Origin of the sequence: Rathayibacter sp. PhB186, from assembly GCF_003751825.1 — a bacterium.
Lineage (GTDB): Bacteria > Actinomycetota > Actinomycetes > Actinomycetales > Microbacteriaceae > Rathayibacter > Rathayibacter festucae.
Window position 1 is genome coordinate 115,344 of record NZ_RJKO01000005.1, and the last position, 56,199, is coordinate 171,542.

Genomic DNA, 56,199 nt, shown 5'->3' on the forward strand with positions numbered 1-56,199 from the left:
CGGCGGAGAGCGACTTGGCGGCGGTGCCGGCGAGCGCGGCGGCGGTGCCGCTGTAGACGGTGGTGCTGCCGGAGGTGATGACGACGTTCAGCTTGGAGCAGAAGTCGGTCGCGGTGCCCGAGGAGCCGGCGGCGGTGTTGACCGACTGGGCGCAGGTGGCGCCCGGGGTCAGCGTGAAGGTGTTGGCCGAGACGGTGCCGGCGTTCTTGATGGTGATCGCGGTGCTGACGGTCTGGCCGGGGACCATGGTGGTCGAGCCGCCGAACTTGTTGATGGTCGAGCAGGTCGCGGTGTTGGTGCTGACCGAGCCGCCGTCGGTGCTGAGGCAGGTGACGGGCGTGGTGCCGGTCGACTTCTCCTCCATGACGAGCGAGCCGGAGGCGGCGGTGTTGTTGGTGTTGGTGATGCTGGCGACGAAGCCGGAGAGGGTTCCGGACATCGAGACCGACAGCAGCGCGGCGGCGGCGACGCTGGTGGCGAGGACGAGGGGGGCGAAGCGGACGCGCTTGCGCTTTGCGGTGTGGTTCGACATGACAGGACTCCTGATCGGGTAGAAGGTGAACTGCCGTGCAGTTCGCTGTGGGGTGTTTTCTGGCTTGTCGAGTAAGTTACTTGATGGCAAAGATACTTTGCAATCGTTCCATTACCCCCTGTTGTGGGGACAGCTAGCTCAGCGGCGACATCGCCGCTCCGATACCCGCTCCCACCCCCGCTCCCACCCCCGCTCCGACACCCGAGAAGGCCGCATGGATCCCGAGAACACACCCCCCGCCGACAGCGGCGAGCAGCCCGCCGGCGCGGCCCTCCGGCAGGCGCTGCGGCAGCTCGAGACGGCGCAGCGCCACCTGCGCGCCGCGGTCGCCCTCGACGCCGGGATCGGGATCTCGGAGCTGAGCGCGCTGGAGGCGCTCGCCGAGTCGCCCGGGCTGACGCCCAAGTGGCTGGGACTCGAGCTGTCGCTGACGACCGGAGCGGTGACCGCGCTGCTCGACCGGCTGGCCAAGGCCGGCCACCTCGACCGCGTCTCGAACCCGCAGGACCGGCGCAGCGTCCTGCTCCGGCTGACCGACTCCGGCACCGCGCTGCTCGCAGCGGTCGACGAGCGCTACGGCGCGGTCAGCGTCGAGGTGCTGCGGGCATCCCCGCGCCTGGGCGAGGAGGAGGTCGTCGAGGACCTCGCGCGCGCCGCGGCGGTCATCACGGCGCACACGATCGGCTGAGCGCGAGCGACCCCGCGCGTCAGGCCTGCAGGGCGCGGTCCTTGCGGATCGACCAGAGGTTGCGGCTCGCCGTGCGCTCGTAGTCGAAGGCGGTCACCAGTGCCTGGATGAGGGCGATCCCGCGACCCGACTCGGCGAACGCGTCCGGCATCTCCCGCGGTCCGGTGTCGACGCCGGGCGGGTCGGCGGTGTCGACCAGCTCGGCCCGGAGCGCCTCGTCGTCGACGGAGACGACGAGGCGGCAGAGGACCGCGGTGGTCGAGACGGCGTGCTGGATCACGTTCGAGACGAGCTCGACGAGCGCCGTCTCGAACTCCATCCGGTCGCGGGCACCGACGTCGGCGCGCTCGCCGAAGAGCGAGTCGAGCAGGTCGTGCACGAGCTCGATGTCGTCGGGCGGCGTCCGGAAGGCGAGGGTGCGCTCAGTCACGGTACGCGTCGCCGGCCGAGGCGTAGCCGACGAGCACGCGGTCGAGGTTGGAGAGCTCGAGCACCATGGTGACCTGCTCGCTCGGGGCGGCGATCCGGAGGTCGCCCCCCGCCTGGCGGGCGCTCTTCAGGCAGGCGACGAGCGCGCCGAGCCCGGACGAGTCCATGAAGGTGACCTCGCTCAGCTCCACGACGATGCGGCTGCTGCCCTCGTCGAGAGCGCTGCGCACCTCCGTCCGCAGATCCCGCGCCGCGGCGAGATTGAGCCGGCCCGCCGCCGTGATCACGGCGACGCCGGGAGCGATCGTCTCGGTGCTGAAGGTCATGCCTGCTCCTGGTCGGTGTCCGCGGCGGGGCGCGGGGTGTCGTGGGTCCGCGTCACGAGGAGCGCGGTGATGTCGTCGAGCGCGCGGCCGGAGCCGGCGAGCGCGGTCAGGGCGGTGAGGAAGCCGATGGCGCCCTCGGAGGTGCGGACGAGGTCGGCCGCGAGGACGAGCGACTGCAGGGTCCCGTCGAAGAGGTCGAGCACCCCGTCGGTGAAGGAGACCAGTGAGTCGCCGACGGCCAGATCGACGGTCTGGGTGACCCAGCCGCCGTCCTCCGCGATGCCGAGGGGGAGGCCGAGCGCGGCGAGGCGGTGGAAGGTCCCGTCGGCGCGGAGCAGGACGGTGAGCCCGTGGCCCGCGTCCACGAAGTCGACCCGGCCGGTCGCGGTGTCGAGCCGGCCGTGGAAGAGCGTCGCGAAGGTCTCGGTGGCGGAGAAGTCCGGCTGCAGCTGCTCGCTGACCGCGGCGACCACCGCGTCCGGAGCGCCGCCGGCCCGGGCGCGGAACGCCGCGCGGATGCCGGCGGCGAGGATCGCGGCGCCGGTGCCCTTGCCCATCACGTCGACGAGGGTCAGGTCGACGACCGCCTCGGTCGCGGTCCAGGTGTAGAAGTCGCCGCAGATCTGCCACTTGGGCAGCGAGGCGCCGGCCAGGTCGTAGCCGGCGGGGTGGCGGAACGCGGTCGGGGAGAGGCGGGCCTGCACGTCGGCGGCACGGTCCCACTCCGCGGTGTCGCGCAGCTCGCGCTCGACCCACTGGCCGAACTCCTCGAAGAGCAGCTCCTCCTCCGGGCTGAGCGCGCGGGGGACGAAGTCGAGCAGGCAGAGCGTCCCGAGCTGCAGGCCGTCGTCCACCGTGAGCGGGCGGCCGGCGTAGAACTGCACGTGCGGCGGTCCGGAGACGTGCACGTGCTGCGCCCAGGCTCCGTCGGCGCCGAGGTCGGGGACGACGAGCGTGCTCCGCTGGGCGAGCGTCGCGTCGCAGAACGTCCCCGCGCGCGGGTAGGACACCGGCCCCTCGGGCTGCGGCGACTTCGTGAAGAGCGTCGTCTCGTCGAGGATGTGGATCTCCGCCACCGGCACCTGGAAGAGCTCCTGCGCCATCCGGGTGATCCGGTCGAAGCGCTCCTCGGGGCCGGAGCCCATCAGGCCCAGCGCCTCGATCACGGCGGCGCGGCGGTCCCGGTCGTCGGGCGCCCCGAGCGCTGCGTCGGCGCCGATCGCCGGGTCCTGGCTGGTCTGCTGCGACATCGTCCCCCCGAGTCTGCGTGCGGAGGCGGTGTCTCGCCTCCGCGATGACGGTATCGAACGGTGCGCCCCCGGTCGCCGTTGAGGGCCGTTAGTCACCCGGACGGGGGTCACGGCTGCGCGACACCCGTAGCATTGCACCCTGACCCCGATGGTGCAATGATGCACAGTATGCAAGCAGATGCGACCGCGACCCGGCGCGACCAGCGCGCGGCCGAGCGGCGGAGCTCCCTGGCCCGTACCGCCCGCGAGCTGACCATCCGCCACGGCTTCTCGGGCTTCACCGTCGAGGAGCTCTGCGAGGAGGTCGGCATCTCGCGCCGCACGTTCTTCAACTACTTCCCGAGCAAGGAGTACGCGATCGTCGGCCGGCCCGAGGAGGGCCTCGACGACGACAGCGTCGCGGAGTTCCTGACCCGCCGCCCGGGCGTCTCGCTGCTCGAGGCGCTCGTCGCCCTCGGTGCGGTGCACTTCGCCGCGATCGGCCTGAACGCCGACAGCGTCCGCGAGTTCGTCGCCGTCGCCGACCGCGAGCCCAAGCTCCTGCAGGCCCTGCTCGACGTCGGCACCCAGCGCGACCTGCTCGTCGCCGGCCTCGTCGCGCGGCGCGAAGGGCTCGACCCCGCTGACCCGTCCGTGCTGCTGGCCGTGCAGACGGCCGGCACCGTGATCCGCAGCGCCGTCGGCGCCTACCTCGACTCCGACGGCTCCGTGCCGCTCGAGCGCCTCGCGCAGGACCGCATCGCGGCCGTGACGCGCCTGCTCCTGGGCTGACCCGGCCCCCGCCGCGCCGACCGGCCCGCCCCCGCTCCCTCTCGCCCCACCCGACCCCGAGGACACCATGACCGCCCCCGCCACCGCCTCTCCGCTCCTGCTCACGCAGCGCCGGATCTGGATCATCTTCTCCGCGCTGATCGCCGGCATGCTCCTCTCCAGCCTCGACCAGACCATCGTCTCGACCGCGATGCCGACCATCGTCGGCCAGCTCGGCGGCGTCGAGCACCAGGCCTGGATCACCACCGCCTACCTGCTCGCGACCACGATCGTGATGCCGATCTACGGCAAGTTCGGCGACGTCCTCGGCCGCCGCACGCTCTTCCTGATCGCCATCGCGCTGTTCACCCTCGCCTCCGTCGGCTGCGCGCTGGCCGGCGACTTCTGGTCGTTCGTCGTCTTCCGCGCGCTGCAGGGCCTCGGCGGCGGCGGGCTGATGATCCTCTCGCAGGCGATCATCGCCGACATCGTGCCCGCCAACGAGCGCGGCAAGTACATGGGCCCGCTCGGTGCCGTCTTCGGCCTCTCCGCCGTCGCCGGCCCGCTGCTCGGCGGCCTCTTCGTCGACCACCTCACCTGGCAGTGGGCGTTCTACATCAACATCCCGGTCGGCATCGCGGCCTTCGCCATCGCCTGGTTCGCGCTGACACTGCCGAGCAAGCGCGCGACCAAGCGGATCGACGTCCCGGGCGTGCTGCTGCTCTCGATCGCCACCACCTGCCTGATCTTCTTCACCGACTTCGGCGGCGACGCCGCGCACGGCTGGGGCGCCCTCGAGACCTGGGCCTTCGGCGCCGGGCTGATCGCCGCGGTCGCCGGCTTCATCTGGGTGGAGTCGCGCGCCGAGGACCCGATCATCCCGCTCAGCCTCTTCCGCAACCCGATCTTCGTGAACGCGACGGCGATCGGCCTCACGCTCGGCCTCGGCATGTTCTCCGCCATCGCCTTCGTGCCGACCTTCCTGCAGATGGCGTCCGGTACCTCCGCCGCCGCGTCGGGCCTGCTGATGCTGCCGATGATGGCGGGCCTGATGGGCACGTCGATCTACTCGGGCATCGCGATCTCGCGCACCGGCCGCTACAAGGCGTTCCCGATCGTCGGCGCCCTGCTCACCGGCCTCGCGATGGCGGCGATGACGACGCTGACCGCCGAGACCCCGATCCCGCTGATCTGCGTCTACCTCTTCTTCTTCGGCGCGGGGCTCGGCCTGATCATGCAGGTCATCGTCCTCGTCGTGCAGAACGCCGTCGCCCCCGAGATGATCGGCACGGCGACCAGCACGAACAACTACTTCCGCGAGGTGGGCGCCTCGCTCGGCGTGGCCGTGTTCGGCACGATCTTCACCAACTCCCTCGCCGAGAAGCTGACCGGCGTCTTCACGGACGCGGGCGTCGCCGACGTCGGCGCGGCCACCGCGACCCTCGACCCGCAGGCGCTGAACGCCCTGCCGGACGAGGTCCGCGACGGCGTCGTCCGCGCCTATGCGGAGTCGCTGGCGCCGGTGTTCTGGTACCTGCTGCCCTTCATCGCGATCGCCTTCGTCCTCGCGCTGCTGCTCAAGCAGATCCCGCTGTCGGACCAGTCCGGCATGGTCGCCCGCGGCGAGGCCGTCGGCGGCGAGGAGGCGGAGCGCCTGCACCGCGAGAGCCTCGCGGCACCGGCCGCCGAGGTGCGGTCGGAGGCTCCGGAGGACGCGCGCGCCGACCGCTGACGCGGGCCGCGGGCCGCACCGGAGGCAGGGGTACCGTGTGTGCCTCAGCCCCCGGCGCAGCGCACCGACGTGTGACGGCCGGGGTTCTCACGTCGGGATGCAACGCCTCACCGCTCCTCGAGTGATGCAGGCGCCGCTCTTGTCGGATCGGCGGTCGGCCGCGACACTGGGGGCGTCCCTGTCGCGCTGTCCCCGCCGCAGGTCCGGTCAGGAGGACACGTGTCCGGCTCCGACGATGAGCAGGCCGTCGCCTTCGAGGCGGAGCGCGGCCGGCTCACCCGGCTCGCCTCGCGGCTGCTCGACGACCACCACGAGGCCGAGGACGCGGTGCAGTCGGCGTGGCTGCGACTGCACGGCACGACGGCCGCGATCGACAACCTGCCGGCCTGGCTGACGACGGTCACGACCCGGCTCTGCCTCGACCGGCTGCGCGCGCGCATCCCGGAGCCCGCCGAGCTCGTCGAGACCGGCACGGGCGTGGAAGGCGTGGGCACGGGGAGTGCCGGCCTCGAGCGCGCCGAGGCCGTCGGCCAGGCCCTGCACGTCGTCGTCGAGACCCTGACGCCCAACGAGCGCGTCGCGTTCGTGCTGGCGGACAGCTTCGGCGTCGACTTCGCGACCATCGGCGAGATCCTCGGGCGCAGCGCGGTCTCGGCCCGCAAGCTCGCCTCGCGGGCGCGCGCCAAGACCACGGCCGGACCCGCGGACGGGCCGGTCGCCGACTGGCAGGTGGTCGACGCCTTCATGGCGGCGGCGCGCGGCGGCGACCTCGCGCGCCTGCTGCTGCTGCTGGCGCCAGGGGCGAGCATCCGCGCGGATGCGGACGCGCTCGCCGCGGGGACCCCCGAGCGGATCGACGGCCGTGAGGCCGTGGCCGCCTTCTTCGACGGCAGCGCTCACGCGGCGCTCGCCGCGGTCGTCGACGGACGGCCGGGCGCCGCCTGGTTCCACCGGGGTGCCCCGCAGGTCGCGTTCGACTTCACGGTCGAGGACGGGCGGGTCACCGCCGTCGTCTTCCGGGCGGATCCGGCCGTGCTGGCGTCGATCCGCCGGCGCGAGGGCGCCGTGGTCGACGCGGGCTGACCTCGCCCCGGCGTGTCGTGTCACATCGGCGGCCGCCCGGCCGTCGACCAGGAGAGAGGCCCACCCGGGGCCCGACAGAAGGAGCACCCGATGAAGACCATGACCTGCCGCCAGCTCGGCGGACCCTGCGATCTCGAGCACCGCGGCGACACGGCCGACGTCGTCATCACCCTGCAGGACCGGCACCTGCGCGACGCGGTGAAGGCCGGCGATGCGACGCACGACGAGGCGCGCAACGAGATGAAGAACCGCTGGCGCCACCCCGTGCAGTCGATGGGCTGGTACAACGGCGCCAAGCGCACGTTCGCGGAGCTGCCGGAGGGCTGACCGGGGCGCCGGGGCGGGGCCGGCGTCAGGCCGGCAGCAGGCCGATGATCACGGCCATCACGAGGATCGTGACGAGCTCGTGCGTGATGTTCAGGATCGTCAGCTTGGCCGGGCGGCCCTCGAAGGCGTCGTGGGTGATCATCCGCGCGGCGGTGAAGCCGGCGAAGAGGAACAGCCCGGTGATCAGCGAGTTCGCGAACCAGCTGCCGCCGTAGAAGGCGTGCGCGATGTCGACGCAGCCGGCCAGGACGAGCGCGGTGACGAGGCTGACCACGACGGTGACGAGGATCGGGACGACCGCGCTGCGGCTGCTCATCTGCTCCCGGCTGATGCCGGCCAGGCGCATCCAGAGCGTGCCGAAGACCTTCGGGGTGTACCAGATCGAGCCGACGAGCATCGTCGACAGGGTGGCGAGTCCGACCGCCCACGGGTTGATGTCGGGGACCACGGCGGCCGCCTCTCGGTGTCCCGGTCGCGCGGGGATCGCAGCGGCGGCGGGTGCGCTCACCCTAGCGGCGGGCCGGTTCCCGGGGGCGGCTCCGCGACCGGACGCGGAACGGGCCCTGACACCCACGCGGGGCCCGTTTCCCGTCCACTCGCAGTCGGAGCCGCGAGCGAGTGGACGGTAATCGGGCTCCGCTCCGGGCACAGGGCCCGGTTCGGGTCCGTTCGCGTGAGATGTTCCTGCTCAGCGGCGGCTCGTGGGATCTGCTCCGGCTCGTGGGATCTGCTCCGGCTCGTGGAGTCAGCTCCGGCTCGTGGAATCGACTCGATCCGGCGAGCCGAGCCTCGTTCCACGTGCCGGAGGTCCACCCGCATCGGCCTCGGCTCGCAGGAACAGCCTCGGCTCGTGAGAACCGGCCGATCCCACGAGCCGGACCCGGATCCACGTGCCGAACGTCACGAGCGCCACCGCCGATGCCCAGCTCCGGCTCGCGGAATCACCTTCGGCTCGTGGAATCCTCCCGATTCAGCGAGCCGGACTGCGTTTCGCCAGCCCGAGGTCCGTCGCCGACTCGCGCCGCGTCGTCACCGCGTCACAGCGCAGGCGCGCGGACCGAGGCGTCAGGAGCCCTGTCTCGATGCTCCACTCGCGGTACGCAGTCGCCGTCGGGCGAGAAGCCAGCCCGCGCAGAACGCCAGCACGAGCAGCCCGAGCACGATCAGCGCGGCGGCGGTCGCCAGGCCCGGAGTGACGACCATCGTCCCGGGCGAGAACATCGTCTCCGAGAGCGGGGCGTACGCGAACCAGCCGAACGACACCTCGCGCGGAGTGGTCGCCGCCACGACGATCCCGATCACGACGAGCAGCGCGCCCGCGACCACGGGCAGGAGCCGGCGCCTCGTCCTCATGCTCCCTACCGTAGAGGGCGGGCGCTGCCCCGGCGGCACCGGCTACGGCGAGACCATCCCGCCGTTGACGTTCAGCGTCTCGCCGACCACGTAGCTCGACTCCGCCGACGCGAGGAAGACGTAGGCCGGCGCCTGCTCGGCCGGCTGCGCCGCGCGGCCCATCGGCGCCTCGCTCGAGCCGAACTCGGGCAGGCTCTCCGGGTCGACGCCCGCGGTCACCTGCAGCACCGACCAGGTCGGTCCCGGTGCGACGACGTTCACCCGGATGCCCTTCGACGCGAGCTGCTGGGCGAGCCCCTTGGACAGGTTGTTGATCGCGCCCTTGGTCATCGCGTAGTCGAGGCGGTCGGGCGCGGGCGTGTGCGCCTCCGCGGAGGCCGTGTTGATGATCGTCGAGCCCGCGGGGAGGTGCGGGAGCGCCGCCTTGATGATGCGGAACGGCGCGAAGACGTTGATCGCGAACATCGTCTCGAACTGCTCGTCGCTGAGCTCGAGCACGTCGTCCTGCCAGACCTGCTTGCCGGCCACGTTGACGACCGTGTCGAGGCCGCCGAGCCCCTCGACGGCCTTCGCGACCAGGTCGCGGCAGTACTGCGCGTCGGTCAGGTCGCCCGGGATCGTCACGGCGGTGCGTCCGGCCGCGCGGATCAGCTCGACGACGTGCTGCGCGTCCTCCTCCTCGTCAGGGAGGTAGGCGAGCGCGATGTCCGCGCCCTCGCGGGCGAAGGCGATCGCGACCGCCGCGCCGATGCCGGAGTCGGCGCCCGTGATCAGCGCGCGCCGCCCGGTGAGGCGGCCGGTGCCGCGGTAGCTGTCCTCACCGAGGTCCGGGACCGGGGTCATCCGCGACTGGAGGCCGGGCTCGGGCTGCTGCTGCACCGGCGGCGTGACGTTCGGGTACTGCGTGGCGGGGTTGGTGAAGGTGTACTGGTCGGGCATGGGGTCCTCCGGGGTCGTCGAGCGGGCGGGGCGCCGTCGTTCCGCGGCACCGGCCCTCCTCGACGCTAGCCGCGGCCCGCGTGCCGGCGGAGGAGGTTGACGGGCGCCCCGATCGTCCTGCGGCGCCTGCCGTCCACCCCCGGGCGATACCGTCGTAGTCATGCCGTCCCGCCCCGTCTCCGCCGCGAAGCGCCGCCTGGCCATCTCGGCCTTCATGCTCGTCTTCGGCATCGGGATGGCCTCCTGGGTCGTGCGGACCCCGGCGGTCCGCGACCTGCTCGCGGCCTCGACCGCGGAGATGGGCCTCGTCCTGCTGGGCCTCTCGGTCGGCTCGATGAGCGGAGTCCTGTCCTCCGCCGCCGTCGTCCGCCGGCAGGGGGTGCGCTTCACCGTCGTGATCGGCGGCGCCTCCTTCGTCACCGGCATCGCGCTGACCGGCCTCTTCGCCGAGCTCTCCACCCCGTTCGGCGTCGCGGCGGGCCTCGCCCTCGTCGGCTTCGGGATCGGCATCTCCGAGATCGCGCTCAACGTGGAGGGCGCCGCGCTCGAGACGCTCACGGGCCGCTCGGTCCTGCCGGCGCTGCACGGCTTCTACAGTCTCGGCACCGTCACCGGCGCGGTCGCGGGCATCGGCCTGACGGCGATCGACTTCCCCGTGGTCTGGCAGCTCGTCGGAGTCGCGGTCGTCGCGCTCGCGCTGCTGCTCACCGTCATCCGCTCCATCCCGGTCGAGACCGGTCGGGTCGAGCGCGCCGTCGCCGGCGCTCCCCGCGAGAAGGTCCGCTCGACGCCGGTCTGGCAGCAGCCGCGCGTGCTGATGCTCGGCCTGATCGTGCTCGCCCTGGCGCTGGCCGAGGGCTCGGCGACCGACTGGCTGCCGCTGCTCATGGTCGACGGCCACGGCGTCTCCGCCACCGTCGGCACCGTGGTGTTCACCGCCTTCGCCGCGGCGATGACCGTCGGCCGCTTCCTCGGCACCCCCCTGCTGGCCCGCTTCGGCAAGGCGACCGTGCTGCTGGCGAGCACCCTCGTCTCGGCGGTCGGGATCGGCATCGTCGTCTTCGCCGACAACGCCGTCGTGGCCGGCGCAGCCGTCGTCCTCTGGGGCCTGGGCGCGGCCCTCGGCTTCCCGGTCACCCTCTCCGCCGCGGGCGAGAGCGAGGACCCGACCTCCGCCGTCGCCGCGGTCGCGACCGCCGGCTACATCGCCTTCCTCGTCGGCCCGCCCCTGCTCGGCTTCCTCGGCGAGCACTTCGGCCTCCGCGGCGCGATGGCCGTCGTCCTGGTGCTGGTCGCCCTCGCCTCGCTCCTCACCTCGGCCGCGAAGCCCCGCGTCCCGCGCGAGCCCGTCCCGGCCTGACCGACGCGCCCTCGGCCGCCGATCGCGCAGCGAACCCTGCCGATCGAGCAGCCAGCGGACCGGGCCCGCGCATGCGGACCGAGGAGCCCGCGCAGCGGGCCCGCCCATAGTGATCGACCAGTCCGCCGAGCGGCCCTGCCCATGCTGATCGACCAGCCCGCCGAGCGGCCTTGCCCATCCTGATCGACCAGCCCGCCGAGCGGCCTTGCCCATGCTGATCGAGTAGCCCGCGGAGCGGGCGTATCGAGATCCACCACCGTCAGCACCTGAAGCTGCAGACCCGCCCTGCCGGTGACGGCGGGTCTCGATACGCCCCTGCGGGGCTACTCGACCAGCAAAGGCTGCGGGCAGCTCTTCCAAATGGATCCGCTGGCAGGCCCGGGCTCAGGCCGTCGCGTCCGCGACCACCCAGGGGAACGCCTCGGCCTTCGAGCGGGCGCCCTGGCGGGCCTTCGAGCGGTTCGGCTCCTCGACGTCGGCGAGCAGCCGCTCGGACTGGCGCACCAGCTCGGCGAAGCGCTCGGTGTCGAGCCAGTCGGGGCGCATCGCGAAGACGAGGTCCTCGGTGGCGGTGTTGCCGCTCGCACCGGGCGCGAACGGGCAGCCGCCCAGACCGCCGAGCGCTCCGTCGACGACGGTCGCGCCGGCGCGGACGGCGCTCAGCGCGTTGACGACGCCGGCTCCCCAGGTGTCGTGACCGTGGAAGACGATCTCGCGCGGCGGCGTCTCGGCGGCGACCCGGGAGACGAGCGAGAACACCTGCTCGGGGTGGGCCTGGCCGAGGGTGTCGCAGATCACGACGTCCTCGGCGCCCGCCGCACGCGGGTCGTTCGCGATCGCGAGCACCCGCTCCTCGGGCACCGGGCCCTCGAAGGGGCAGGTGAAGGACGTGGCGATGCAGAGCTGGATGCGCCCGCCCACCGCGTGCGCGAGGGCGACGGCGTCGGGCATCGCCTCGAGGCTGGCCTCGGTGCTGCGACCGATGTTCGCCCGGTTGTGGGAGTCGGACGCCGAGAGGCAGTACTGGAAGTTTCGCGCGCCGGCCGCCGCCGCTCGCTCGATGTGGCGCGGGGTCGCCACCCAGACCCAGCAGTGCTCGAGCTCCTCGGCGGTCAGCGCCGCGACGACCTCGAGGGTGTTGGCCATCGGCGGCACGAGATCGCCCCGCGCGAGCGAGCCGATCTCCAGCTCGGGGACGCCCGCCGCGAGGAGCGCCCGGACCAGCTCGACCTTGCGCTCGGTCGAGAGGAGCTTGCCGGTCAGCTGCAGTCCGTCGCGGAGGGTGACGTCGCGCAGCCGGACGGTGCGGTCGGCGACGGTCATCGGGTCTCCTCCGCCGCTGCGTCGTCGATCGGCTTTCGTCCGAGCATCGCCAGGACCTCCTCGGTGTCGTGGCCCAGCGCGGGCGCGAGCGTGCGGATGGGGAGCGAGCGGTCACCGAGCACCGGGACGATGCCGGGGAAGCCGACGCCCTCGATGATCCCGGCGCCCGTGTCGACGTCGAACTTCTGGATCATGTCGCGGGCCGCGTACTGCTCGTTCGTGCTGATGTCCGCGGCGGTGAGGATCGGACCGGAGGGCACGCCGCGCTCGTCGAGGATCGCGAGCGCCGCGTCCGAGGTCGTCGTGGCGGTCCAGGCGCCGATCGCGGCGTCGAGCTCGTCGCGGCGGCGCCAGCGGCCGTCGTTGGTGAGCAGGTCCGGGTCCTCGGCCAGGTCGGCGCGGCCGATGATCGCCATCAGGCGCTGGAAGATCGCGTCACCGTTGGCCGCGACCACGATGCTGGAGCCGTCGCCGCAGACGTAGGCGTTCGTCGGCGCGATGCCCTCCATCCGGCCGCCGACGCGCTCCCGGACGATGCCGTGCGCCTGGTAGTCGGGGATGAGCGACTCCATCATCGAGAACATCGCCTCGTTCAGCGCGACGTCGATCACCCGCTCGACCAGCGGTGCCGGACCGAGTCCGGCGGCGCGGCGGGTCTCGCGCTGGAAGAGCGCCATCATCACCCCGTATCCGGCGTAGAGGCCGGCGATGGAGTCGCCGATCGAGACGCCGACGCGGACGGGCGGGCGGTCCGGATCGCCGACCAGCTCGCGGAAGCCGCCCATCGCCTCGGCGACCGCCGCGAAGCCCGGCCGGCTGGAGAGCGGCCCGGTCTGGCCGAACGCCGAGATGCGGCCGATGACCAGCTCGGGGTTCGCCTCGTTCAGCACGTCCGGCCCGATGCCCCAGCGCTCGAGGGTGCCCGGACGGAAGTTCTCGAGGACGACGTCGCACTCGGCGGCGAGCCCGCGGACGGCGTCGCGGCCCTCCTCCGTGCGCAGGTCGAGCGCGACCGAGCGCTTGCTGCGGTTGAGGGTGTGGAAGAGCATCGACGTCGTCGATCCGGGGTGCAGCCGCCACTTGCGCAGCTCGTCGCCCGTGCCGGGGCGCTCGACCTTGATCACGTCGGCGCCGAAGTCGGCGAGCAGGCGGCCCGCGGTGGGGGCGGCGATGAAGTTGCCCAGCTCGAGCACGCGGACGCCGGCGAGCGGAGCGGGAGAGGGAGTCGGAGCGGAGGGAGGTGCGGTGGTCATCACGGCCTTTCGGTCTCCACGAGCGTGCCACGGATCCGCGCGCCGTCGCCGTCCGGCGCCGGAGACGCCACTCCTCCCCATCGTCCGAGCCGCGGAGTTGTCCACCGATCACCGCAGAGGCGCTCAGCCACATCGAGGTGAGCATTACTCTCCTTCCCACGGGGCTGAACGACCGCCGCCGGCGCAGCGAGCGCGGGCGGCCGAGGAGAGGGACGAGCGGATGAGTCGAACGGAACGGACGGGGCACCCCGGCCGGCGCAGGGGGAGAGCCGTCCGGCAGCTCGCGGGAGCGGGGTTGTGCACCGCCCTCGTCGGCGGGCTGCTCGGAGTGGCGGCGAGCAGCCCGCCCGCGGGTGCCGCGCCACCGGCACCGCGCAGGACGATCGAGAACACCCTGCTGCACGGCGGATCCACCAACGCGGGGGCGACCACGGTCTCGGCCTGGCTGCAGAAGGGCGAGCGGCTGAGCGCCGAGCTGCACCCGCTCAAGGGCGGGTCGGGCACGGGGGAGGGCGAGACCGGAGGCGGCACCGCCTCGATCCTCGCCCCGGACGGCGCCGTGCTCGACGCGCAGGTCTTCCCGCGGGGCGCTCCGCCGTCGGTCGCGGCCGGGGGCGACTTCGTCGCCTCGGAGACCGGCGTCTTCCGCGTGATCGTGACCGACGCCGACGTCACGGCGCCCGTCAACCTGGTCTGGAGCATCGGGGTCGCCACGGCGGCGAACGCGCCGCTCGCAGGCCGGGTCTGGTCCACCTCCTTCGGGATCCAGTCGGGTGCGAGGACGAGCTACGCGACACCCGCCGAGCGCCGCGCGACGTTCACGCTGCACGCGATCACCGAGACCGGGGCGCGCTACGACCTGACGCTCCGCGACTACGACGGCGTCGCCTCGACGCTCCAGGCGACGAACAAGGGCAACGTCCGGGTCGGGTCCTCCGATCCGTCGTACCTGTCCGTGCCGATGCCGGAGTCGACCGAGGCGCAGGGGGTCGGCGCGCAGTACGTCCAGGCGTCCGGGCGCCCCGGCATCGACGGCCTGCAGACCTACAAGCTCTTCCTGGACCCGCCCGCGGCCGATCTCCCGCTCGCGATCGCGCCCGCCTACGCCGCCCCGACGATCGAGGGGCTCGCCTATCGACGCTCCGGCTCCGGCTCGAACGCGGGCACTCTCGTCGGCACGCTCGGCACCCAGCCGGGCACGGTCGCGGCCGACATCGACGCCGACGGGGACGGGGCCTACGACGGCCCGCGCGACGTCCACCTCTCCCGCATCGTCGCGGAGCCCGGCCCGTTCGACATCGCCTGGGACGGCCTCGACGCGCGCGGCGACGCGGTCGACACCACCGACCCCGACGTCCGCTTCCGCGCCTCGATCGGGCGGACGAACGAGTTCCACGTCACCCGTGTCGATGCGGAGACGTCGGGCGGCGGCCTGTCCGTCGTGCGATCCACCGGCGGCGATGCGGCGCCGTCCGCCCTGCACTGGGACGACCACCTGCTCGCCGACTCGAACGGCGAGCGCTACTCGGTCACCTCCGCCCTCACCTCGCCGGCCGCCGGCGCGGACTCGAGCGCCGGGGTCCACCGCTGGGAGGCGGACGACTCGGGCCGGGGTCGCGTGCCGAACGCGAACGACTCCGTCCACGGCTCCTACGGCGACCTGCGCGCGATCGACGACTGGGCCGCCGGCTCCGACGGCGCGACGGCGGTCGCCGGGCTCGGCGCTCTCACCCCTCACGTCACCCTGACGAAGAGCTCGTCGGTGCCGTCCGACGTCCCGCTGCGGCCGGGCGCGCGGGTGCCGTACCGGCTGACGCTCACCTCCGACGGCTCGGGGGACGCCCGCGATGCGGCCGTCGTCGACCACCTCGACCGGGGAGTCCTCGACGACGCCGACCTCGACACCGCCTCGATCCGGACCTCGCAGGGCACGGCCACGGTCGATCCGGCGACGGGTCGGCTGGCCTGGGCGGCCGGGACCCTGCCGGTCGGCACCGTCGCCGAGCTCTCCTTCGAGGTCGTCGTGCGCACGGACCGGCCCGGGGACCGCATCCTCACGAACACGGCCTGCCTCGTGGGCGCCGCCTTCGCGCCCTCGGCCTCGGGAGTCGCGACCGATCAGAACCCGTGCGCGACCGTCCCCCACACGATCGGCCGAGGGGCGCTGTGGATCGACAAGACTGCCTCCCGGCCGTCGGCGGAGCACGGCGGGCAGGCCGGCTTCGACGTGGTCGTGGGCAACTCGGGCTCGCTCGACGCCGCCGACGTGACCGTCACCGACGTCCCGGTGCTCGAGCACCTCCTCGACGCCGTGATCGAGAACGGCGCCGGAGGCGTCCAGCCCGCGACGGAGCCTGTGACCGGGCTCGCGATCCCGGCCGGCGGGCAGATCGCCCTGCACGTCAGCGGCCGGGTGGCCGACGGCCGGGACGCCCTCACCGTGCCGAACCGGGCGACGATCTCGCAGCAGCCGGGCGGCTTCGAGCCTCCCGCGGTCCGGCACCCGTGCCCGGACGACGCCGCGTTCTCCTGCGCCGAGATCCCCGTGCCCGAGGTGCCCGTGCCCGAGGTCCCGGTGCCCGATGTTCCCGTGCCCGAGGTGCCGGTACCCGAGGTCCCTGCGCCAGGGGCCGACGGCCGTCTCGCGATCGCGAAGACCGCACTGGAGCCGACGGTCGCGCACGGCGGCCGCGCCGGCTTCCGCATCGTCGTCGCGAACATCGGCGCCCGTCCCGCGGAGGGGTTCACCCTCACCGACGTCCCGACCCTCGAGCACCTGTCCGACGTGACGATCTCGCGGGACGGCGGGCCCGCCTCCGCCGATCTCGAGGTCGAGGGCCTGGCCCTGGCGCCCGGCGCCTCGACGGTCTTCACCGTGACGGGGCGGGTCGCCGACGGCGTCGACGCCTGGACGATCGCGAATCGCGCGCGGATCGAGCGGCTGCCGCCGGGCTTCCCGCCGACCTCGGTCCAGCACCCCTGCGACGACGAGCCGACAGCCAGCTGCGCGGCGGTGTCCGTGCCCCCGGTCGGCCCCGTGCCGACGGCGCTCGCCGTCAGCGGGACGGCGGTGAGCCCGGTCGCGCTGGCAGGCGGACTGCTCCTGCTCTCGGGCGGCGGCCTCCTCGCCGCGAGGCGTCTGCGCCGACGGCGCACCGCGACTCCCGTCGAGCGCTGATCCTCCTCCTCATTTCTCCACCGGAAGGCACGAACGATGACCCACCCCCACGACGAGCTCCCGCTGCGGATCACCGAGCGCTTCGCCCTGCCCGACGGCCGCATCGGCGTCAGCGCCTGGTCGGCCCGCGATCCGGAGCAGCTCGAGCAGCAGCTCCGCACCCGGGCCGGCCGCGCCGATCCGGAGCGCGAGCCCGGCCGCCGCCTGCACCTCGTCCGCCCGCCGCTCGTGCGCATCGAGGAGCGGATCGACGGCGTCCTCCAGCCGATCGACCCGCTCCAGCGCGCCATGGTCGACGTCCGCTGGCGCACGGCCCTGACCCGCTCGCGCCGACCGGCCCGGCTGCGCCGACTCGTCGGCCCCCGGGACCTCCCCACGACCGAGCCCCCGTCGGACATCGCCCGCTGGACCGAGCGGCGCCCGCCGGGGGAGCACCCGGCCGAAGGAGAGGCGGCTCCGCTCAGCCCTTGACCGCTCCGGACGTCATGCCGGCGACGATCTGGCGGTTGAAGAAGATGTACATCACCAGCGGCGGGATGGTGATGAGCAGCACGTCCATGAAGAGCAGGTTCCAGGAGGACACCGACTGCGAGGAGAAGTTGTAGAGGGTCAGCTGCACGGTCGCGTTGTCGTCGCCGGGCAGGAAGTACAGCGCGTAGGTGAAGTCGTTGAAGACCGTCACGGCCTGCACGACGATCACCGTCACGATCACCGGCTTCAGCAGCGGCAGCACCACCGTGAAGAACAGGCGGAAGGGACCGGCGCCGTCGATGGTCGCCGCCTCGTCCAGCTCGCGGGGGATCGTCGAGACGAAGGCGCGGAACAGGAGGATGCAGAAGGAGAGGCCGAACGCGACGTGCACCGCGATCAGGCCGGGCAGCGTCTTGAAGAGCTCGAGGCCCTGCAGGACCCAGATCGTCGGGACGACGGCGGGCGGGATGATCAGGCCGGCCAGGACGAAGCCGTTGACGAGCGGGTTCCACTTCGAGCGGCGGCGCTGGAGGACGTAGCCGACCATCGCGGCCAGGACCACCATCACCGTCACGGAGACGATCGTCAGGATCGCGCTGTTCGCGAAGGCCCGCAGCAGCACGAAGTTCCGTGCCGAGACCACCTCCTGCAGGTTCTCGAGGAACACCCACTGGGTCGGCAGGGTGAAGCCGAGCAGCGACGACTCCTGCTGCGTCTTCGCGGCGGTGAGCACGATGAAGAGGAAGGGGACGATGAAGACGAGGACGGCGAGGACGATCGCGAGGATCCCGCCGCCGTAGCGCCAGGTCCGGGAGCCGCGGCCGACGCCGCGCTGGCGCACCTTGGCGCGCAGCGGGTCGTCCTGGAGCGGGGTCGGCGAGAGCGGGGCGGGCGTGAGCGGCGTGGTGGTCACAGCTCCTTGTCCTTCCGGTTCAGCCAGGCCGACAGCGGGAAGATCAGCGCTGCGACGACGAGGAAGAGGATGACGTTGCCGGCGGTCGAGAGTCCGTAGAAGCCGGCCTGGTACTGCTTGTAGATGACCGAGGCGACCACGTCGCTGGTGAAGCCCGGCCCGCCCTTGGTCATCGCCCAGATCAGATCGAAGGAGCGCAGCCCGCCGATCAGCGAGAGGAGGATCACCGTCACGGTGGCGGGGCGCAGCAGCGGCAGCGTGATGTGCCGGAAGTTGTGCCAGGCGCCGGCGCCGTCGACGCGGGCGGCCTCGAAGTAGTCCTGCGGGATCGCGACGATGCCGGCGATGTAGATGAGCGTCGCGAGTCCGACGCCCTTCCAGACGTCGACGAGCGCGACCGAGAAGAGAGCCCACTGCGGGTCGGTGAGCCAGCCCGGACCGGCGAGGCCGATCGTCGCGAGGCCCTGGTTGATCAGGCCGTCGAACGGGTCGAGCAGCACCTTGAAGGTGATGCCGATGCCGATCGTCGACACCAGCACCGGGAAGAACACCACGCTGCGGAGGAAGCCGCGGCCGATGATCTGCGAGCTCAGCAGCACGCCGAGCGCCATGCCGAGCACGATCTTCAGGCCCGAGGTGATCGCCGCGTAGATGAAGGTGTTCACGAAGCCGGTCGTCAGCGCCGGGTCCTGGAAGAACTCGACGAAGTTCTCGAAGCCGATGAAGGTCGAGTCGAAGAGCGTCCAGCGGGTGAGGGAGAAGTAGAGGGAGGCGACCGTCGGGACGAGGAACAGGACCACGTAGAAGACGCCGGCCGGGAGGTAGAACCACGTCGGGTACGGGCTCTTCATGGCCTTGCGCCGTTTCGGCGGCTCGGGGGAGCGGGAGGGTTCGGAGCGCCGGGCCGGGCGCTTCTCCATCGTTGCGGTCATCAGATCTCCGTCGATCGGCCGGGGGAGGGGTGGGAGGGCGGTGCGCCCGGGGGAAGGGGCCGGGAGCGGAGGGGCTGCCTCCGCTCCCGGCCCCCGCGGCTCACCAGCCGTCGAGGCCGAGCTGCTTGGCCTGTTTCGTGACGTCGTCGTCGTACTGCTGAGCACCCTCCGCGGCGGGCGTGATGCCCGAGCCGACGGCGACGGTGATCTGCTCGAGCGCCGGTCCCTTGATCGGCGAGAGGAACTCGAGCGCGAGGCCCGTGTCACCACTGTCGAAGTAGGGCTGCATGTCCGACACGAGGGCGGGCACGTCGTCGGGCAGCGTGCAGCCGTCGATCACGAACGGACCCTGGGGCGCGGCGATCTCGCTCTGGATGTCGCAGCTCTCGGGGGTGACCAGGAAGGCCATCAGCTTCTTGGCGCTCTCGAGCTTCGCGCCCTCGGTCGACTTCGGCACGTAGACCGCGTTGGGCTGCCAGACGGTCAGCGGGTTGGAGTCGGCCGACTCGCCGGGCAGCGGGAAGAGGCCGACCTTGTCGAGCGAGTCCGGGTAGTTCTGGATCAGCGGGCCGGCCGCGAAGGTCAGCATCGGGTACTGCGCGCCCTCGCCGGTCGCGACCATGCGGACGCCGTCGTCGTAGGTGGCCGAGGCGTAGTCCTCGTTCACCAGCCCCGACTCGGCGACCTGCTGCAGGTGCTCGAAGCCGGCCAGCGCGGGCTCGTCGACGTACTTGGCCTCGTTGGCCGTGTACTGGGTCGCCCACTCCGGGTCCTGCTCCAGCACGTTGGCGAAGTCGCCGAGCACGAAGAGCTGCGAGGTCCAGGTGTCGCCGTAGGTCTGGATGATCGGCGCGACGTCGCCGGCGGCCTTGATCTTCTCGCTGTTCGCGATGAACTCGTCCCAGGTCTTCGGCACGGTCAGTCCGAGGCTGCTGTAGACGTCCTTGTTGTAGAGGACCGCGCCGCCCATCGCCTGGCCGAGCGGGATGCCGTAGAGGTCCGAGTCGGTCGAGACCACGGTGCGGAAGCCCTCGTCGAGCGAGTCGACCCAGGGCTCGTCCGAGAGCGGCGCGAGGTTCTGGTCGGGGTTCAGCGCCTGGAAGAGCGAGCCCGAGTTGTAGGCGAAGACGTCGTTCATCTCGCCGGTGGCGAGGCGCGTCTTGATCAGGTTGTCGCCCTCGCTGCCCTGCGGCCGGGTCTCGATGTCGAGGGTGATTCCGTCGTTCTCCTCCTCGAACTTCGTCTTCAGCGCGTCCCAGAGCTCGACGGTCGCCGTCTGGTTGTCGATGAGCACGCTGAGCGTGGAGCCGTCGGCGGAATCGCCTCCTCCTCCGGTGCTGCAGCCGGTGAGCGCGAGAGCGAGAGCCGCTCCTCCTGCGCCGAGGGCGAGCACTGCTCGCCGGTTCTGTCGGGTCGACATCACTACCTCCATGTAGGGACAACTTCTTCGTTGCGGGGGTGCCCGGGGGCTGTCGTCCTGCTCGCCGGACCGTTCGGAAGGCCGGGCCGCGGGGCGACGCAGGGAGAACCTACGTCCGCGTCGTGAAACGTGTCAACGAAATCGGGCAAATTCGTGGATCGATCTACACGATCGAGAATGAACCGTTACAGTGGCGTTCGCGGAGGCCCCGATCGGGGCGCCGTCAGAGCACGGCAGCACGGCAGCACGGCAGCACGGCAGCACAGCAGCACGGCAGCACGGCAGCAGCGACAGCGCGAGGAGGCGATGATGAGCTCGATCGAGACCGGCCACACCGGCCCCGCGACCATTCAGGACGTCGCGCTGCACGCCGGCGTCTCGCGGGCCGCGGTCTCCAAGGTCATCCGCAACGCCTACGGCGTCAGCGCCTCGATGCGGGAGCGGGTCACCGCCGCGATCGAGGAGCTCGACTACCGGCCGAGCGTTGCGGCTCGCGCCATGCGCGGGGCCAGCTTCACCATCGGCGTCGAGGTGCCCTCGCTCGGCAACTCCTTCTTCAACCGCATCGTCACCGGCGCCTCCGCCGCGCTCGAGGGCAGCCGCTACCAGCTGATCGTCGCTCCCGCGCAGAGCGACTCCGGCGAGGGCTTCCGCGCGATCGAGGCGCTCTTCGACCGCCAGGTCGACGGGATGATCGCCGTCTCGCCGATGGTCGAGCCCGCCTGGCTCGAGCGGCTGGCCGCCCGCACGCCGATCGTGATGCTCGGCCGGCACGACGACTCCACCGGCTACGACACCGTCACCAACGACGACGTCGCGGGGACCGACCTCGTCCTCGATCATCTGCTGGAGCTCGGGCACCGCCGCATCGCGCACCTCACCATCAGCGACGACATCACCAGCCGGGTGGCCGCAGCGCCGCACTCGGTGCGTCTCGTCCGGTACCGCGAGCGGATGGTGTCGGCGGGTCTCGCGGACGAGCTGCAGGTCGTCCACCTCGGCACGGAGCGCCTCGACGCCTACGAGCGTTCGCTCGAGCTCCTCCGCTCGCCCGACCGGCCGACCGCCGTCTTCGCGGGCAACGACGCGCTCGCGCTCGACGCGCTCTGGGCGCGCGACGAGCTCGGGCTCACCGCGGCCGACGTCGCGATCGTCGGCTACGACGACATCGAGGTCGCCGGGCACCCCGGGATCTCGCTGACGACCGTCGACCAGTCGGGCGAGGAGCTCGGCGACCGCGCCGTGCGCCTCCTGCTCGAGCGCCTCGAGGGCCGGACCGAGCCGGTGCACTTCCAGCTCACCCCCGTGCTGCGCATCCGCTCCTCCTCCGCGCCGGGCGCCCCGCGCCACCGGCCGACCTCCCACGACCACCCCTGACACCCCGACCACTCCGACCACCCCGACCACTCCTGACAGAAGGACGATGATGACCGACTGGACCGCCCGCTTCACGGCGCCCGCCGCCGCCCTGGACGCCGCCCCGCTGCTCCGCCGCGAGACCGCCCTCGAGACCGGGCACGGCGACGTCGTCTCCGCGACCCTCCGCCTCTCGGCGCTGGGCATCGTCGAGGCCTGGATCGACGGCGAGCCCGTCTCGGACGAGCTCTTCACCCCCGGCTGGACGAGCTACGAGTGGCGCCTGCGCTACTCCGAGCACGACGTCACGAGCCTGATCTCCGGCGACTCCGTGGTGCTCGCCCTCGCGCTGGGCGACGGCTGGTACCGCGGCCGCCTGACCTGGGGCGAGGGCGCCGAGCCCTACGGCACCGAGATCGCCGGCTTCGCCGAGCTGCGGATCACCTTCGCGGACGGCGCCGAGCAGGTCGTCGCGACCGACGACTCCTGGCGCGCCGCGACCGGATCGACGACCGCCGACAGCATCTACGACGGCCAGGACATCGACGCCCGCCTCGAGCCGCAGGGCTGGAAGAGCGCCGGCTTCGACGACTCCGCCTGGACCGCGACCCGCGAGCTCGACGTCGACCTCTCGACGCTCGAGCCCTACATCGCGCCGCCGGTCCGCCGCCTGCGCGAGGTCGCGCCGCAGAAGATCTGGACGAGCCCGTCCGGCCGCACCCTCGTCGACTTCGGCGAGAACCTCGTCGGCTGGCTGCGCGTCGAGGTCACCGGCCCGGAGGGGAGCACGGTCACGCTGCGCCACGCCGAGGTCCTCGAGGACGACGAGCTGGGCGTCCGCCCGCTCCGCGAGGCGAAGGCCACCGACCGCTTCACCCTCTCGGGCGGCGCGGACGTCTTCGAGCCGACCCTCACGTTTCACGGCTTCCGCTACGCCGAGGTCGAGGGCTGGCCCGGGGAGTCGATCGCCGACGGCGCCCTCACCGCGGTCGTCGTCAGCAGCGACCTGCGCCGGATCGGCACCTTCCGCAGCTCCGACGACCTCGTCAACCAGCTGCACGACAACGTCTACCGCGGCATGGTCGGCAACTTCCTCGACGTGCCGACCGACTGCCCGCAGCGCGACGAGCGCCTCGGCTGGACCGGCGACATCGCCGCGTTCGCCTCGACCGCCGTCTACCTCGCCGACGCCGAGGACTTCCTCCGCGACTGGCTCCGCGACCTCGCCCTCGAGCAGGCGCACCACGACGGCGCCGTCCCGTTCGTCGTGCCGGACGTGCTGAAGCGCCGCGCGGCCGAGACCAGCTTCCCTCCTATGGACTCCACCGCGCTGTGGAGCGACGCCGCGGCCTGGGTGCCGTGGGCGGTCTGGGAGGCCTACGGCGACCCGGTCGTGCTCGAGGAGTCGTTCGCGTCGATGGCCTCGCACGCCCGCCGGGTGCGCTCGAAGCTCTCCGACTCGGGGGTCTGGGACACCGGCTTCCAGTTCGGCGACTGGCTCGACCCCGACGCGGCGCCCGACAAGCCCGCCGACGCGAAGGCCGACACCGGCGTCGTCGCGACGGCCTGTGCCTACCGCACGGCCCGCATCGTCGCCGAGAGCGCCGCCGTGCTCGGCCGCACCGAGGACGCGCAGGAGTTCACCGAGATGGCGGCCGAGCTGCGTGCTGCCTTCCGCGCGAAGTACGTCGCCGATCAGCGCGTCTTCAGCGACTGCACCACCGTCTACTCCCTCGCGATCGTCTTCGGCCTGCTCGACGACGACGAGCTCGGCTGGGCCGGCGACCGCCTCGCCGAGCTGGTCGCCGAGAGCGGCTACACGATCTCCACCGGCTTCGCGGGCACGCCCTTCATCACCGACGCGCTCTCCTCGACCGGCCACATCGACGCCGCGTACCGCCTGCTGCTGCAGCGCGAGTGCCCGTCCTGGCTGTACCCGGTGACGATGGGCGCGACCACGGTCTGGGAGCGCTGGGACTCGATGCTGCCCGACGGCACCATCAACCCCGGCGAGATGACGAGCTTCAACCACTACGCGCTCGGCGCCGTCGCCGACTGGCTGCACCGCGTCGTCGGCGGCCTCGCGCCGCTGGAGCCCGGCTACTCCCGCCTGCTGGTCGCACCGCAGCCCGGCACCGACCTCGACTGGGCGGAGTCCACGCTCGAGACCCCGCACGGCCTGGCCTCGGTCCGCTGGGACCGCCGCGGCGACGCGATCGAGCTGGCCGTCACCGTCCCGGAGGGCGCGACCGCCGTCGTCCGCACGGCCGGCACCGAGGACCGCGAGCTCGCCTCGGGCGCGCACACGCTGACGCTCTGAGTGCGGAGGGCCCGACGCTTCCGAGCGTCGGGCCCTCCTCCCTCAGACCTCCGCGATGTGGTCGCGGACAAGGGTGCCGAAGCGCCCTCTCGGAACGGGCGAACCGCGGAGCATCAATTTGAGCCCGGGTGATCCGGCGATGCGCCGGAGTGCCAGTGCCGCATCGCGCCGAGCCCCGGACTGCGCATCCTCGCCGATCCGCCACCCGCCGATGTCCTCCGCACGGTGCGCATCTCTGATCTCCATCAGGTTGTAGAGGTCGACGAGATCCTTCTGGGCCCGGCGCGACTCGTAGGCGAGTGCTTTGATGATCAGCGCTCGCTCGACGCCGGGGACCCGAGTCGAGAACGCGAGGTGCGTCTCGTCGAGCAGGACCGCCGTCACGCTGAGTTCGAGCGTTCCGTGCAGTGCCAGATCCAGACCGGGCGCACTGTCGAATCCCCGGCCGCCGTGCTCGGTGCTCTCGAACCTTCCCGTCAGGGACGGCACCAGGACATCGATCACCCGTGCACCCGAGGTGTAGTGGTTGCCTGCCGCCGGCGTGTATCCGAGCCTGATCAGCACGTCGTGCAGCGTCCCCTGGGCGGCGATGAGCGGGGACACCGCGGCATCCGCGTCGGCGGTCCGGCGCACGATCGATCCCGGACTCGGGTACGCACCGGAGAGAAGTGCCACCATCTGCCCGCCGACGATGCAGGCGTCTTCCATGTCGGCGATCGCGAGCGACGCGTCCTTCAGGGCGTGGAGCGCGGCGTCATCGGCTCCGGACGTCGAGGGAAGGACGACGGACCTCATCTGAACCATGCCAGCTCCTTGTCGAGGAGGTGATCAACGGCCTCGTCCACGTCGGAACCACCGGTCCGCTTCAGATCCCAGGCGGCGATGAGCGGGTCGACCGTCCTCCCGGTCGGATACCACGCGGTCGCCGTCGCCCAGAGAGTCCGGTCCGCCGGAACGACGACCCGCAGCGTGGCCTCAGGGGAATCCGTCTCCGCGAAGCCCGACGACTCCAGCGGGAGGCTGGTCTCCGCGTAGAGGACGGCGGACGTCGGGATCCTCCAGGGGGCGATCGCGTCGGCGGCGCTGTCGCCGGAGAGCAGTGCCCTCGGGCCCGACTTCCAAGCGCGTTCAGCCTGTTCGATCACCGGCCGGCTCGAGTACCAGAGCTGCGAGAGGCCGCCTGCGCCCGGATAGTCCGTGAGGAACCGGTCGAGGAGTGAGCGGGGGTCGCGCGCGATCCATCCACGGGTGGTCTTCTCCGCCAGGCCCGAGTCGGCTGCGAGCAGATTCGAGACGGTCACCTGCGAGACCCCGCACTCGCGCGCCAGCTCCGACTGGAACCGAGGTTCAGGTGTCCTCGTCAGGACTCGCTGGAGCGCGAAGAGCGCGGCGGACACGCGCCGGTGCCCGCTGTTCGGCTGCCGATCGTCCGCCGCCGGGGTGAGTTCTTCTCCGCGAAGGATGACGACTCCATCGGTGGTGCCGAAGAGCGCCACTCGAGGATCGGCGAGCGCGACACGTCGGCTGATGCTGTTGATCCGGGGGGTCACGAATCCGATCGTCGTTCCTGCAGCCGCCGCCGCCACCTGCTGGCGCATTTCGCGCGCGGTGGGGGGGCGGGACAGGAAGACGAGGCGCACATCGATCCGCGCTCCGGAGGGAGGGGTGATCTGCACGTCGCGCGGGCTGAGGATGCGCGCTGCTGCTCCCGCATCCGAGAGCAACTCCTGGAGCGGTAGCGCGGTGTCGACTCGGGTCATGAAGGCAGGATATAACCGTTTGAACGATTTTGTTCAGAAGGTTATATCTGACTGTTTGCTGGGTGGTCTTCAACGCGTCGCGCGTCACGCCGCGACGGCGTCCTCCAGCGGGTCGGTGGGCTCGTCCGGCTCGAAGGAGTCCGGCTCGGCGAGGACCGCGACGGGCGCGAGAGGGGCCCGACTCTCAGAGTCCGCGTCGTCCTCCGCCGGTGCCGCGACCTCCGCCAGGCGTACGCGCTCGACCGCCGCGATCAGCACGGCGAAGGCGACCTCGAGGGTGTCGGTGTCGCGCAGCAGGACGCGCTCGCCGGTCGCGCCGTCCAGGCGCAGCGTGCGGAAGACGGGCTGCGGCAGGTCGTCGGCGAAGGTGATCAGACCGTGGACGACACCGGTGCGGCGGGCGCGGGCGATCCAGCGGTTGGAGTGGGTGCGGAGAAGGATCATGACCGGGACCGTCCTGGCTGCTGGTGGTGCGCGGTGAGGGGGGAAGTGGATCCTCTCCGAGCATCCTGCACAGGAGCCCCGTGTGCCTGTGCTTGACAGAAAAGTCCTCGCGCGTCAGCGCACCCGGACGCGCGCTCGGGCCGCCGCGCGCAGGGCCTCGACGAACTCCGGCACCACCGGATTCCCGGTGTCACGGACGAGCACGCCGATCTCGCGCACCGCTCGCGGATCGTCGATCGGGATCTCGCGCACGCCGTCCTCGATCGAGGAGGGGCTCGGCGGCAGGATCGTCAGACCGAGCCCCGCGGCGGCCAGCCCGCGCGCAGCCCGGTAGTCGCCGACCTCGAAGGCCGGCTCGGGGTCGCGGCCCTCGAAGGACAGCAGTCGCCGGGCCGACTCGTGCAGGCCGTAGCCGGGCGAGAGCATGATCAGGTCGAGGCCGCGCAGCTCCTCGACCGTCACGGAGCGGCGGGAGGCGAGCGGGTGCCGGTCGTCGACGACGGCGAGCAGCGGCTCCGTGTAGAGGGTGGTCGTGGTGGTGCCCGGCAGCTCCGGCGGGTCGGCGACGATCGCCAGCTCCGACTCGCCGTCGGCGACGGCCCGGAGGCACAGCGCGCGCGAGCCGTGGCGGAGGCCGAAGCCGACGCGCGGCCAGCGGCGGCGGAAGCGCCGGATCACATCGGGGACGAACGTCTCGCCGAGCAGGGTCTGGAAGGCGATCGCGATGCGGCCGTCCTCGAGGTCGCGGGCCTGCTGCACCTCGGTCAGGCCCGCGCGGATCAGCGCCAGGCCGTCCTGCGCGACGTCCGCGAGCCGCCGGCCGGCCTCGGTGAGCACGACGCCTCGGCCCTCGCGGCGGACCAGGGGAGCGCCGACCAGCTCCGACAGGCGCGCGAGCGAGCGGCTCGCGGTGGGCTGCGGCACGCCGAGCTCGGCGGCCGCGGCGGTGACGCTCCCGGTCTGCGCGACGGCGACGAGCGTCGGCAGCAACCGGAGGATCGCGGGCTCATCCATGCCTCCAGCGTATAGGTCGGCACGCGACAGGCATTGGTCATGCGTTCGCCGCGGTTCTAACCTCGGAGGATGAGCACCAGCGTCCGCCCCGCCGTCGACGCTCCTCCCGTCTCCCAGCGCCGGCTGACGATCGCCCTCCTCGCCGCCGGGGTCGCGACCTTCGCCGAGCTCTACGCCGTGCAGGGCGTGCTCCCGCAGTTCTCCCGCGAGTGGGGGATCTCCGCGTCGGACGCCGCCCTGACCGTGTCGGCGGCGACCGTCGGGCTCGCGCTCATGGTGCTGCCCTGGGCGTCGATCGCCGAGCGGATCGGGCGGCTGGAGTCGATGCGGATCGCGGTGCTCTCCTCCGTGGTGCTCGCCCTGCTCGCCTGCGTCGCACCGTCCTTCGAGGTGCTGCTCGTGCTGCGGTTCCTCAGCGGCGCGGCGCTCGGCGCGGTGCCGGCGCTCGCCGTGGCGGCGATCCACGACCGGGTCGGCGGGGCGGGTGCGACCGCCGCCGCCGCGGCCTACGTCTCCGGGACGACGCTGGGCGGAGCCGCCGGACGGCTCCTCGCCGGTCCGCTCGCGAGCGCGGTCGGCTGGCGGGGCGCGCTGTTCGCCGTCACGATCGTCTGCGCGCTCGCGGCCGTCGCGTTCGTCCTGCTCGCTCCCCGGGGCGGTGTCGTGCGGGCGCCGCGGAGCGAGGGCGGCTGGCGCGGGAAGATCGCGCAGGTGCTCCGCGACCCGGTCCTGCTCGCGGTCGCCGCGCAGACGTTCTTCGTCGTCGGCGTGTTCGTCGCGGTGTACAACTACCTGGCGTTCCGGCTCGAGGCCGCGCCGTTCGCGCTGCCGCCGGCGCTGGTCTCGCTGCTGTTCCTCACCTATCTCGCCGGGACCGCGACCTCCCGGCTCGCCGGCGTCTGGGCGCCGCGCCTGGGCCCGCGAGTGCTGATGCGGATCGGCGTCGCCGCGATGGTCGTCGGGCTGCTCGTGATGCTCTCCGAGCTGATCGTGGTCGTCGTCATCGGGCTCGTCCTCTTCTCCGCCGGCTTCTTCGCCGTGCACGCCACCGGCGCGGCCTGGACCGGCGCGCGAGCGGCCCCCGCCCTCCGCGGCCACGCCGGCGCCGTCTACACGATCGCCTTCTACGTGGGCTCGGGCGTCGGCGGCTGGCTGCTCGGCTTCGTCGTCGAGGCGGGCGGCTGGGGCGCGCTGACCGCGGTGATGATCGCCCTGCTGCTCGTCGGCGCCGGCTGCGTGAGCCTGCCGAGCCGCGCGAGCGTCGCCTCCGCGCGCTGAGCGCCGCGCTCGCCGTTCGTCGCGGGTCTGCGACAGGATGGGGGCTCGCGCACGGAGTGGGGGACTTCATGACCGACAGCACCCGGACGGATCCGCGGTTCCATCCCGCCTATCAGCGGGGGTATCAGGGGCAGGTCGGCTCGGGGCTCCCGGCGGATCGGGCGGTGTCCTCGGAGGAGCGGTTCCGACGCCCTCGCGGAGGCGACTCGGCCGGGGGACGGCGCCGGGCGGCGGCTCCCGAGGAGGTCGCGGCGGTCCGCGTGCGGCGCCCGAGTCCGGCGCGGCTGTCGAGCTCCTCGCTCCCGCCGATCGCCGCGCCACTGCCGAGTGGCGCCGCGGTCGTCGAGCCGGACGAGGCGCCGGCGCCGATCGATGACGGAACCACGGAGTCCGCGCCGGCCGTGCCGCGGCGGCCGTCCGCGCTGGATCGGCGCGTCCCGATCGCGCTCGCCGTGCTCGGCGGGCTCTTCCTGATGGCTGGGCTGGGCCTCGTCTGGTCCGCGTCCTCGATGGTCTACTACGAGACCGAGAGCGGGTTCGAGCAGTTCACCCGGGCGGTCATGAACTACTTCCCCGGCCCCGCGATCACCATCGGGCTGCTCTCGATCGGCGCCGCGATCACCGTGCGGGCGGCCCGCTCGTGACTGGCCGCCGTCCGTGGTGGCCACTGCTGCTCGGCTACACCGGCCTGCTCTGGGCGCTCGCCGTCGGGGTCTGCGGCTTGGTCGCTGTTCTGCCCGACGGCTTCAGCTACACGGACGTCGTTCCGCTGGAGGCGATCGTGCTCAACTCGCTCTGGACTGTCGCTCCGGCGCTCGCGACCGCCGCCCTCGCCATGACGGCCGCGACCCTCGCGATCGGACTCGTCCGCGCCGGTCGCGGGTCCGCGGACGTCGACGCTGACCCGGAGGAGGAGGACGTCGAGCTCGGCGAGGGCGTCCTCGTCGAGCTGCTGCCCGCGGGAGGCGGTCGCCGACCCTCCTGACGATGCGGTCCCCTCCACAGGCGGCCGTGCGACAGGATGGGACTCCGAGTGCACGAGGCGGGGGCGGTCATGGTCGACAGCAGCAGAACGGATCCGCGGTTCCACGCCGCCTATCAGCGCGGGTACCAGGGGCCGGCGCCGGAGGTGCGCCGCCGCGAGGAGGACGCGTACCGGCGTCCGCGGCGTGCGGGCGTGCGAGTGCCGCACGTGGATCCGAGCCCGCGAGTGGAGGCGGCCGAGCCGGAGTCGCCGCTCGCCGCCCTCTCCTCCGCACCGGAGCCCGCCGCTGTCGAGGCCGCCGAGGATCAGGACGTCGCGGAGACGCCGCAGCCCGAGGCGCCGAAGGCCGTGCGTCCTCTGGGCCGCCGGGTCCCGCTGACGCTCGCGATCGCCGGCGTCGTGCTCATCCCGCTCGGGTTGGCCGCGCTGTGGTGGTCGACGCTCGCCATCTACACGACGAGCACCGTCTACGAGCGGCTGGAGTACGAGCAGTACGTCCGGCTGCTGCTGCAGTTCAGCGCCACACCGCTGCTGACCGTGGGCTTCACCTCCCTCGCCGCCGCCGTCGTCGTGCAGGCCGTCCGGCGGTCGCGCGCATGACGCCGGGTCGCGCCTGGTGGATCGGGGCGGTCGTCCTCGACCTGGTCCTCTGGGCCGCGCTGCTCGCGATCCCGGCGATCATCCTCGTGCTGCCGAACCAGTGGCAGGGCGACTCGCTGACCGCGCCGATCGAGATCGTCTGGCGGTCGGCGCTGTCCCAGGCGGCAGGGCCGGTGATGACCGCCGCGCTCGGGCTGCTCGTGGTGCTCGCGGTCGCGGCGGCGCAGCATCGCCGGAGGCGGCCCGCAGCGCCCGACGGCCAGGACGCCCCCGACGGCTGGTCCGAGGCCGAGCTCGTCGACCGCTGACGGCGAATCCTGTTGATCGAGTAGCGCCCGGAGGGCGCGTATCGAGATCCGCCGTCTGCCGGAGCGTGGGTCTCGATACGCCGCTCCGCGGCTACTCGACCAGCATGCAGTGGCCGCTCCACCGGCATGCGCTGGGCGGTTGCTTCAGCGGCAAGGACGGAGCGCTCACTTCATGGTGATCGAGTAGCGCCCGGAGGGCGCGTATCGAGATCCAGCGTCTGCCGGAGCGTGGGTCTCGATACGCCGCTCCGCGGCTACTCGACCAGCATGCAGTGGTCGCTCCGCTCCTACTTCGCGAGGGCTCCGAAGCGGAAGAGGTAGGTCGCGTCGAGGGTGTCCTCGATGCCGGTGACGCCCGAGGCGGCGACGACGGTCTCGCGGCCCTGGAGCAGCGGGATGATCGGGGCGTCCGCGGCGGTCTGCGCCTGGATCTGCTCGATCGCGGTGGCGCGCGCGGCGGGGTCGGTCGCGGTCGCCTCGGTGTCGATCAGCGCGTCGACGGCCGGGTTCGAGTAGCCGTTGGCGACGGAGGCGCCGGTGGTCGAGTAGGCCGAGCGGAGGAAGTTGTCCGGGTCCGGGTAGTCCGGGAAGAAGCCGAGCTGGTAGGCCGGGTAGCCGGCGTCCGGCGAGAGCTGCTTCACGTAGCTGGTCCACTCGGTCGACTGCAGGTCGACGGTGAACAAGCCCGACGACTCCAGCTGCGACTTGATCAGCGCGTACTCCTGGTCGGAGTCGGGGCCGTAGTGGTCGGAGGTGTACTGCAGCGGCAGGGTCACCGGGGTCGAGACGCCGGCGGCGCTGAGGATCGCGGCGGCGGCGTCCGCGTCGGGGGTCGTGCCGTACGCGTCGGCGAAGGCCTGCGTCGCGCCGGTCTGCCCGTCGAGCACGACGGAGTAGGCGGGCGTGTAGGTGCCGCGGTAGACCTGCTCCGACAGCTCGTCGCGGTCGACCAGCGAGGCGACGGCCTGGCGGATCGCGAGCTTCTGCTCGGGCGTGCCGCCGGGCTGGGTGTTGACGTTGAAGGTGAGGAAGCGCACCGAGCCGCCGGGGCCGTCGACGACCTGCAGGTCCGCGTTGCCGCGCAGGTCCTCGACGTCGGTCGCGGTGAGCGAGCGGTAGGCCACGTCCACGGCGCCGTTCTCCACGTCGAGGCGCAGGTTCGTCGACGAGGTGTACGGCCGCAGCACGACGTCGGCGGTCTTCGGCGCGGGGCTCGAGGTCGACTCGTTCGCCGCGAGCTGCAGCAGTCCGCCGGCCTCGTAGTTCTGCACGGAGTAGGGCCCCGAGCCGATCACGTCGGCGTCGTCGAGCAGCGCGTCGGCGGGGAAGACCTCCTCGTCCACGATCGGCCCGGCCATGCTGGAGAGCACGTACGGCCAGGTCTGGTCGTTCGGCACCGCGAGGGTGAAGACGACGTCGTCGCCGTCCTGCGCGACCGACTCCATGTTCGCGAGCAGCGGCGACGGGCCGTTGTCCGCGGCGATGTCGACGACGCGCTGGAACGAGAAGACGACGTCCGACGCGGTCAGCTCGTCGCCGTTGGAGAAGGTCAGGCCGGGCGCGATCGAGCAGCGGTAGGTCGTCGCGTCGTCGAAGCCGCACTCCTCGGCGGCCTCGGGGACGGGCGTGGTCGAGCCGTCCGCGTAGCTCAGGAGGTGCTGGTAGATCTGGTTCTGCGGCGTGAAGCTGCCGCGGTCCCAGGCGCCGGCCGGGTCGAGCGAGACGATCGAGTCGGTCGTGCCGATGACGAGGCGCTCGCCCGAGGCGGAGTCGCTCGAGCTGCCGGGGGCGGTGCAGCCGGCGAGGGCGACGGCGGTGCCGAGGGCGGCGAGGGCGCCGAGGGCGCGGAGTGTCTGCATGCTGCTGCTTTCGTCCGTGGTGCGGGGGAGTGGTGGAGATCTAGAGGGTCGCGAGCCGGAAGCGGTCGAGCGCATCGGCGCCGTCGACCAGGTCGGCCAGCAGCTCGCCGAGCACGGGCCCGAACTTGAAGCCGTGGCCGGAGAATCCGGTCGCGAGGGTGACGCGGCCGACGCGGTCGAGCACGAAGTCCTCGGTCGGCGTGATGTCGTAGAGGCAGGAGATCGGATCGGCGCTCGCCGCGTCCACGCCCGGCAGCCAGTCGGCGACGTACTCGACGAGCCGGGCGAGCCGCTCGGGCTCGGCGCGGAAGTCGCGGTGGTCCGGATCGACGACGCGGCCGGTGCCGTGCTCGCCGACCTTCACGCCGACGCCCGGGGTCGCCAGGCCGTAGATCGTCGGCTCGTCGCCGCGGTGGTGCACGAAGCTCGGCCAGGCGTCGAGCGGCAGGTCCGTCGTGAAGTGCGCGGGCTGCTCCTGCGTGATCCGCAGCGGAGGGAGGGAGCGGCCGGCCGCGGCGACCAGCCCGCCGAGGAGTCCCGGCGTCCAGGAGCCGCCGGCGACGACGACCGCGTCGGCGAGCAGCGGACCCTCGTCGGTGACGACGCGGACGCCGCCCTCGCGCTCCTCGATCGCCCGGACGCCGGTGCTCGCCCGGACGACGGCCCCGTGCGACTCCGCGGAGCCGAGCAGCGCCTCGATCGCGGCAGCCGCGTCGAGCCGGCCGCCCTCCGGATGCAGCAGCACGTCGGTCTCGAAGCGCAGGCCGGGCCAGCGTGCGGCGGCCTCGGCGGCGTCGAGGCGCTCGCAGGGGATGCCGTCGCGGGCGAAGGCCTGCTCGATCGCGAGCAGGGCGGAGGCGTCGCCGTGGTCGATCGCTCCGGTCGCGGTGAAGAGGCTCCGGCCCGACTCCCGCTCGAGCCGCGCCCACTCGGCGGCCGCCCGTCCGGTCAGCGCTCGGTAGTCGTCCTCCGCGTAGCCGCGGCGGAAGATGCGGGTCTCGCCGTGCGAGGAGCCGCGGTCGTGGCCGCGCTCGAAGCGCTCGAACAGCAGGACGCGGTCGCCGCGCTCGGCGAGGGAGCGCGCGGCGGCGGCGCCGACGAGGCCCGCGCCGACGACGACGACGTCCCGGCCGGTCATCGGCCGCCCACCGCGTCGACCAGGCGCCGGGCCGGCATCGCCGCGCGCACGGCGGCCTCGTCGGGGAACTGCTGAGCGGCGAAGCGAGCCGGGGCGTAGCGCTCGGCGTCGCCGAGGGTCGTGGTGCCGTGGAGGACCAGCTCGGCGACGAGACGGCCGAGACCGGGTCCGTGAGTCACTCCGGACTCGTTGTCGCCCGCGGCGACGAACAGCCCGGGCAGCTCGGGGACAGGGCCGGCCAGGAAGCGGCGGTCGGCGGTGTAGGAGACGACGCCCTGGGTCCACTCGGTCTCGCGCAGCGCGTCGGCGGAGGCGGGGATCAGGCGGGCGATCAGCGGGGCGAGGTGCGCGTCCATCGCCTCGATCAGGTCGGTGCGCTGCGGGCGGCGGTCGGCGGCGGACTCGCCGAGCGGCTCGTAGCCGACGCCGTTGCCGTAGGTGAGGCCGCCGAGGTGCTCGCGGACCCAGAGGCCGCCGAGCTCGGGCAGCATCAGCGTCGGCAGGTGCGGGAGGCCGAAGGGCGCGGTGGTGAGGCGGCTCGCGACGACGCGGGCCAGCGGGAGGCGGCGGCCGAGCGGGGCGAGCAGCTCGTTCGTCCAGGAGCCTGCGGCGAGCACGACGCTGTCACCGGAGAAGGTGCGGCCGTCGGCGGTGCGGACGCCGCTCGCGCGGCCGTCGGTCGCGAGGACCTCGGTGACGGGCGCGTGCTCGACGATCTCGACCCCGGCCGCGCGCGCCGCGGCGATCAGGGCGAGCGCCGCGTCGGGGGCGCTGATCTGGATGCCGTCGGGCTGGAGGAAGCCGCCGGTGACCGCTCTAGCGTCGAGGCCGGGGACGAGCTCGGCGGCCTCCTGCGGCGAGAGCTCGCGGGAGCCCTCCGGGCGCAGCGGGTGCTCGACGAGCGGGCCGAGGTGGTCGCGGACGCCCTCCTCGGTGACGGCGAGCCAGGCGCTGCCGGTCTCGCGGAGGAGGATGTCGACGCCGCCGCGGTCGGGATCGACGGCGAGGGCGCGGTAGAAGTCGAGGCCGTACTGCTCGAGGTCGCGCTCCGACTCGTTCCAGTACCAGGCGTAGCCCGCGGCCCACAGGCCGACGAAGCCGGCGCCGGCCGCCGTGGTGCCGCGCGCTGCGTCCCCCGACTCGACCAGCGTGACCCGGGCGCCCCCGCGTGCGAGGTGCAGCGCGGTGGCGGCCCCGAAGAGACCGGCCCCGACGACGACGACATGCCTACTCATACTCGGTATCCAACCAGCGGGGCCCCTGCCGGTCGAATCGATATGACGCCCCGAGTCCTCCCTCCCCCACCCGCGAGATGCCACTTGTGCACGCTTCCTACGGCGTGTCGCGAGCACAAGTGGCATCTCGCGACGCGCGACGGGGCGCGCGCCAGGTCAGGGGGGCAGGGAGGAAACAGTTTCGGTAGGGTCGGGGCACCGTTGAGAGGAGGGCCTGTGGCCCGCACGCCGGACACGCGCGTCACGCTGGACGTCGTCGCGGCGCATGCGGGCGTCTCGAAGGCGACCGCGTCGAAGGTGCTCAACGGGCGGCCCGGCGCGTCCGCCGCGACGCGCGCACGGGTCGAGCAGTCCCTCCGCGAGCTCGGCTACAGCCCGAGCACCCGGGCGCCCCGGGTCGGCGGCGGCGTCACCGTCGTCTTCGACACCCTGCTCAGCGTCTACTCGCTGCGCGTCCTCGAGGGCGTCGTCGGCGGTGCGCAGAGCGAGCGCGTCGACGTCACGACCGGCGTCCTCGCGCCGAGCGGCTCCGCCGACGAGACGTTGCGCTTCGACGCAGCGTTCGTCCGCTCGGTCGCGGCGAAGGGGCACCTCGGGATCCTCGCTGTGACCACCGCCATCGACGCCGAGATCGTGGCCGCTGCCGCGGAGGCCTCGCTCCCGCTCGTCGCTGTCGACGCGCCGAACCCGCTCGACCCGTCCGTGGTCAGCGTCGGCTCGAACCACTGGGTGGGTGGGCAGCAGTCCACCGAGCACCTCGTCTCGCTCGGGCACCGGAGGATCGCCTTCGTCGGCGGTGACGCCGGCAACCCCGGCCTCCGTGCCCGCTACGGCGGCTACCGAGAGGCGCTGGCCGCGGCGGGCCTCCCGGAGGACCCGGCTCTCGTCTCCGAGCGGGGGATGGGATCCGCCGAGCATGTGGTGCCGGAGCTCCTGGCACTGGACGCTCCGCCGACCGCCGTCGTCGCCACGAACGACATCGACGGCCTGCAGACGATCCGCGCCGCGATCGCGGCCGGCCTGCGCGTCCCCGAGGACCTGAGCGTGATGGGCTACGACGACACCTTCGCCGCGCTGCCGACCGCCGTGCTGCTCTCGACCGTGCACACGCCCATGCACGACCTCGGCCGCCTCGGCCTCGAGACCCTCGTCCGGATGCACGACGGCATCCCGCCCCTCTCCCACCGCATCGAGCTGGCCACCAGCCTCGTCGTCCGCGAGTCGACGGCCCCGCCGCGCGCCTGACCGCCGCGCGCCTGACCGGCGCACCCGTTCAGCGCTTCGAGTCGTCCGGAACGTCGCCGATGTAGTCGGCGATGACCTCCGCCATGTTCTCGAGCGCCTCCCGATGGGACTCGATGTACTCCTGGTCGTACGCGGACTGCACCGCGAGCTCGATCCCGACGAGGTTCGTCTCGGCCTTGCAGTCCATGTCCGCGGTGGCGGTCGCGATCTGCTCGGCGCCGACGTTCGAGGCGCCGACGCCCCACCGCGGATCGAACTCCGCGCTCACGGGATCCGGGTAGTCGAAGCCCCGCTTCGTCATGCAGGCGCTCCAGGCCCCGACCACCGCCTCGACGCGGCTGTCTCCGGAGGGGACCGGCGGTCCGCCGTCGGGGAGGGCGGACGGGTACCGGGCCGAGAACGCCCCGCCCCCGTCGCCGAGGGGGAAGGACCCGTGCACGGACATCGAGCACTTCGCGAACTCATCGGGCGTGACTCCGGCCGGTACACCGCTCGGCAGGGCGCCCAGGTCGTCGCCCGCACGCGCGTACCCGTGCCGGCTCGCGTTCTCCGGGTCGAAGAACCCCCAGAGCTTCGAGTGCTCGTATTCGACCTGGATGTCGCCGAGGAAGGCGAGGACCGCCTCCTCGTCGAGGGGCCACTCGATCACCCGCTCGTCGTCACCGTCGCGCAGGCAGGCGATCTGCTTCGCGCGCTCGGCGCGCACGAGCCGGAGGATCAGCTGCGCATCGGGGATGTACTGATCGATAGGCCGCACGATCTGCGACGGATCCGTCGGGACGCGGATCGGTCCGAGTCGGGGCTCGGCGGTGATCGCCGGGCTGTCCTCGGGTGCTCGCGCTTCCGTCGTGCATCCACTGAGTCCGACGGTCGCGGCGAGTACCGCCACGAGCGCGAGCATCCGGGGCGGCCCAGGACGCCGCTCGCGGCCGACGATCGACTGGTGGCCGAAGCGCGGTGACGGCTCCTCCTCGTCCCGTCGCGCTGCCATCAGCCCGCAGCCTCCTCGCCGAGGTAGGCCGCCAGAAGGTCTGCCATACCGTCGAGCGCCTCCCGGTGGGCCTCGATGTACACCTGGTCGTACGCGGACTGCACGGCGAGCTCGATCCCTACGAGGTTCGTCTCGGCCTTGCAGTCCATGTCCGCGGTCGCGGTCGCGATCTGCTCGGGGCCGACGGAGGCGAGCCCGGACTGCCATCTCGGATCGATCAGAGCTGAGATGGGATCCGGAGACGCGAAGCCCCGCGATGCCATGCACGCACTCCACGCAGCGACGACTGCCTCGACCCGACTGTCGGCCGTGGGGACGGGCGGTCCGCCGTCGGGCAGCGAGGAGATGTAGGCAGCGGAGTAAGCACCCCCTCCATTGCCGAGAGGGAAGGCCCCGTGCGCCGAGAGTGAGCACTCGGTGAACTCGTCGAAGGTGACGCCCGCCGGTATGCCACTCGGGAGGGCCCCCGGAACGTCGGCGGGTCGCGAGTATCCCCGGACCGCCGCGCTCCCGGGATCGAAGAACCCCCAGAGCTCTGAGCGCACCACCTCGTCCCGGCGGGCGCCCTCGATGAAGGGGACCGCGCCTTCTTCATCGAGCGGCCAATCGATGGTCCGCTCGTCGGAACCACGCAGACACTCGGACTGCTTCGCGCGTTCAGCGCGGACCAGTTGCAGCACGAGCTGCGTGCTCGGCACGTACTGGTCGATCGGCCGGACGATCTGCGAAGGCTCGGTCGGGGAGCTGATGGGGCCGAGCGGAGGCTCGACAGCGGACGGTTCGTCGTCGTGAGGCCTCGGCGACTCCGTGGAGCAGCCGGTGAGCAGGACGGCCAGACCGAGCGCCATGGAGGCTGCGAGCAGCGATCGTCGTCGCGCAAGAGCGCAGGCCGTCTCAAGAGCTGAGATCGTCGTCATCGGTCGAGTTCCGTCGGTGGTCTCAGGATCTACCGGATGTGCTCGACACTCACGGTCAGCTGTCTCGCGTAGCTGAAACCCCAATTGCGAGTGAAGGGGACGTCTCCGTAGGCATCCGTGGTGAAGAAGCCCGCGTTGTGCCCCGCTCCCACTGTCTGCTGCGAGGTGAGCCGATCCGCGGCGGTGCCGCTGTTCGCGTAGCAGTGGTTCCCGGTGTGGAACTTGAGGAAGTCGGTGCGGGTGCCGCAGTCGGGGCGGGTGATCGCGTGGGCGGGGACGGACGCGGTGATCGCGAGGGCGGCTCCGATGCCGACAGCGGCGATGGCCTTGGTCAGTGACTGCTTCTTCATGATGAATGATCCGTTCTCATCGTCTTCGGGTTCGAGTGGAGATGCGCAGGGGAAGGCGACGATGAAATGCGGATCGACGCGCGAGAAGCCGACCGAAGGTCGGAATTCTTTCTCCATGAGCGGGTGATGCGGGAAACGGTAGGGCGGCCGTGGTGGCCACGGCCAGAGGCGGCGCGTTATCGCGGGTCCGCTGCTTCGATCGGGCACTCGGTTCCCCGAGAACACGCGGGATGAGGGGCGGGCGGCAGGCGACGATCCGCGCCGACCGTTCCGTCCCGTGGGCGGCGTCGGTAATCTCGCAGAGGTCCGCAGGATCGTCGAGACGGACGACATCTGCGCGATATCGGACGATTCTCCAGGTGGCCTTCTCCCGGAGAATCTCTGCGCCTTCTTTCGATGGATCACTGTGCCTTCTTCCTATGGATCAGTGTGCCTCTGGAGAAGGCGAGGAGAGAGTCGTGGTCGAGAGGAATCAGCACGATCGATGAGCAAGAGGGGGAGTGCACCGTGACGGATTCGCGCGCCCCCCGACGGTCCCCGGTGGAGCGGCGGCAGCGGCTGTTGCTCTGGGCGGCGATCGCGGCGGCGGTCCTCTCGACCGCCGGGCTACTGCTCTCACTCACGATCCGCTCGCCCGCGCAGCAGGCGGCCGACCAGGCCGCACCTCCGCCGACGACGCTCACGGAGGCGGTGGCGCGCCGCGTCCTCATCGGGACGGTCACGGTGCGCGGGACCGTCGCGGCGGCGAGCACGATCAGGGTGCTGCCGGCGGTCTTCACCGCGGGCGGAGCGGCGATCGTCACGGCGCTGCCCAAGGCGGTCGGCGCAGCTGTCCAGGCGGGGGACGTCCTCGCGCAGGTCTCGGGTCGCCCGGTCCTCGCGCTGCCGGGGGCGACCCCCGCCTACCGCGACCTGAAGCCCGGGGCGGAGGGAGCAGACGTCGAGCAGCTGCAGAACGCGCTGGTCGCGCTGGGGCACCTCGCGGCCGACGACGTCGACGGGCACTTCGGCGGCGCGACGAAGGACGCGGTCGCCGCCCTCTACTCCGATCGCGGCTTCGACGCGCTGACGACCGCCGACGCGAACGAGGGCGAGGCGGCCGAGCTGAGCGGCGCGCAGCAGGCCGTCGTCGCCGCCCAGCAGCAGCGCGCCAGCGCCGCGCTCGAGTTCGCTCAGGCCGTCGACGACGTCGCGCAGGCCCAGGCGCGGCTCGCGGTCGAGTTCGCGACCCGCGCCGAGGCCGACGCCGAGGACGCCCTCGCGGCGCTCCGAGCGCGCACGGGGGTCGAGATGCCGCTCGCGGAGACCGTCTTCGTCCCCTCCTTCCCCGTCACCGTGGGCAGCCTCGATCTCCCCGTCGGAGCGCCGCTGTCGGGCGCGACCGGAGCGCTGCTCACCCTCGACGTCGGCGATCCGATCGTCTCCGCGGTCGTGCCGGCCGGCCGCGAGCAGCAGCTCGCCGCCGGCCAGAAGGTGACCGTCGTGGACGACGTCGATCGCCGGGAGGCCGAGGGGACCGTCACCGCGCTCGGCGACTACAGCGGGGGAGGCACCGCCGAGGGCGCAGCGGAGGGCACGGAGTCCGCACCCGGCTTCCCGCTCACGGTCACCCCGGCGCCGGCTCTTCCCGCCGACTGGCGCGGACGGAACGTCCGCGTGACGGTCACCGTCGGCGAGACTCCGGCGCCCGTCCTCGTCGTGCCGGTCGTGGCCGTGCAGTCGGCGGACGACGGCACGACCTTCGTCACCGTGCTGCAGTCGGAGGGCGGGCAGCGCGTGGCCGTCCCGGTGTCGACGGGGCTCATCGCCGAGGGCGAGGTCGAGGTCACGCCGGCCGAGGGCGCCGTGCTCGAGGAGGGCGCCCGTGTCGTCGTCGGCTGAGTCCGGGGCTGAGGCAGACGCCGGCACTCCCGTGATCGCGCTCGTCGACGTCCGCCGCAGCTTCCCCGGCCCGCCCGAGACGACCGTGCTCCTCGGAATCGACCTCACCGTCGCGCGCGGCGACTACCTGGCGCTCGTCGGGCCGTCCGGCTCGGGCAAGACGACCCTCCTGCACCTCCTCGGCCTCCTCGACACCCCGAGCGGTGGCGAGTACCGCTTCGACGGCATCGAGGTGACCGGCCTGACCGAGGTGCAGCGCACCTCCCTGCGCGGGCTCCGCATCGGCTTCGTCTTCCAGGACTTCCACCTGCTCAGCCATCGCACCGCGACCGAGAACGTGGCGCTCGGTCTCCTCTACGCCCGGGTCCACGCGGCGGAGCGCACGGCGCGAGCTCGGGAGGCGCTGGAGCGCGTCGGCCTGGGCCACCGCCTCGATGCGCTGCCCCGGACGCTGTCCGGTGGCGAGCGGCAGCGGGTGGCGATCGCGCGCGCGCTCGTGATCCGGCCGAGCCTGCTGCTCTGCGACGAGCCGACCGGCAACCTCGACTCGGGCTCCGCGGAGCGCGTGCTCGACCTCTTCGACGAGCTGCACGCCGACGGGGTCTCGGTCGTCGTCGTCACCCACGACCCGACGACCGCCGCCCGCGCCGGCCGAACGGTGCGGATGCGCGACGGACGCCTGCGCTGATGGCGCCGCCGATCCCGACCAGTGGTCTGCGAGCGGCCGACCTCCTGCGGGAGGCGCTGGCCGGTCTGGTCCAGCGCCCGACCCGGACGGTGCTCACCCTGCTCGGGCCGCTGCTCGGCGTCGGCGCGTTCGTCGTCGTCCTCGGGCTCACGGCGACGGCGTCCGGGCAGATCTCCGAGGAGTTCTCGCTGCTGGAGGCGACGCAGGTGACCGTCACCGACGCGGGCGGGAGCGACGCCTCCGACACCGTGGACGGCTTCCCGTCCGACGCGGAGAGCAGGGCGGACGGGCTGACCGGAGTCGTCGCCTCCGGAGTGAGCTGGACGCTGCCGAGCGGGTCCACCCCTGTCTCCGCTCGTCCGGACGGGCTCGGCTCCTCCGTTCCGATGACCGTCGCCGCGGCTACGCCGGGCTGGTTCACGGCCGCCGATGCGTCGTTCCGCTCGGGCCGCGCGATCGAGGCGTGGGAGGAGGAGCGGGGCGTCCCGGTCGCCGTGGTCGGCGCGGGAGCAGCGAGGCAGCTGGGCCTGCCGCCAGTGGCCGGCGAGGCGAGCGTCTTCCTCGGCGGGGTCGGCTACACGGTGGTCGGGATCCTCGGCGAGGCCGGGCGCGACCCGCTCGCGGCCTCGACGATCTACCTGCCCGCCTCGGTCGCCCGGCAGGTCTACGGGCCGCCGAGCACGAGCGCGCCCGCCGTGCTGCTCGTCGAGACGGAGGTCGGCGCCGCCGGTGTCGTCGCGCAGCAGCTCCCGCTCGCGCTGCGGCCGGATGCTCCCGCGACGATGAAGACCTCCGCGCCACCGGACCGGTTCGCGCTGGCGGAGAGCGTCACCGCCTCGCTCGCCGACCTCTTCCTGGCGCTCGCCGCGGTGATCCTCCTGATCGGGGCGGTCGGCATCGCGAACACGACGCTGGTGGCGGTGCTCGAGCGGACTCCCGAGATCGGCCTGCGCCGCGCGATCGGCGCCCGGCCGCGCCACGTCTTCCTGCAGATCCTGCTCGAGACCGGGATCACCGGGACCCTCGGCGGTCTGCTCGGCACGACCGCGGGGATCGCGGTCGTCGTCGCGAACGCCGCCGTGCAGCAGTGGACCGCGATCCTCGATCCGCTGGTCACGGCGAGTGCGCCGCTGCTCGGCACGCTCGTCGGGGTGCTCGCGGGGCTCTCGCCGGCGATCCGGGCCGCGCGGATCGAGCCGATCGAGGCGCTGCGGCGGTGAGCGTCAGCGCGGCGGCGGTCAGGCCGTCGCGCCCCGCGAGGCGCGCCGCACGCCGAGCAGCACGACCAGGCGGAGGAAGCCGACGAGGCCCGTGCCCAGCAGCGCGGCGAGGAGCAGCAGCACGGCGACTCCCGCGACCCAGGTGGTGTCGCCGCTGACGTCCTCGACCAGGAACTCGAGGCAGAACAGCGCGAGGCCGGCATAGGCGAGGACGAGCACGATGATCGTGCCGGGGCGGCGCAGGCGCTGCCGCGGGGTGCGCCAGAGGGCCGGCGGCTCGAGCCAGCGGCGGAGCAGACGGACGACGAGGGTGCCGACGAGGCCGACGAGGCCCGCGCCGATCAGGACGACGCCGGAGGTGCCGAGGGGCGTCGAGTTCAGTCCGGCCAGCGACAGAGCGATCCCGACACCGATGAAGACGGCGCCGAGCCCTCCTGCCGCCATCGCCGACCACATGCCGAAGCCGCCGCGGAGCACGCTCTCGCGCTCGGGGCGCGGCTCGAGGGGGGCGTCGACGAGGCGCTGCGGAGCGGGCGGGGCGGAGGAGGCGGGAGCGGGAGTGGGGGAGGCGGCCGCGGGCTCGCCCCACGCGGGTGCCGCTCCCGTCGTCTCGACCACGTTCTCGCGGACCGGGATGTAGCGCAGCGGCGCGTCGATGCGGACCTCCGGGCGACCGCGGACGACGGCCGTCGCGCTCACGGGGACGCCGCGGGAGAGGAGGACGGGCGCGAGCAGCAGGGAGCCGGACGGGTCGATCGACCACTCGGGGGTCTGCGGCGGGGCGCCGTACCACTCGGCGGAGGAGGAGCCGGCGAGGACGAAGGAGATCGGGCGGTCCGCGACGAAGGTCGTCGGCGGGAGGTCGGTGCGGCCGAGGTTGCGGACCGTCGCGGTGACCCGCCACCAGTCGTCGCCCGCGTGCGACAGGCGCACGTCGATGTCGACCAGCGAGGCCGGCTTCGCGCGGCGCCGGCCGATGACGACGGCGACCACGGCGGCGGCCGCGACGATGAGGCCGCCGAGCAGGCCGACGACTCCGAGAACGATCTCCATGGGGCCAGTCAACCATCCGGGCGGGGGCGGGCGGCCGGCGGTGCGGGCGGGGTGGATCTCGATACGCGCGCTCCGCGCGCTACTCGATCAGCATGCTCGGCACCCGGGCGCCCCATCGCGGGGTTTGGCGGCTCGTGGCGGGGTCCGCATACTGGAGGACCGCCCCCAACAGGGAGCGTTCAGCTGCGACAGCGGAGGGTGGAGCGGTGTCGACCGTGCGTGACCGGGCCCCCGCGGCCCGACGAACCGCCAGCATCCTGCCTCTTGCAGTGGGTGCCGCGGGGCTTGCGGTGAGCCTGGTGCTGGCCGTCGTGGCCGCCTCCGTCGCCTCGGCGCCCGTCCGCGTGCTCGGGCTGCCGCTCCCGCTGGTGCGCGGGAGCGCCGTCTGGCTGAGCGTCGCCGGCTACGTGCTGACGCCGCTGCTCGTCTTCCTCGCGACCGGCTGGGACCTCTCCTCCCAGCGCGCGCACTCCCTCCGCGACGCCCGCCGCTTCGTGCCCGACGCCCGCTTCACCCGCGCCCTCTACTGGCTGTCGGCCGCCGCGCTCGTGCTCGGCGCCTGGCACGTCCTCAACATCAGCGTCCCGATCTCCGAGTGGCTGGGCACGTGATCCGCCGCGCCCTCGCGATCGCGGTCACCGCGCTCCTGCTCGTCCTCGGACTCGGGGCGGCGGCGCAGCCGGCGAGCGCGGCGACCACGGGCACCGCCGCCAGCACCGCCTCGCTCACCGACATCGGCCGCGGCGCGATCGAGGACCTGCGCACCTGCCTCTCCTCCTCGGACGTCCTCAACGTCTACTACCTCGTCGACAGCTCCGGCTCCCTCAACACCGGCGGCGACGACGGCCGCGGGTCCGACCCGGACGTCGCGCGGGCCGGCATCCTCGCGGGCAGCCTGCAGGAGCTCGGCGGCCTCCGCGACTCGCTCACCGTCAACTGGGGCGCCGCCTTCTTCAGCCGGGCCTTCGAGCCGGCCGTCGACTGGCGGCCCTGGGCGCAGGACAGCCCCGAGGCCCTCGCCGGCGTCATCCGCGACAAGACCCCCGGCGGCGGCACCAACTGGCTCGCCGGACTGCAGGGCGTGCAGTCCGCGCTGCAGAGCCAGCCGAACGCCGGCTCCGCCTGCCAGCTCGTGATCTGGCTGACCGACGGCGAGATCGATCTCGGCTCCACGCAGGCCACCGCCGACGCGACCAACGCGCTCTGCGGCGTCCGGATCGACCCCGACGGCGACGAGCCCGAGGGCAACGGCCTGCTCGCGGCGCTCCGTCAGGCCGGCGTCGTCGTGCTCGGCACGCTCCTGGCCGACGGGGAGCAGCGCGAGGAGGCCCGCGTGATGTGGCCGCTGGTCGAGGGCAGCGGCGCCTACGGCGGCGGCACCGCGACCTGCGGGCCGGCCGTCGCGCCCGAGGGCTCCGTCCGCGGCGCCGTCGTCGACGCGTCGGACCCCGACGCGCTCGCCTCCGTCTTCCTCCAGCTCGGCGCGCGCATCGCCGGCGGCGCGTCCGAGGCGCTCGACGCGAACGGCTCCTTCTGGATCGACCCGGGCGTCGCGCGGATCCAGGCCGTCGTGAAGGACGGCTGGACACTGCAGGCGCCCGCCTCCTCCGGCCTCGGCACCCTCTCCGCCTCCGCGACCGCCCCCGAGGTCACCGTCACGCAGTCGTCCGGAGTCTCGCGCTTGGAGATCAGCGTCGACCGGCCCGAGCTGCAGGGGCAGTGGACGCTGACCTCGCCCGGCACCACCGAGGTCTTCGCGTTCAGCGACCTGCGGATCGTCTTCGACGACGCCAACCAGGTCCAGCGCGGCGAGGACGGCACGCTCTCCGCGACCCTCACCGCCCGCGTCCAGGACCCGGACGGCCAGCCGGTCGACCTCTCCGTCTTCGGGCAGGCGGACTTCGCCGCGACCAGCACCGCCGACGGCGCGACCGCCGACCTGCCGGGCGCCGCGATCGACGCGGCCTCCGGCGTCATCACCATCCCCCTGCCCTCCGACGTCACCGCCTCCGAGCTGCTCGTCACCGCCTCGCTCGACCCGCTGACCACCGCGGAGCACGCGATCGAGCTCGCCCCGGTCACCACGCAGCAGCGGATCACGACCGTGCTGCCCGCCGCCTTCCCGAGCGTCGCCTCGCCGCTCGTGCTCAGCGAGCTGACCGGCGCCGACGGCCGCGCGGAGGGCACTCTCGCGATCCAGGGGCCGACCGCGGGAGGCGACGGCCAGGTCTGCCTCTCCGCCGCGCCGACCGTCACCAGCGACAACGCCGACCGCGCCGACGCCTGGCAGTGGAGCTTCACCGACGAGTCGGGCACCGCCCTCGCGCCGGGCGCCTGCCTCGACGTCGCGCAGGGCGGCGCGCGCACCGTGACCGTCTCTGCCGAGAACCCGGTCGCCGCCGACTCCTCGGTCGCCGCGACCCTCCCGCTCGACCTCCGCACCGCGGGCGGCAGCAGCGCCCCGCAGACCGTCGCTCTGTCCTTCCCGTCGACCTTCCCGGTGAACGCCGCGGCGATCGGCCTGGTCGCGCTCGTCCTCCTGCTGCTCGGCGTGCTCCTGCCGCTGCTCGGCCTGTACCTCTTCAACCGGGCGAAGGCGAAGATCGCGATGAACGGCTCGTTCCAGCGCGGCACGATCCCCGTCGAGATCACGCCGGAGGGCGTCCGCTCCGCGCTGACCCACGGCCGCCTCGACGAGCGCTTCCGCTACCTCCGCAGCGAGACCGGCGTGCGCGAGCTGCCCGACCCCGAGCTCGGCCGGCTCCGCGCGCACGTGCCGTGGTGGCCGCTGAAGGCGCCCAGCTACCGCGTCGGCCCGCCCGCCGGCGGCGAGATCGTCGCCTCCCGCACCGGCACCCGCGGCACCTCCGCCGGGCGACCGCTCGGCAACGGCGGCGTCGAGTTCTCCGCCCTCCCGCTCGACGTCTTCTGGGCCATCGTGGTCTCGGAGCAGGAGCTCGAGCGTCCCCGCGGCGACGAGCCCGTGCGCGCCACGGCCGTGCTCTACCACCGGATCGACCGCGACGACGAGGGCCAGTACGAGCGACGCCTCGAGGACCTGCTGCGCGACTCCGGCGAGCCCGCCTGGAAGACGGTCGACGTGCTCCGCCGCGAGCGGGCGGCGAAGCGCCCCGAGCGCCGGGAGCCGCAGCAGCCCGTGCCCGCCGCCCAGCCCGCGGCCGCCGAGGCCCGCTCCTCCGTCCCGCCGCGGAGCGCCCAGAGCGGCACCCCGACCGCGACCCCGCCACGCCCCTCCTCGCCCCCGCGCCCCGGCGGCCCGCCGCCCCGGACGCAGGGAGCCCCCGGACGCCCTGGCGGACCGCCGCCCCCGCGGCCCGGCGGCTCCACCCCGCCCCCGCCGCCGCCCGGCCGGGCCGGCCCCCGCACCCCTCCGCCCCGCAGTCGCTGACGGCGCTCCGCCTCCCGGCACCGCCCGCACGACGACACACGACACACCGCGCTACCGCAGGAACACCGCGCGACCAGACGAAAGCAGGACCTCATGCTCAGACCCTTCCTCCTGATCGGAGTCGGCGGCTCCGGCGGCAAGACCCTCCGCGGCATCAAGTACCAGCTCGAGCTCAAGCTCCAGCAGCTCGGCTGGGAGGGCGGCATCCCCGCCGCCTGGCGCTTCCTGCACTTCGACACCCCCACCGTCCAGGACGGCATGGAGTACCAGGCGCCGTTCCTGCCCCGGCAGGACTATCGCGGCCTGGTCAGCACCGCGGCGACCTTCGACATCGTGCACGGCTCGATCACGAGCGCCCACGCGACCAACAACGCGATGCGCCACGACATCGAGCGCCAGCTGCCCGACCCGCGCCTGGTCAAGGTCGACGTGACCAAGGGCGCCGGCCAGTACCGCGCCGTCGGCCGCGCCGTCGCGCTCGCCGCCACCAAGGAGATCGCCCAGGCCGCGCGCCTCGCGATCGGGAAGATGAACGACGCCGAGTCGCTCGCCGAGCTGCAGACCCTCGGCCAGCGCCTGCGCGCCCGCGACGACGGCGGAGACGGCAGCCCGATCGTCATCGTCATCTCGTCGGTCGCCGGCGGCTCGGGAGCCGGCCAGTTCCTCGACATCATCGAGATCATCAAGTCGACCGCGAAGCAGTATCCGTGGTCGAACCAGTTCTTCAGCATGCTCTACGCGCCGGACGTCTTCGATCAGCTCTCGGTCACCGCCGGCATGCCCGGCAACGCGCTCGCCGCGATCTCCGAGACGATGAACGGCTTCTGGACCGACACCCCCTCCGCCGCGACCCTCGAGCTGCTGCGCACCAAGGGCGTCGCCCCCTCCTACGGCGCCGCGATGGACCGCGTCGGCGCCGCGTACCCCTTCATCGTCGGCCGCAGCAACAGCAAGGTCACCTTCGAGGACCAGAACGCCGTCTACGACGCCGTCGCCACCAGCCTCACCGCGTGGATGATCGACGAGCGCGTGCAGGACGACATGATCGCCTACTCGTCCGGCAACTGGCAGGCCCGCTCGGCCGCCAACGTGCTGCCCGACAACTCGGGGCTGATGAGCCCCGCGCACCACTCGCCGCCGTTCTCCTCGATCGGCTTCGGCCGGGTCACCCTCGGCCGCGAGCGCTTCCTGGAGTACTCCGCCGAGCGCTTCGCCCGCTCCGCGATCGACCGGATGCTCTTCGCGCACGCGGAGGAGGACCCGCAGTTCGAGCGGATGACCGAGCGCGAGTACATCGAGAAGTCGGCCGACAGCGAGTACCAGCGCTTCCTCCGCGAGCTGCGCCTGAACGAGGAGACCGCCGAGCACAACGACGTCACCGACGCGCTGCGCGATCAGAGCACCCTCGACCTGATCAAGGCCGAGCTGCAGCGCGGCGCCGACGACGAGCTCTCCCGCCCCGAATCGCTCGACCGCCAGGGCGGCACCGACATCACCACCTGGACCGACCGGCTCGTCAACGAGTTCACCCGGCACAGCCCGCGCCTGCTCCAGCGCGACCGCGAGGCCCGCCAGCGCCGCCTGGACGAGTGGACGCGCACGATGCCCGGCCACATCCTCGAGACCGTCTCGCGCTACGTCGCCCAGGACGGCCTGCCCGTCGTCACCGCGATGCTCCGCCGCCTCGAGCGCGGCCTCAAGGGCACCGTCGACGCGCTGCGCGTCGAGGCCCGCCAGCACGAGGAGTGGGTGGGCACCCTCAGCTCGCTCGTCTCGGACGAGCTGCGCACTTCGGCCAACCAGCAGTCGATCCGCCCGGACCAGGAGGCGGTGCAGTTCGCCATCCAGCGGCTCGGCCAGGCGCTCGAGTGGTCCTCCGAGGCGGCCCTCCGCGACTCCGCCTGGGCGCTGCTCGCCGAGCTGCGCGAGACCTTCCTCGGCCCGCTCGCCGACTACCTCGACGGCTCCCGCACCGCGCTGCTGCAGCGCGTGCACTCGCGGAAGACCAGCGACGACCGCGAGAACGCCTACGAGTTCTGGCCCCGCCGCGTCGACGAGACCGTCCCGCGCAAGTACTCGCCCGCGCCCAACGAGCGGATGCTCGTCGAGCCCGAGAAGTACCCGGCCGAGTTCCAGAAGCTGGTGCGCGCCTCCGTCGACGGCGACGCCAAGTACCAGGACGCCGTCCTGCGCGTGCTCGCCGACCAGCTCGTCGGCGTCAGCCCGGACAGCGAGTCGGACGCGGGCGCCTGGTCGCTCGTCGGCAACCCGCGCACCTGGAAGCCGACCGTCACCGCGGACCCGGCCGTCGCCAACCCGGCCCAGCGTGCCTCCTTCGAACTCGCGACCGACCCGGAGGTCTACGTCGGCCGCGCCCGCGCCTGGATGAAGCGCGACGGCACGCCGTTCGCCGCCTACATCGGCGAGGACCTGCTCGGCTTCTTCGACTCCGAGGTGCTGCCGCCCGACGTCTTCGCCGCCCGCCGCGACCGCTACCGCGAGCAGCTCCAGGCCGCCCTCGGTGCCAGCGAGCCGCTGGTCAAGCTCAACCCGGCGCTGCTGCGCGCCGTGCACGGCAAGGCGATCAACGAGGACACCTCGCTGGTCTTCAGCTCGATCCCGTTCCGCGCCGGCACCGAGATGTACGAGGTGACCAAGGGCGTGCTCGGCCAGATGGGCGTCTGGGACGACGCGACCAGCGAGTCGTGGTTCCAGGACCAGAAGGTCGACGGCATCGAGGTCTTCGCGATGTCCGGCTTCCCCTACGAGCCCATCGTGATGGACTCCGTGATGGAGCCGATCGCCCGCGGCTGGCTCGCGCAGTCGAACACCCAGGACAGCCGCGAGGCGTTCTGGAAGTTCAAGCGCGCCCGCCTGCTCGGCGAGAGCATCCCCGCGGATCCGCGCGCGATCGAGTCGATGATCCGCGGCTGGTACGTCGCCAAGGCGCTCGGCCGCCTCGCCGTCGACGCCTCGCAGGGCGAGAAGGGCCCCAAGCTCTCGGTCTGGGACCCGTCGACCCGCGCGCTGGCGGACTTCCCGCACCCGCTGCTGAGCGAGCGCAACGCCCGGCCCGCCGACTTCCCCGGTGTCGTGCTGCAGTCGCTCGCCATCGCGATGGCGCTCTGCAACGTCGACGGGACGCTGGCGCCGCTCGCCGCCTACCGCGTGCTGATCTCGCTCGGCGGCAGCCGCGGCGAGGAGACCGAGCTGGCCGAGTGGCTGCAGACCGGCGCGCTGCCGACCGGCGCCCCGGTGCCGGAGTCGTCCCGCGCGGGCAGTGCGGACGGCGACCTCGCGTCGCGCCGCTCCGCCGTGCAGGCCTACCTGACCGCCGAGCTCGCCCGCTTCGACAGCGACATCGTGCAGCAGGACGACATGGTCTCGGTCTACGACTACCCGGTCACCTGGGAGATGCGCGAGCAGTTCCGCGAGGCGCTGCTGGGGCTGGTGTCGTCGGTCGTCTCGACCGGTCCGCGCGACTCCGGAGTCTGAGCGTGCCCCCGGAGATCCGCCCGGACGGCTACGGGCCCGCCGGCTTCTGGCCCGACGGCAAGGCGGCGATCGTCCTGCTGCCCAGCGGCGCGCAGGGCGAGACCCTGCTCGAGCTGGCGGCGCAGTGGACGAAGACCGGCCTGCTCGGCCAGGCCCTCTGGGTGCTGCCCGAGCACGTCAAGACCTCGCCCTACGCGCCGCCGCAGATCGAGGCCGTGGTGCTCGGTGTGGGCGCCGACCTCGAGTCCGTCGCGATCGCGGTCGACCTGTTCGAGGCGCTCGCGGAGGAGCCGCTCGCCCTCGTCCGCCTGGTCACCCTCCGCTCGGCCCTGCCCGAGCGCGAGACCGACGAGGCGCAGGACGCGGTCGCCGACCTCGTCAGCCGCTGGGTGCGCACCTCGATGCCGCTGCCGAATCCCTCCGCGACCCTCGCCGACCAGACCACCGAGCTGCGCCGGGTCACGCTGATCTGCGCACCGACCGCCTTCCAGCTGCGCGAGCGGGTGGAGGCGCACGAGCACGGCTTCGTCGTCATCGCCTCGCCCGAGGACCGCTCGAGCCCGTGGTCCGGCGACGCCTTCGTCCGCGACGACGAGCGCTTCACCGGCTTCACGCTCACCCACCTGGCGAGCGTCGCCGGGCTGTGGAACGGCGTCACCGACGGCAGCGTCGAGCTGATGAGCCGCGAGTCCGACGGCGGCGACTCCGTCTGGATCTCGCGGGTGTTCCTCAACGCGGTGCTGACCGAGTCGCTCGGCCGCCGCGTCGCCGCCGGCGTGCTCGAGAACGCCGCCCGCCCGGACTCGCTGCTGATCGACCCGAGCGTCAGCCCGCCGCCGCCCGGCACCGCCTACATCGACGACGGCCAGATCGCCGGCTACGTCGAGAGCATGGTCGCCGGCGCGCTGCGCCTGGACGGCGGCGCGCTCACCTACGACTCGGCCGGCTCGCTCGACGTGCCGGAGCCCGAGCGGATCGGCTTCTGGGCGCAGATCGGCCGCTTCTTCGCCTTCTCGGCCGGCAAGCTCGTGCAGATCCCGCGCTGGGCCGTGCTCTGGATCACCTCGAGCGCGAACCGCTCGGTGACCCGCGCCCTGCACACCTCGCAGGGCTCGGCCGTCGTCGGGGCCGACTACGACGAGGTCCTGGACGTCCGCGACCGGCTCCTCGTCGCCGACCTCGAGCACCTCCGCGACGACGAGGGCCGCGCCCGCGCCGAGGCCGACGCGCCCGCCGCGATGGCGCACGTCCGCACCACGCCGCAGCTCTGGGCCGGCCTGCGCGAGCTGGTCTTCGGCGCGCTCGACGGCAGCGCCGACCTCCGCGACGCGGGCTTCGCGCCCGTCGAGGGGGCCGTGCCCGTGTTCGGGCGCGTGGGCGACGTGCTCGCGCTGCCGGACGACCCGTGGGTGTCGAGCGGGTACGACGTGCCGCCGGGGTTCCCCGAGAAGGTGGACTGGTACGCGCTGGCGCTCGCGGATCCGCGGGAGAGGCTGCAGAACTGGGTGTCGGCGTCGGAGGCGGCGGCCGCTGCGGCTCAGGTGCCGGAGGTGCCTTCGGCTGAGGCGCCGGTCGCTGCGGAGCCCTCGGACCAGCCGTCCGACTCCGCCGCGTTCGCGCCGCCCGCGCAGGAGACGCTCGTCGAGGGCGAGGCCGCCGAGCCGCGGACCGTCGTGCAGATCGAGGTCCCCGCGGAGGAGGCCCCCGAGCCCGTCGAGCCGCCCGTGTCCGCCTACGACGCCGAGGCGCGCCGCTCCGGCCGCCTGCAGGCGCTCGGGGAGTACGACCTGTGGGCCGGCCGGCAGAGCTCCTCGTTCGTCTGGCGCTTCCTCGACCGGATCGGCGCCGAGCGCCGCCGCGCCGAGGACGAGGTCGCGTACCTCAAGGGCGAGATCGACGCGATCCGCCCGCAGCGCCCCGGCGAGCTGCTGGGCCTGCGCCGCGAGTTCCACCGCACGCTGCTCGTCGGCTGGGTGACCGTGCTGTCGCTCGCGATCGTGGTCGGCGTCGGCATCTGGTTCGTCAACGACTACGCCTCGCGGCAGCCCGCGGGCAGCTTCGATCCCGGGCTGATCACCTCTGTGCTCTTGTGGGTGCTGGTCGGCCTCGCCGGTGCCGGAGTGCTGATCACGCTGGTGTCGCTCGTCCGGTACCACGCCGGCTGGTCGCGCTTCGAGCGGCGGATCCAGCTCGAGCGCACCCGCCTCGCGCACTACGGCCGCAGCGCCCGCCGCGCCCGCGAGGAGGCAGCGCGCCTGCGCTCCGTGCACCGCCAGGCCGTCGAGTGGCTGGTGCTGCTGTCCAAGGCCGTGCATCGTCCGTGGCACGTGCCGCCCGTGTGGCTGCAGCACGAGACCTTCGACGTGGAGCGCGGCGCCATGCCGTTCGCCGTGCGCCTCGCGACCGTCAGCGGCGAGGAGACCGCGGCGGTGGCCCGCGTGCGCGCCGCGATGACGTCCAAGCTCGTCCGCCGCGGCTGGCGGCACGAGGCCTTCGAGTCGCTCGTGCAGGAGATGGCCGCGGACTACGGAGCCGGCCAGGGCTTCGGCCTGTCGGCGCTGGACGAGGACCTCCCGCACTCGTCGAACCACACCCGGCGGATGCTGCTGCGCGCTCTCGACGACGAGTCGCTGCTCACCCGGATCGCCGCCCCGCGCCTGGCCGACATCGTCGCCTCCGTGCAGCGCGACGAGGAGGCGATCGCCCGCCCGCGGGTCCGCCCGATGGGCACGAATCCGCTGAACGCGCTGCGCCGCCCCGAGGACTTCGAGGGCGTCGAGCTCGACGTCCCGTGGGACGACTTCCTGCTCGACTCGCTGACCCGCGCCGACCCGATGACCCCGGTGAGCGCCACGGTGCTGACCGAGCTGCAGGTGGGCGAGCGCTACCACGAGCGCGTGACGAGCTTCCTCGTCGCGCCGTCGCGGCTGCAGGAGCGGCTGCGGTTCGACCCGTCGGCGCCCATCCACGTCGTGCCGTTCGAGGCGTCGACCGGGTCGCCGGTGGATCTGGTGTGGCGGGTGGATGTGGTCGGGCCGGTGCCGCGCGCGGCGATCCGGCTGTGGGACGGGGCGGTGCGGGCCTCGGCGCCGGTCGTCCCGGCCGACGGCGACTCGGGGGTGTAGTCGGTGAGTGCTCGTCCTCGCGATACGTCGTTGAAGCCGGCGGGTCGCGAGGACGAGCTTCTCGTCAGCTAGCTGATGCCTGACCTACATCGAGGCGCAGGTCAGGCACTGTCGATAGCCGTTGGTCCCCTGACGCTTGTTCGCGGGAGGGATCTGCTGGCCGGATGGGCAGTCGGAGTGCACGTGGTGCACGTCCGGGTCGTTCGGATTGATGGAGTAGTACGCGTTCACTCGCATGATGTCTCCTTCGCTAGAACAAATGGAACTTCTTGAGTCATTGGGTACCAGGGACCTCCGACATCGCGAGAGACCCAAGACGCCGCGAATCGGGCAGGCTCGTCCGTGGATGGGCGGCGGATCGAAGCCCGCGAAGCGGACTCCCCATCGGTCGACCAGCCCGCCTATCGGGAGAATTATGCTGATCGAGTAGCCCGCGCAGCGGGCGTATCGAGATCCCGCTCCGCCAGCACTCGTCAGCGAGAGCCCTGTTCAACCGGACTGCAAGCCTGCGGCACCCGCGACTGCAAGGTCCTCTCCGGCACCGCGGTGTCGTTCGTGTCCGGGAGCGATACGTCCCGCCTCGTGCAGATCGACCACGTCGTCGCCCTCGGCTGGGCCTGGCACCACGGCGCCTGGGCGTGGACGGACGATCAGCGCCTGCTGTTCGCGAACGACCCGGCGAACCTCGTCGCCGCCACGGACGACACGAACCAGTCCAAGAGCGACGCCGGCCCGGGAGAGTGGCTGCCGCCGGCCCCGGAGCTGCGCTGCGGATACGTAGAGCAGTTCGTGGGGGTGCTGGGGGCGTACGGGCTGGCGATCGGGGCGGAGGACCGGGAGGCGGCGGAAGCGGTGCTGGTCGGGTGCTGACTCGCGCCGGGACCGTGCCGCCCGCGGAGCCTACGCGCCCTGCTCGGCTAGCCTGAGCGGCACTATGGCCTTCGACTCGGACGCGGACTGGGACGACCCGGACCCGTTCGAGCGGCCGGCTACCCGTAGGCGCCCTGCCCGCCGGCTGTCGGCCGGCGAGGACCGCGTCACCGCGATCCTTCTGCTCGTCTTCCTGCTCGTGCTCGGCGCGATCCTCTTCGTCGTCGTCCTGATCGAGAACCTGACCTTCGACGCGAACCGAGTGAACAACCGCTTGGGCGGTGGTTCGGTTCTGGGCGCGACGATGTGGATCGTCCCCGGAGCAGTGGGCCTATCCGCCCTCGTGACGCTCGTCGCACTCCTTCGCCCCGACAGATCGCGCCGCATCTGGTGGATTCCGGTCGCTGGAGCGGCCGTCACCGTCGTGGCATTTCTCGTCGCGTCAGGGATCGCGATCGTCGCCGGACGCTGACTGCGGAAGGTGAGTGCTGCTCTGCGCCCTGCCGGTGGGGACGGCCGGGCATACTCGACCGGGCCGCGTCTATTAGCGATGTCCATCGATGGCGAAATGAAGAGCAGAGCAAGGCTCAATCACAGACACGAGCGTCTCTCGCTAGCTGTTCTTCTCGATGTTTCTACTCTCGGGCTATGCCCGCTCTTACTCCCGCTGATCTTTCCCTCGAGCTGGGAGTGTCTCAAAAGCGCATTCGTTCCGTTCTTCGAGATAATTTCGGGAATCTCGATCCCGAAACCACTCGATGGGCCCTCACAGACGAGCAGGCCAACCTCGTCCGGACTCGAATCTCCCGTCGTGCAACAGGAGCCCGCTTCACTCTCGTTCCCGGTGACCAGGTCCGAAGAAGATCGGTGCATGCCGCGTATGGCGGTCAGCAGCAGGGCGGTATCTCCACGCCGAAATCGCTAGGAGAGATCCTGATCTTCACCGACCCGGCGAAGGGTGCCCGGTACGGGTACGACCGCTTCGAGGGCCTGCGCGAGGACGGCTCCTACTCATACACGGGTGAGGGTCAGATCGGCGACCAGGTCTTTCTCCGCGGCAACCTTGCTCTCCGAAATGCCGCCGTTCAGAACCGCGTCATCCGGCTCTTCACGGTGCAGGGAACGAGCGTGACCTACATCGGAGCCTTTACGACGGGAACCCCCACCTACCGCTTCGAGACCATCCCTGACACCGAGGAAACGCTTCGGCAGGGGATCATCTTCACCCTCGTCCCGATCAGCGCCGACGTCTCGACCCTCCCTGCGTACGGCGGTCGCCCGGTGGCGTCAGCGGAGCTCTCCGAGTGGTCTGCCCCGGAATCGTCTGATGTTGTCATCGCGGGTGCTGACCTCAGCCCGATCGAAGAGCGGGTGGTTTCCCGGGTCGAATTTGAGCTGCAGGCGGCCTTCGGCGAGTGGCTGTCGGAGAATGGGACACCGCCGAGTCGGCTCACCCTTCCCGTCGGCTCGACCCGGATTGAGCCTGATCTCTACGTCAAGTCCAGCGGTTGGATCGTCGAGGCGAAGAAGTCCACTGCTCGTGCATACGTCCGCACGGCAATTGGGCAGGTCCTGGATTACGCGCACGTCGCGAATGGCCTCGGCTGGGCGGCGGTGCCCGTCATCCTGCTGCCGGGTCGTCCCGAGTCAGATCTCCTCGAACTGATCGGGCGGCTCGGGATCATTACCGCAATCCGCACTGACGACGGATTCGACCTCGTCGATCCCTAAGCCGTCAGGAGAGCGACGGCGGGCAGATCGGCGGGTGCCCATCCCAGCGGAGTGAGGTCAGCACGCGTGACCCACAGCATCGAGTCATGGTCGGTGCTAGACGTGGGAGTCTCCGAGGAGAGCTTCGCCCAAAAGCACGACAGCCTGATCACGCGCGTAGAGCCTGCGGTGTCGTCGACCGTCAAAAGCTCGCCCACCTCGATATCGACGCCGAGCTCCTCGCGGATTTCGCGCGCGAGCGCCTGCTCGTGCGTTTCGCCGGCCTCGACCTTGCCGCCCGGGAACTCCCACTTGCCGCCGGCGTCCTTCTCGGGTCGGCGGCGGCAGGCCAGGATGCGGCCGTCGCTCTCGATGACAGCGGCAACAACCTCGAGGACATCCACGACTCCATCATGGGGCACCCTCACAACCAAGGCTGGGGGCGCTCTCCGTCGGATAGTCCAGCACTTCTGAGCGCTCCGCCTTGGTTTCGAGGCCAAGCCGCCCGGCATGCAGCGCCTCCGCTCGCGCTTTGACGCCCCCGCCACCCCCGTGTTACGTTCGCTCTCGGACATGTGACTGGTCGTGCAGGCAGGATCCGACGAAACGCGTACGAAGCGTCGTCGGGTCCTTTTTTTGTGCCCGGACGCCTCCTGACGCGCCGATGACGGTGCGGGGACAGCGACGGA

Annotated in this window: 51 protein-coding genes (1 of these 51 cut by a window edge); 26 read left to right on the top strand and 25 right to left on the bottom strand. The window is 72.6% G+C overall.

The window, feature by feature from the left end; genetic code table 11:
• Positions 1-532: the 5' portion of a hypothetical protein gene (locus EDF45_RS13835; RefSeq protein WP_123736647.1), read on the bottom strand. It extends 122 nt beyond the left edge of the window; only the first 532 of its 654 coding nucleotides appear in the window; its start codon is at positions 530-532; its stop codon lies off the left edge, out of view.
• Positions 533-746: 214 nt separating this feature from the next.
• On the opposite strand from EDF45_RS13835, the gene EDF45_RS13840 reads away from it, so the two are divergent.
• Positions 747-1,220 carry a MarR family winged helix-turn-helix transcriptional regulator gene (locus tag EDF45_RS13840; RefSeq protein ID WP_123736648.1) on the top strand — a complete coding sequence of 158 codons (474 nt, stop codon included), beginning with the start codon at positions 747-749 and terminating at the stop codon, positions 1,218-1,220.
• Positions 1,221-1,239: 19 nt separating this feature from the next.
• Here the strand turns inward: EDF45_RS13840 and EDF45_RS13845 are convergent, their stop codons facing one another.
• Genes EDF45_RS13845 through EDF45_RS13855 form a run of 3 tightly spaced genes read right to left on the bottom strand, consistent with a single transcriptional unit; the run spans position 1,240 to position 3,225 of the window.
• Entirely contained in the window at positions 1,240-1,650 is a 411-nt protein-coding gene (locus EDF45_RS13845; protein ID WP_123736649.1) for an ATP-binding protein, read from the bottom strand.
• Entirely contained in the window at positions 1,643-1,975 is a 333-nt protein-coding gene (locus tag EDF45_RS13850) for an STAS domain-containing protein (RefSeq protein ID WP_123446750.1), read from the bottom strand. Before EDF45_RS13850 ends, EDF45_RS13845 begins: the two co-directional genes overlap by 8 nt.
• Complete coding sequence (locus tag EDF45_RS13855; RefSeq protein ID WP_123736650.1) at positions 1,972-3,225, bottom strand: PP2C family protein-serine/threonine phosphatase; 1,254 nt, start codon at positions 3,223-3,225, stop codon at positions 1,972-1,974. Before EDF45_RS13855 ends, EDF45_RS13850 begins: the two co-directional genes overlap by 4 nt.
• A 168-nt stretch (positions 3,226-3,393) precedes the next feature.
• Between EDF45_RS13855 and EDF45_RS13860 the strand changes: the two genes are divergently transcribed.
• The 4 genes from EDF45_RS13860 to EDF45_RS13875 all read left to right on the top strand — a co-directional run bounded on the left by EDF45_RS13860 (position 3,394) and on the right by EDF45_RS13875 (position 7,117).
• Positions 3,394-3,996: a TetR/AcrR family transcriptional regulator gene (locus EDF45_RS13860; RefSeq protein WP_185020190.1), complete on the top strand. Its 603-nt coding sequence runs from the start codon at positions 3,394-3,396 to the stop codon at positions 3,994-3,996.
• A 67-nt stretch (positions 3,997-4,063) separates the two neighbouring features.
• Positions 4,064-5,707 (top strand): MDR family MFS transporter, encoded by a 1,644-nt coding sequence (locus tag EDF45_RS13865; RefSeq protein WP_123736652.1) that lies wholly within the window; start codon positions 4,064-4,066, stop codon positions 5,705-5,707.
• 219 nt (positions 5,708-5,926) lie between these two features.
• A complete protein-coding gene (locus EDF45_RS13870; RefSeq protein WP_123736653.1) occupies positions 5,927-6,790 on the top strand; it encodes a sigma factor in 864 nt (287 codons plus the stop codon).
• A gap of 90 nt (positions 6,791-6,880) precedes the next feature.
• Positions 6,881-7,117: a hypothetical protein gene (locus EDF45_RS13875; RefSeq protein ID WP_123736654.1), complete on the top strand. Its 237-nt coding sequence runs from the start codon at positions 6,881-6,883 to the stop codon at positions 7,115-7,117.
• A gap of 25 nt (positions 7,118-7,142) precedes the next feature.
• Here EDF45_RS13875 and EDF45_RS13880 read toward each other — a convergent pair whose 3' ends face one another.
• The 3 genes from EDF45_RS13880 to EDF45_RS13890 all read right to left on the bottom strand — a co-directional run bounded on the left by EDF45_RS13880 (position 7,143) and on the right by EDF45_RS13890 (position 9,409).
• Positions 7,143-7,565 carry a DUF1761 domain-containing protein gene (locus EDF45_RS13880; protein ID WP_123736655.1) on the bottom strand — a complete coding sequence of 141 codons (423 nt, stop codon included), beginning with the start codon at positions 7,563-7,565 and terminating at the stop codon, positions 7,143-7,145.
• Between the two features lie 617 nt (positions 7,566-8,182).
• The gene (locus EDF45_RS13885; RefSeq protein ID WP_148060289.1) at positions 8,183-8,470 is read right to left on the bottom strand and encodes a hypothetical protein; all 288 of its coding nucleotides are present in this window, start codon (positions 8,468-8,470) and stop codon (positions 8,183-8,185) included.
• A 42-nt stretch (positions 8,471-8,512) separates the two neighbouring features.
• Positions 8,513-9,409 carry an SDR family oxidoreductase gene (locus tag EDF45_RS13890; protein ID WP_123736657.1) on the bottom strand — a complete coding sequence of 299 codons (897 nt, stop codon included), beginning with the start codon at positions 9,407-9,409 and terminating at the stop codon, positions 8,513-8,515.
• A 160-nt stretch (positions 9,410-9,569) separates the two neighbouring features.
• Here EDF45_RS13890 and EDF45_RS13895 point away from each other — a divergent pair, with 160 nt between their 5' ends.
• Positions 9,570-10,769: an MFS transporter gene (locus EDF45_RS13895; protein WP_123736658.1), complete on the top strand. Its 1,200-nt coding sequence runs from the start codon at positions 9,570-9,572 to the stop codon at positions 10,767-10,769.
• 384 nt (positions 10,770-11,153) lie between these two features.
• On the opposite strand, the gene EDF45_RS13900 is transcribed toward EDF45_RS13895, so the two are convergent.
• A complete protein-coding gene (locus EDF45_RS13900; protein ID WP_123736659.1) occupies positions 11,154-12,092 on the bottom strand; it encodes a hydroxymethylglutaryl-CoA lyase in 939 nt (312 codons plus the stop codon).
• Positions 12,089-13,345, bottom strand: a complete 1,257-nt coding sequence (locus EDF45_RS13905; RefSeq protein WP_123736660.1) for a CaiB/BaiF CoA-transferase family protein — start codon at positions 13,343-13,345, stop codon at positions 12,089-12,091. The genes EDF45_RS13900 and EDF45_RS13905 overlap by 4 nt, the downstream gene beginning before the upstream one ends.
• A 295-nt stretch (positions 13,346-13,640) precedes the next feature.
• Here EDF45_RS13905 and EDF45_RS13910 point away from each other — a divergent pair, with 295 nt between their 5' ends.
• Both EDF45_RS13910 and EDF45_RS13915 read left to right on the top strand, forming a co-directional pair.
• Positions 13,641-16,523: a DUF11 domain-containing protein gene (locus EDF45_RS13910; protein ID WP_123736661.1), complete on the top strand. Its 2,883-nt coding sequence runs from the start codon at positions 13,641-13,643 to the stop codon at positions 16,521-16,523.
• Between the two features lie 36 nt (positions 16,524-16,559).
• Entirely contained in the window at positions 16,560-16,994 is a 435-nt protein-coding gene (locus tag EDF45_RS13915) for a hypothetical protein (protein ID WP_123736662.1), read from the top strand.
• On the opposite strand, the gene EDF45_RS13920 is transcribed toward EDF45_RS13915, so the two are convergent.
• The 3 genes from EDF45_RS13920 to EDF45_RS13930 form a co-directional block, all read right to left on the bottom strand.
• The gene (locus EDF45_RS13920) at positions 16,984-17,781 is read right to left on the bottom strand and encodes a carbohydrate ABC transporter permease (RefSeq protein WP_372487890.1); all 798 of its coding nucleotides are present in this window, start codon (positions 17,779-17,781) and stop codon (positions 16,984-16,986) included. The genes EDF45_RS13915 and EDF45_RS13920 overlap by 11 nt on opposite strands.
• 122 nt (positions 17,782-17,903) lie before the next feature.
• Positions 17,904-18,839: a carbohydrate ABC transporter permease gene (locus tag EDF45_RS13925; protein WP_123705466.1), complete on the bottom strand. Its 936-nt coding sequence runs from the start codon at positions 18,837-18,839 to the stop codon at positions 17,904-17,906.
• A gap of 100 nt (positions 18,840-18,939) precedes the next feature.
• Complete coding sequence (locus tag EDF45_RS13930; protein ID WP_260312206.1) at positions 18,940-20,259, bottom strand: ABC transporter substrate-binding protein; 1,320 nt, start codon at positions 20,257-20,259, stop codon at positions 18,940-18,942.
• 309 nt (positions 20,260-20,568) lie between these two features.
• Between EDF45_RS13930 and EDF45_RS13935 the strand changes: the two genes are divergently transcribed.
• A complete protein-coding gene (locus EDF45_RS13935; RefSeq protein ID WP_123736809.1) occupies positions 20,569-21,636 on the top strand; it encodes a LacI family DNA-binding transcriptional regulator in 1,068 nt (355 codons plus the stop codon).
• A gap of 49 nt (positions 21,637-21,685) precedes the next feature.
• Positions 21,686-23,935: an alpha-L-rhamnosidase gene (locus EDF45_RS13940; RefSeq protein ID WP_221181130.1), complete on the top strand. Its 2,250-nt coding sequence runs from the start codon at positions 21,686-21,688 to the stop codon at positions 23,933-23,935.
• 42 nt (positions 23,936-23,977) lie between these two features.
• On the opposite strand, the gene EDF45_RS13945 is transcribed toward EDF45_RS13940, so the two are convergent.
• The 4 genes from EDF45_RS13945 to EDF45_RS13960 all read right to left on the bottom strand — a co-directional run bounded on the left by EDF45_RS13945 (position 23,978) and on the right by EDF45_RS13960 (position 27,153).
• Positions 23,978-24,643, bottom strand: a complete 666-nt coding sequence (locus tag EDF45_RS13945) for a hypothetical protein (RefSeq protein WP_148060290.1) — start codon at positions 24,641-24,643, stop codon at positions 23,978-23,980.
• Positions 24,644-24,726: 83 nt separating this feature from the next.
• A complete protein-coding gene (locus EDF45_RS13950; protein ID WP_123736666.1) occupies positions 24,727-25,695 on the bottom strand; it encodes a hypothetical protein in 969 nt (322 codons plus the stop codon).
• Positions 25,696-25,779: 84 nt separating this feature from the next.
• A complete protein-coding gene (locus tag EDF45_RS13955) occupies positions 25,780-26,139 on the bottom strand; it encodes a hypothetical protein (protein ID WP_123736667.1) in 360 nt (119 codons plus the stop codon).
• A gap of 114 nt (positions 26,140-26,253) precedes the next feature.
• The gene (locus tag EDF45_RS13960) at positions 26,254-27,153 is read right to left on the bottom strand and encodes a LysR family transcriptional regulator (protein WP_123736668.1); all 900 of its coding nucleotides are present in this window, start codon (positions 27,151-27,153) and stop codon (positions 26,254-26,256) included.
• 69 nt (positions 27,154-27,222) lie between these two features.
• Here EDF45_RS13960 and EDF45_RS13965 point away from each other — a divergent pair, with 69 nt between their 5' ends.
• The 5 genes from EDF45_RS13965 to EDF45_RS13990 all read left to right on the top strand — a co-directional run bounded on the left by EDF45_RS13965 (position 27,223) and on the right by EDF45_RS13990 (position 30,324).
• Positions 27,223-28,431: an MFS transporter gene (locus EDF45_RS13965; RefSeq protein WP_123736669.1), complete on the top strand. Its 1,209-nt coding sequence runs from the start codon at positions 27,223-27,225 to the stop codon at positions 28,429-28,431.
• Positions 28,432-28,499: 68 nt separating this feature from the next.
• Positions 28,500-29,075, top strand: coding sequence for a hypothetical protein (locus tag EDF45_RS13970; protein WP_148060291.1), 576 nt, complete (start codon positions 28,500-28,502; stop codon positions 29,073-29,075).
• Entirely contained in the window at positions 29,072-29,416 is a 345-nt protein-coding gene (locus EDF45_RS13975; protein WP_123736671.1) for a hypothetical protein, read from the top strand. The genes EDF45_RS13970 and EDF45_RS13975 overlap by 4 nt, the downstream gene beginning before the upstream one ends.
• A gap of 69 nt (positions 29,417-29,485) precedes the next feature.
• Positions 29,486-30,016 carry a hypothetical protein gene (locus tag EDF45_RS21310; protein ID WP_185020191.1) on the top strand — a complete coding sequence of 177 codons (531 nt, stop codon included), beginning with the start codon at positions 29,486-29,488 and terminating at the stop codon, positions 30,014-30,016.
• Complete coding sequence (locus EDF45_RS13990; RefSeq protein WP_123736674.1) at positions 30,013-30,324, top strand: hypothetical protein; 312 nt, start codon at positions 30,013-30,015, stop codon at positions 30,322-30,324. The genes EDF45_RS21310 and EDF45_RS13990 overlap by 4 nt, the downstream gene beginning before the upstream one ends.
• 287 nt (positions 30,325-30,611) lie before the next feature.
• Here EDF45_RS13990 and EDF45_RS13995 read toward each other — a convergent pair whose 3' ends face one another.
• From EDF45_RS13995 to EDF45_RS14005, 3 genes are read right to left on the bottom strand one after another with little or no spacing between them, the layout of a single operon-like run.
• Positions 30,612-32,183 (bottom strand): ABC transporter substrate-binding protein, encoded by a 1,572-nt coding sequence (locus EDF45_RS13995; RefSeq protein ID WP_123736675.1) that lies wholly within the window; start codon positions 32,181-32,183, stop codon positions 30,612-30,614.
• 40 nt (positions 32,184-32,223) lie between these two features.
• Entirely contained in the window at positions 32,224-33,321 is a 1,098-nt protein-coding gene (locus EDF45_RS14000; protein ID WP_123736676.1) for an FAD-dependent oxidoreductase, read from the bottom strand.
• Positions 33,318-34,556 carry an FAD-binding oxidoreductase gene (locus EDF45_RS14005; RefSeq protein WP_185020192.1) on the bottom strand — a complete coding sequence of 413 codons (1,239 nt, stop codon included), beginning with the start codon at positions 34,554-34,556 and terminating at the stop codon, positions 33,318-33,320. Before EDF45_RS14005 ends, EDF45_RS14000 begins: the two co-directional genes overlap by 4 nt.
• A 216-nt stretch (positions 34,557-34,772) precedes the next feature.
• Between EDF45_RS14005 and EDF45_RS14010 the strand changes: the two genes are divergently transcribed.
• Entirely contained in the window at positions 34,773-35,801 is a 1,029-nt protein-coding gene (locus EDF45_RS14010; protein WP_185020193.1) for a LacI family DNA-binding transcriptional regulator, read from the top strand.
• A gap of 28 nt (positions 35,802-35,829) precedes the next feature.
• Here the strand turns inward: EDF45_RS14010 and EDF45_RS14015 are convergent, their stop codons facing one another.
• From EDF45_RS14015 to EDF45_RS14025, 3 genes are read right to left on the bottom strand one after another with little or no spacing between them, the layout of a single operon-like run.
• On the bottom strand, positions 35,830-36,792 hold the full coding sequence (locus EDF45_RS14015) for a hypothetical protein (protein ID WP_123736678.1): 963 nt from the start codon (positions 36,790-36,792) through the stop codon (positions 35,830-35,832).
• Positions 36,792-37,709, bottom strand: coding sequence for a hypothetical protein (locus tag EDF45_RS14020; protein WP_148060293.1), 918 nt, complete (start codon positions 37,707-37,709; stop codon positions 36,792-36,794). The genes EDF45_RS14015 and EDF45_RS14020 overlap by 1 nt, the downstream gene beginning before the upstream one ends.
• Before the next feature lie 29 nt (positions 37,710-37,738).
• A complete protein-coding gene (locus tag EDF45_RS14025) occupies positions 37,739-38,059 on the bottom strand; it encodes a hypothetical protein (RefSeq protein ID WP_123736680.1) in 321 nt (106 codons plus the stop codon).
• A 540-nt stretch (positions 38,060-38,599) separates the two neighbouring features.
• On the opposite strand from EDF45_RS14025, the gene EDF45_RS14030 reads away from it, so the two are divergent.
• The 3 genes from EDF45_RS14030 to EDF45_RS14040 are packed head-to-tail and all read left to right on the top strand — an operon-like array spanning position 38,600 to position 41,848.
• Positions 38,600-39,940 (top strand): peptidoglycan-binding domain-containing protein, encoded by a 1,341-nt coding sequence (locus EDF45_RS14030; protein WP_185020194.1) that lies wholly within the window; start codon positions 38,600-38,602, stop codon positions 39,938-39,940.
• The gene (locus EDF45_RS14035) at positions 39,924-40,628 is read left to right on the top strand and encodes an ABC transporter ATP-binding protein (protein WP_123736682.1); all 705 of its coding nucleotides are present in this window, start codon (positions 39,924-39,926) and stop codon (positions 40,626-40,628) included. Before EDF45_RS14030 ends, EDF45_RS14035 begins: the two co-directional genes overlap by 17 nt.
• On the top strand, positions 40,628-41,848 hold the full coding sequence (locus EDF45_RS14040; protein ID WP_221181131.1) for an ABC transporter permease: 1,221 nt from the start codon (positions 40,628-40,630) through the stop codon (positions 41,846-41,848). Before EDF45_RS14035 ends, EDF45_RS14040 begins: the two co-directional genes overlap by 1 nt.
• 18 nt (positions 41,849-41,866) lie before the next feature.
• Here the strand turns inward: EDF45_RS14040 and EDF45_RS14045 are convergent, their stop codons facing one another.
• Positions 41,867-42,901 carry a hypothetical protein gene (locus EDF45_RS14045; protein ID WP_123736683.1) on the bottom strand — a complete coding sequence of 345 codons (1,035 nt, stop codon included), beginning with the start codon at positions 42,899-42,901 and terminating at the stop codon, positions 41,867-41,869.
• A gap of 206 nt (positions 42,902-43,107) precedes the next feature.
• Here EDF45_RS14045 and EDF45_RS14050 point away from each other — a divergent pair, with 206 nt between their 5' ends.
• From EDF45_RS14050 to EDF45_RS14065, 4 genes are all read left to right on the top strand, one after another.
• A complete protein-coding gene (locus EDF45_RS14050) occupies positions 43,108-43,512 on the top strand; it encodes a hypothetical protein (RefSeq protein WP_148060294.1) in 405 nt (134 codons plus the stop codon).
• On the top strand, positions 43,509-46,310 hold the full coding sequence (locus EDF45_RS14055) for a hypothetical protein (RefSeq protein ID WP_123736685.1): 2,802 nt from the start codon (positions 43,509-43,511) through the stop codon (positions 46,308-46,310). Before EDF45_RS14050 ends, EDF45_RS14055 begins: the two co-directional genes overlap by 4 nt.
• Before the next feature lie 93 nt (positions 46,311-46,403).
• Positions 46,404-49,805, top strand: coding sequence for a tubulin-like doman-containing protein (locus EDF45_RS14060; protein ID WP_123736686.1), 3,402 nt, complete (start codon positions 46,404-46,406; stop codon positions 49,803-49,805).
• Between the two features lie 2 nt (positions 49,806-49,807).
• On the top strand, positions 49,808-52,930 hold the full coding sequence (locus tag EDF45_RS14065) for a hypothetical protein (protein WP_123736687.1): 3,123 nt from the start codon (positions 49,808-49,810) through the stop codon (positions 52,928-52,930).
• 84 nt (positions 52,931-53,014) lie between these two features.
• On the opposite strand, the gene EDF45_RS21315 is transcribed toward EDF45_RS14065, so the two are convergent.
• Entirely contained in the window at positions 53,015-53,167 is a 153-nt protein-coding gene (locus EDF45_RS21315) for a hypothetical protein (protein WP_185020195.1), read from the bottom strand.
• 318 nt (positions 53,168-53,485) lie between these two features.
• Here EDF45_RS21315 and EDF45_RS21320 point away from each other — a divergent pair, with 318 nt between their 5' ends.
• The 3 genes from EDF45_RS21320 to EDF45_RS14080 all read left to right on the top strand — a co-directional run bounded on the left by EDF45_RS21320 (position 53,486) and on the right by EDF45_RS14080 (position 55,531).
• Positions 53,486-53,800 (top strand): HNH endonuclease family protein, encoded by a 315-nt coding sequence (locus tag EDF45_RS21320; protein ID WP_185020196.1) that lies wholly within the window; start codon positions 53,486-53,488, stop codon positions 53,798-53,800.
• A 64-nt stretch (positions 53,801-53,864) separates the two neighbouring features.
• On the top strand, positions 53,865-54,272 hold the full coding sequence (locus EDF45_RS14075) for a hypothetical protein (RefSeq protein WP_123736689.1): 408 nt from the start codon (positions 53,865-53,867) through the stop codon (positions 54,270-54,272).
• 395 nt (positions 54,273-54,667) lie between these two features.
• Complete coding sequence (locus tag EDF45_RS14080; RefSeq protein WP_260312207.1) at positions 54,668-55,531, top strand: YDG/SRA domain-containing protein; 864 nt, start codon at positions 54,668-54,670, stop codon at positions 55,529-55,531.
• On the opposite strand, the gene EDF45_RS14085 is transcribed toward EDF45_RS14080, so the two are convergent.
• Positions 55,528-55,914 (bottom strand): (deoxy)nucleoside triphosphate pyrophosphohydrolase, encoded by a 387-nt coding sequence (locus EDF45_RS14085; protein ID WP_260312208.1) that lies wholly within the window; start codon positions 55,912-55,914, stop codon positions 55,528-55,530. The genes EDF45_RS14080 and EDF45_RS14085 overlap by 4 nt on opposite strands.
• Between the last annotated feature and the right edge of the window lie 285 nt (positions 55,915-56,199).

Bases quoted from the DNA above. Each gene is read 5' to 3' on its own strand.
- EDF45_RS13840 (WP_123736648.1), top strand. From the start codon at position 747: ATGGATCCCGAGAACACACCCCCCGCCGACAGCGGCGAGCAGCCCGCC.
- EDF45_RS13850 (WP_123446750.1), bottom strand. From the start codon at position 1,975: ATGACCTTCAGCACCGAGACGATCGCTCCCGGCGTCGCCGTGATCACG.
- EDF45_RS13855 (WP_123736650.1), bottom strand. From the start codon at position 3,225: ATGTCGCAGCAGACCAGCCAGGACCCGGCGATCGGCGCCGACGCAGCG.
- EDF45_RS13860 (WP_185020190.1), top strand. From the start codon at position 3,394: ATGCAAGCAGATGCGACCGCGACCCGGCGCGACCAGCGCGCGGCCGAG.
- EDF45_RS13865 (WP_123736652.1), top strand. From the start codon at position 4,064: ATGACCGCCCCCGCCACCGCCTCTCCGCTCCTGCTCACGCAGCGCCGG.
- EDF45_RS13875 (WP_123736654.1), top strand. From the start codon at position 6,881: ATGAAGACCATGACCTGCCGCCAGCTCGGCGGACCCTGCGATCTCGAG.
- EDF45_RS13885 (WP_148060289.1), bottom strand. From the start codon at position 8,470: ATGAGGACGAGGCGCCGGCTCCTGCCCGTGGTCGCGGGCGCGCTGCTC.
- EDF45_RS13890 (WP_123736657.1), bottom strand. From the start codon at position 9,409: ATGCCCGACCAGTACACCTTCACCAACCCCGCCACGCAGTACCCGAAC.
- EDF45_RS13895 (WP_123736658.1), top strand. From the start codon at position 9,570: ATGCCGTCCCGCCCCGTCTCCGCCGCGAAGCGCCGCCTGGCCATCTCG.
- EDF45_RS13900 (WP_123736659.1), bottom strand. From the start codon at position 12,092: ATGACCGTCGCCGACCGCACCGTCCGGCTGCGCGACGTCACCCTCCGC.
- EDF45_RS13905 (WP_123736660.1), bottom strand. From the start codon at position 13,345: ATGACCACCGCACCTCCCTCCGCTCCGACTCCCTCTCCCGCTCCGCTC.
- EDF45_RS13915 (WP_123736662.1), top strand. From the start codon at position 16,560: ATGACCCACCCCCACGACGAGCTCCCGCTGCGGATCACCGAGCGCTTC.
- EDF45_RS13925 (WP_123705466.1), bottom strand. From the start codon at position 18,839: ATGACCGCAACGATGGAGAAGCGCCCGGCCCGGCGCTCCGAACCCTCC.
- EDF45_RS13930 (WP_260312206.1), bottom strand. From the start codon at position 20,259: ATGTCGACCCGACAGAACCGGCGAGCAGTGCTCGCCCTCGGCGCAGGA.
- EDF45_RS13935 (WP_123736809.1), top strand. From the start codon at position 20,569: ATGAGCTCGATCGAGACCGGCCACACCGGCCCCGCGACCATTCAGGAC.
- EDF45_RS13940 (WP_221181130.1), top strand. From the start codon at position 21,686: ATGACCGACTGGACCGCCCGCTTCACGGCGCCCGCCGCCGCCCTGGAC.
- EDF45_RS13945 (WP_148060290.1), bottom strand. From the start codon at position 24,643: ATGGAAGACGCCTGCATCGTCGGCGGGCAGATGGTGGCACTTCTCTCC.
- EDF45_RS13950 (WP_123736666.1), bottom strand. From the start codon at position 25,695: ATGACCCGAGTCGACACCGCGCTACCGCTCCAGGAGTTGCTCTCGGAT.
- EDF45_RS13955 (WP_123736667.1), bottom strand. From the start codon at position 26,139: ATGATCCTTCTCCGCACCCACTCCAACCGCTGGATCGCCCGCGCCCGC.
- EDF45_RS13960 (WP_123736668.1), bottom strand. From the start codon at position 27,153: ATGGATGAGCCCGCGATCCTCCGGTTGCTGCCGACGCTCGTCGCCGTC.
- EDF45_RS13965 (WP_123736669.1), top strand. From the start codon at position 27,223: ATGAGCACCAGCGTCCGCCCCGCCGTCGACGCTCCTCCCGTCTCCCAG.
- EDF45_RS13970 (WP_148060291.1), top strand. From the start codon at position 28,500: ATGACCGACAGCACCCGGACGGATCCGCGGTTCCATCCCGCCTATCAG.
- EDF45_RS21310 (WP_185020191.1), top strand. From the start codon at position 29,486: ATGGTCGACAGCAGCAGAACGGATCCGCGGTTCCACGCCGCCTATCAG.
- EDF45_RS13990 (WP_123736674.1), top strand. From the start codon at position 30,013: ATGACGCCGGGTCGCGCCTGGTGGATCGGGGCGGTCGTCCTCGACCTG.
- EDF45_RS13995 (WP_123736675.1), bottom strand. From the start codon at position 32,183: ATGCAGACACTCCGCGCCCTCGGCGCCCTCGCCGCCCTCGGCACCGCC.
- EDF45_RS14000 (WP_123736676.1), bottom strand. From the start codon at position 33,321: ATGACCGGCCGGGACGTCGTCGTCGTCGGCGCGGGCCTCGTCGGCGCC.
- EDF45_RS14005 (WP_185020192.1), bottom strand. From the start codon at position 34,556: ATGAGTAGGCATGTCGTCGTCGTCGGGGCCGGTCTCTTCGGGGCCGCC.
- EDF45_RS14015 (WP_123736678.1), bottom strand. From the start codon at position 36,792: ATGGCAGCGCGACGGGACGAGGAGGAGCCGTCACCGCGCTTCGGCCAC.
- EDF45_RS14020 (WP_148060293.1), bottom strand. From the start codon at position 37,709: ATGACGACGATCTCAGCTCTTGAGACGGCCTGCGCTCTTGCGCGACGA.
- EDF45_RS14025 (WP_123736680.1), bottom strand. From the start codon at position 38,059: ATGAAGAAGCAGTCACTGACCAAGGCCATCGCCGCTGTCGGCATCGGA.
- EDF45_RS14040 (WP_221181131.1), top strand. From the start codon at position 40,628: ATGGCGCCGCCGATCCCGACCAGTGGTCTGCGAGCGGCCGACCTCCTG.
- EDF45_RS14045 (WP_123736683.1), bottom strand. From the start codon at position 42,901: ATGGAGATCGTTCTCGGAGTCGTCGGCCTGCTCGGCGGCCTCATCGTC.
- EDF45_RS14060 (WP_123736686.1), top strand. From the start codon at position 46,404: ATGCTCAGACCCTTCCTCCTGATCGGAGTCGGCGGCTCCGGCGGCAAG.
- EDF45_RS21315 (WP_185020195.1), bottom strand. From the start codon at position 53,167: ATGCGAGTGAACGCGTACTACTCCATCAATCCGAACGACCCGGACGTG.
- EDF45_RS14075 (WP_123736689.1), top strand. From the start codon at position 53,865: ATGGCCTTCGACTCGGACGCGGACTGGGACGACCCGGACCCGTTCGAG.